Source organism: Actinomyces sp. zg328 (assembly GCF_009829635.1).
Classification (GTDB): Bacteria; Actinomycetota; Actinomycetes; order Actinomycetales; family Actinomycetaceae; genus Actinomyces; species Actinomyces marmotae.
Map to the genome: position 1 here is coordinate 1 of NZ_VWPE01000012.1, position 57,671 is coordinate 57,671.

At 72.0% G+C, this 57,671-nt stretch carries 46 protein-coding genes and 4 tRNA genes (1 of these 50 running past the window's edge); 12 read left to right on the forward strand and 38 right to left on the reverse strand.

The annotated features are described in order from the left end of the window. Positions 1–273, reverse strand: a 273-nt coding sequence (locus tag GVV75_RS06395; protein WP_201288724.1) for a hypothetical protein, incomplete at its 3' end; no start/stop codon positions are given. Between the two features lie 254 nt (positions 274–527). Between GVV75_RS06395 and lexA the strand changes: the two genes are divergently transcribed. Next, positions 528–1,421, forward strand: a complete 894-nt coding sequence (lexA, locus tag GVV75_RS06400; protein WP_159813988.1) for a transcriptional repressor LexA — start codon at positions 528–530, stop codon at positions 1,419–1,421. 79 nt (positions 1,422–1,500) lie between these two features. On the opposite strand, the gene GVV75_RS06405 is transcribed toward lexA, so the two are convergent. From GVV75_RS06405 to hflX, 3 genes are all read right to left on the reverse strand, one after another. Beyond that, the gene (locus GVV75_RS06405; RefSeq protein WP_159523938.1) at positions 1,501–2,505 is read right to left on the reverse strand and encodes an L-lactate dehydrogenase; all 1,005 of its coding nucleotides are present in this window, start codon (positions 2,503–2,505) and stop codon (positions 1,501–1,503) included. A gap of 191 nt (positions 2,506–2,696) precedes the next feature. After that, positions 2,697–4,631 (reverse strand): ATP-dependent DNA helicase, encoded by a 1,935-nt coding sequence (locus tag GVV75_RS06410; RefSeq protein WP_175994122.1) that lies wholly within the window; start codon positions 4,629–4,631, stop codon positions 2,697–2,699. Between the two features lie 92 nt (positions 4,632–4,723). Further along, a complete protein-coding gene (hflX, locus tag GVV75_RS06415; protein ID WP_159625799.1) occupies positions 4,724–6,253 on the reverse strand; it encodes a GTPase HflX in 1,530 nt (509 codons plus the stop codon). A 202-nt stretch (positions 6,254–6,455) separates the two neighbouring features. On the opposite strand from hflX, the gene GVV75_RS06420 reads away from it, so the two are divergent. Both GVV75_RS06420 and GVV75_RS06425 read left to right on the forward strand, forming a co-directional pair. Next, a complete protein-coding gene (locus GVV75_RS06420; RefSeq protein ID WP_328703538.1) occupies positions 6,456–7,826 on the forward strand; it encodes an MFS transporter in 1,371 nt (456 codons plus the stop codon). Positions 7,827–7,872: 46 nt separating this feature from the next. Then, entirely contained in the window at positions 7,873–8,493 is a 621-nt protein-coding gene (locus GVV75_RS06425) for a class I SAM-dependent methyltransferase (RefSeq protein ID WP_159814026.1), read from the forward strand. On the opposite strand, the gene GVV75_RS06430 is transcribed toward GVV75_RS06425, so the two are convergent. From GVV75_RS06430 to GVV75_RS06490, 13 genes are all read right to left on the reverse strand, one after another. Continuing rightward, positions 8,483–10,051 carry an MFS transporter gene (locus GVV75_RS06430; RefSeq protein WP_236266082.1) on the reverse strand — a complete coding sequence of 523 codons (1,569 nt, stop codon included), beginning with the start codon at positions 10,049–10,051 and terminating at the stop codon, positions 8,483–8,485. The genes GVV75_RS06425 and GVV75_RS06430 overlap by 11 nt on opposite strands. Positions 10,052–10,074: 23 nt before the next feature. Beyond that, positions 10,075–11,448, reverse strand: a complete 1,374-nt coding sequence (gene brnQ / locus GVV75_RS06435; RefSeq protein WP_159523936.1) for a branched-chain amino acid transport system II carrier protein — start codon at positions 11,446–11,448, stop codon at positions 10,075–10,077. Next, positions 11,445–12,428, reverse strand: coding sequence for a diaminopimelate epimerase (locus GVV75_RS06440; RefSeq protein WP_159813990.1), 984 nt, complete (start codon positions 12,426–12,428; stop codon positions 11,445–11,447). Before GVV75_RS06440 ends, brnQ begins: the two co-directional genes overlap by 4 nt. Before the next feature lie 9 nt (positions 12,429–12,437). Beyond that, positions 12,438–13,430 (reverse strand): tRNA (adenosine(37)-N6)-dimethylallyltransferase MiaA, encoded by a 993-nt coding sequence (gene miaA, locus GVV75_RS06445; protein ID WP_236266083.1) that lies wholly within the window; start codon positions 13,428–13,430, stop codon positions 12,438–12,440. A gap of 8 nt (positions 13,431–13,438) precedes the next feature. Then, positions 13,439–14,239: a YbjN domain-containing protein gene (locus GVV75_RS06450; RefSeq protein ID WP_235925228.1), complete on the reverse strand. Its 801-nt coding sequence runs from the start codon at positions 14,237–14,239 to the stop codon at positions 13,439–13,441. Then, positions 14,236–14,712: a YbjN domain-containing protein gene (locus tag GVV75_RS06455; RefSeq protein ID WP_159717860.1), complete on the reverse strand. Its 477-nt coding sequence runs from the start codon at positions 14,710–14,712 to the stop codon at positions 14,236–14,238. Before GVV75_RS06455 ends, GVV75_RS06450 begins: the two co-directional genes overlap by 4 nt. Before the next feature lie 71 nt (positions 14,713–14,783). Next, positions 14,784–15,329 (reverse strand): FMN-binding protein, encoded by a 546-nt coding sequence (locus GVV75_RS06460; protein ID WP_159813994.1) that lies wholly within the window; start codon positions 15,327–15,329, stop codon positions 14,784–14,786. Next, positions 15,329–16,117 (reverse strand): ABC transporter ATP-binding protein, encoded by a 789-nt coding sequence (locus GVV75_RS06465; protein WP_159717858.1) that lies wholly within the window; start codon positions 16,115–16,117, stop codon positions 15,329–15,331. Before GVV75_RS06465 ends, GVV75_RS06460 begins: the two co-directional genes overlap by 1 nt. 1 nt (position 16,118) lies before the next feature. Further along, complete coding sequence (locus tag GVV75_RS10455; RefSeq protein ID WP_159813996.1) at positions 16,119–17,447, reverse strand: FtsX-like permease family protein; 1,329 nt, start codon at positions 17,445–17,447, stop codon at positions 16,119–16,121. An 83-nt stretch (positions 17,448–17,530) separates the two neighbouring features. Next, complete coding sequence (locus GVV75_RS06475) at positions 17,531–18,823, reverse strand: ABC transporter permease (RefSeq protein WP_159813998.1); 1,293 nt, start codon at positions 18,821–18,823, stop codon at positions 17,531–17,533. Between the two features lie 58 nt (positions 18,824–18,881). After that, positions 18,882–20,153 (reverse strand): DUF2318 domain-containing protein, encoded by a 1,272-nt coding sequence (locus GVV75_RS06480; RefSeq protein WP_159814000.1) that lies wholly within the window; start codon positions 20,151–20,153, stop codon positions 18,882–18,884. A gap of 153 nt (positions 20,154–20,306) precedes the next feature. Continuing rightward, positions 20,307–20,981 (reverse strand): iron transporter, encoded by a 675-nt coding sequence (locus tag GVV75_RS06485; protein ID WP_159523924.1) that lies wholly within the window; start codon positions 20,979–20,981, stop codon positions 20,307–20,309. A 96-nt stretch (positions 20,982–21,077) separates the two neighbouring features. After that, positions 21,078–22,877: an FTR1 family iron permease gene (locus GVV75_RS06490; protein ID WP_236266084.1), complete on the reverse strand. Its 1,800-nt coding sequence runs from the start codon at positions 22,875–22,877 to the stop codon at positions 21,078–21,080. Between the two features lie 128 nt (positions 22,878–23,005). Here GVV75_RS06490 and GVV75_RS06495 point away from each other — a divergent pair, with 128 nt between their 5' ends. Next, positions 23,006–23,959, forward strand: a complete 954-nt coding sequence (locus GVV75_RS06495) for an FAD:protein FMN transferase (protein WP_159814002.1) — start codon at positions 23,006–23,008, stop codon at positions 23,957–23,959. A gap of 880 nt (positions 23,960–24,839) precedes the next feature. Here GVV75_RS06495 and miaB read toward each other — a convergent pair. After that, positions 24,840–26,504 carry a tRNA (N6-isopentenyl adenosine(37)-C2)-methylthiotransferase MiaB gene (gene miaB / locus GVV75_RS06500; protein ID WP_159814004.1) on the reverse strand — a complete coding sequence of 555 codons (1,665 nt, stop codon included), beginning with the start codon at positions 26,502–26,504 and terminating at the stop codon, positions 24,840–24,842. 11 nt (positions 26,505–26,515) lie between these two features. Then, positions 26,516–27,691: an ROK family transcriptional regulator gene (locus tag GVV75_RS06505; RefSeq protein ID WP_159814007.1), complete on the reverse strand. Its 1,176-nt coding sequence runs from the start codon at positions 27,689–27,691 to the stop codon at positions 26,516–26,518. A 245-nt stretch (positions 27,692–27,936) separates the two neighbouring features. Between GVV75_RS06505 and GVV75_RS06510 the strand changes: the two genes are divergently transcribed. The 5 genes from GVV75_RS06510 to GVV75_RS06530 all read left to right on the forward strand — a co-directional run bounded on the left by GVV75_RS06510 (position 27,937) and on the right by GVV75_RS06530 (position 34,559). Beyond that, positions 27,937–30,135, forward strand: a complete 2,199-nt coding sequence (locus tag GVV75_RS06510) for an alpha-galactosidase (RefSeq protein WP_159814009.1) — start codon at positions 27,937–27,939, stop codon at positions 30,133–30,135. A gap of 122 nt (positions 30,136–30,257) precedes the next feature. Next, entirely contained in the window at positions 30,258–31,163 is a 906-nt protein-coding gene (locus tag GVV75_RS06515; RefSeq protein ID WP_159625825.1) for a carbohydrate ABC transporter permease, read from the forward strand. A 13-nt stretch (positions 31,164–31,176) separates the two neighbouring features. Next, the gene (locus GVV75_RS06520) at positions 31,177–32,136 is read left to right on the forward strand and encodes a carbohydrate ABC transporter permease (RefSeq protein ID WP_159717846.1); all 960 of its coding nucleotides are present in this window, start codon (positions 31,177–31,179) and stop codon (positions 32,134–32,136) included. Between the two features lie 8 nt (positions 32,137–32,144). Next, positions 32,145–33,539, forward strand: a complete 1,395-nt coding sequence (locus tag GVV75_RS06525) for an ABC transporter substrate-binding protein (protein WP_159814011.1) — start codon at positions 32,145–32,147, stop codon at positions 33,537–33,539. 156 nt (positions 33,540–33,695) lie between these two features. Further along, positions 33,696–34,559 carry a hypothetical protein gene (locus GVV75_RS06530; protein ID WP_159814013.1) on the forward strand — a complete coding sequence of 288 codons (864 nt, stop codon included), beginning with the start codon at positions 33,696–33,698 and terminating at the stop codon, positions 34,557–34,559. Between the two features lie 142 nt (positions 34,560–34,701). On the opposite strand, the gene GVV75_RS06535 is transcribed toward GVV75_RS06530, so the two are convergent. The 9 genes from GVV75_RS06535 to GVV75_RS06575 form a co-directional block, all read right to left on the reverse strand. Next, positions 34,702–35,223, reverse strand: coding sequence for a regulatory protein RecX (locus GVV75_RS06535; RefSeq protein WP_159625833.1), 522 nt, complete (start codon positions 35,221–35,223; stop codon positions 34,702–34,704). After that, positions 35,223–36,464, reverse strand: a complete 1,242-nt coding sequence (gene recA, locus GVV75_RS06540; protein ID WP_159523904.1) for a recombinase RecA — start codon at positions 36,462–36,464, stop codon at positions 35,223–35,225. Before recA ends, GVV75_RS06535 begins: the two co-directional genes overlap by 1 nt. Before the next feature lie 313 nt (positions 36,465–36,777). Beyond that, complete coding sequence (locus GVV75_RS06545) at positions 36,778–37,005, reverse strand: DUF3046 domain-containing protein (RefSeq protein ID WP_159523902.1); 228 nt, start codon at positions 37,003–37,005, stop codon at positions 36,778–36,780. A gap of 125 nt (positions 37,006–37,130) precedes the next feature. After that, positions 37,131–37,547 carry a helix-turn-helix domain-containing protein gene (locus tag GVV75_RS06550; protein WP_413227751.1) on the reverse strand — a complete coding sequence of 139 codons (417 nt, stop codon included), beginning with the start codon at positions 37,545–37,547 and terminating at the stop codon, positions 37,131–37,133. 209 nt (positions 37,548–37,756) lie between these two features. Then, positions 37,757–38,272, reverse strand: a complete 516-nt coding sequence (locus GVV75_RS06555; protein ID WP_159625837.1) for a CinA family protein — start codon at positions 38,270–38,272, stop codon at positions 37,757–37,759. Then, entirely contained in the window at positions 38,265–38,942 is a 678-nt protein-coding gene (gene pgsA / locus GVV75_RS06560) for a CDP-diacylglycerol--glycerol-3-phosphate 3-phosphatidyltransferase (protein ID WP_159625840.1), read from the reverse strand. The genes GVV75_RS06555 and pgsA overlap by 8 nt, the downstream gene beginning before the upstream one ends. A gap of 71 nt (positions 38,943–39,013) precedes the next feature. Then, a complete protein-coding gene (locus GVV75_RS06565; protein WP_159814015.1) occupies positions 39,014–41,911 on the reverse strand; it encodes a DNA translocase FtsK in 2,898 nt (965 codons plus the stop codon). A 114-nt stretch (positions 41,912–42,025) separates the two neighbouring features. After that, on the reverse strand, positions 42,026–42,949 hold the full coding sequence (locus GVV75_RS06570; RefSeq protein WP_159523894.1) for a PfkB family carbohydrate kinase: 924 nt from the start codon (positions 42,947–42,949) through the stop codon (positions 42,026–42,028). A gap of 5 nt (positions 42,950–42,954) precedes the next feature. Then, positions 42,955–44,589: a ribonuclease J gene (locus GVV75_RS06575; protein WP_159814032.1), complete on the reverse strand. Its 1,635-nt coding sequence runs from the start codon at positions 44,587–44,589 to the stop codon at positions 42,955–42,957. A 195-nt stretch (positions 44,590–44,784) separates the two neighbouring features. Here GVV75_RS06575 and GVV75_RS06580 point away from each other — a divergent pair, with 195 nt between their 5' ends. Next, positions 44,785–45,675 (forward strand): polysaccharide deacetylase family protein, encoded by an 891-nt coding sequence (locus GVV75_RS06580; protein ID WP_159523892.1) that lies wholly within the window; start codon positions 44,785–44,787, stop codon positions 45,673–45,675. A 681-nt stretch (positions 45,676–46,356) separates the two neighbouring features. Here GVV75_RS06580 and GVV75_RS06585 read toward each other — a convergent pair. From GVV75_RS06585 to GVV75_RS06600, 4 genes are all read right to left on the reverse strand, one after another. Next, positions 46,357–46,429 (reverse strand) — tRNA-Glu (locus GVV75_RS06585). A 31-nt stretch (positions 46,430–46,460) separates the two neighbouring features. Then, positions 46,461–46,533: transfer RNA gene (locus GVV75_RS06590), tRNA-Glu, on the reverse strand. 31 nt (positions 46,534–46,564) lie between these two features. After that, positions 46,565–46,637 (reverse strand) — tRNA-Glu (locus GVV75_RS06595). 37 nt (positions 46,638–46,674) lie between these two features. Beyond that, positions 46,675–46,746: transfer RNA gene (locus GVV75_RS06600), tRNA-Gln, on the reverse strand. A 301-nt stretch (positions 46,747–47,047) separates the two neighbouring features. Here GVV75_RS06600 and GVV75_RS06605 point away from each other — a divergent pair. Then, entirely contained in the window at positions 47,048–47,824 is a 777-nt protein-coding gene (locus GVV75_RS06605; RefSeq protein ID WP_159523890.1) for a hypothetical protein, read from the forward strand. Positions 47,825–47,981: 157 nt separating this feature from the next. On the opposite strand, the gene gltX is transcribed toward GVV75_RS06605, so the two are convergent. Continuing rightward, a complete protein-coding gene (gene gltX, locus GVV75_RS06610; RefSeq protein ID WP_236266085.1) occupies positions 47,982–49,526 on the reverse strand; it encodes a glutamate--tRNA ligase in 1,545 nt (514 codons plus the stop codon). A gap of 164 nt (positions 49,527–49,690) precedes the next feature. Between gltX and GVV75_RS06615 the strand changes: the two genes are divergently transcribed. Beyond that, positions 49,691–50,923: a MalY/PatB family protein gene (locus tag GVV75_RS06615; protein WP_159625846.1), complete on the forward strand. Its 1,233-nt coding sequence runs from the start codon at positions 49,691–49,693 to the stop codon at positions 50,921–50,923. Between the two features lie 14 nt (positions 50,924–50,937). Here the strand turns inward: GVV75_RS06615 and GVV75_RS06620 are convergent, their stop codons facing one another. The 5 genes from GVV75_RS06620 to GVV75_RS06640 form a co-directional block, all read right to left on the reverse strand. Further along, the gene (locus tag GVV75_RS06620; RefSeq protein ID WP_159523886.1) at positions 50,938–51,774 is read right to left on the reverse strand and encodes a fumarylacetoacetate hydrolase family protein; all 837 of its coding nucleotides are present in this window, start codon (positions 51,772–51,774) and stop codon (positions 50,938–50,940) included. Between the two features lie 87 nt (positions 51,775–51,861). Beyond that, on the reverse strand, positions 51,862–53,433 hold the full coding sequence (locus GVV75_RS06625; RefSeq protein ID WP_413227750.1) for an alanine/glycine:cation symporter family protein: 1,572 nt from the start codon (positions 53,431–53,433) through the stop codon (positions 51,862–51,864). Positions 53,434–53,499: 66 nt separating this feature from the next. Beyond that, on the reverse strand, positions 53,500–54,945 hold the full coding sequence (locus GVV75_RS06630; RefSeq protein ID WP_159523884.1) for an alanine/glycine:cation symporter family protein: 1,446 nt from the start codon (positions 54,943–54,945) through the stop codon (positions 53,500–53,502). 11 nt (positions 54,946–54,956) lie between these two features. Further along, positions 54,957–56,516, reverse strand: a complete 1,560-nt coding sequence (locus GVV75_RS06635) for an alanine/glycine:cation symporter family protein (protein ID WP_159814017.1) — start codon at positions 56,514–56,516, stop codon at positions 54,957–54,959. 19 nt (positions 56,517–56,535) lie between these two features. Further along, a protein-coding gene (locus tag GVV75_RS06640; protein WP_159523880.1) for an alanine/glycine:cation symporter family protein crosses the window boundary here: on the reverse strand, positions 56,536–57,671 show its 3' portion. Its footprint extends 403 nt past the window's final position; the window shows 1,136 of its 1,539 coding nt (coding positions 404–1,539); the start codon falls outside the window, past its right edge; it ends in the stop codon at positions 56,536–56,538.

Consider the following 57,671-nt stretch of genomic DNA (forward strand, 5'->3'; position numbering starts at 1 on the left):
GGGGCGCGGGCGGGCGGGGCGCGGGCGGGCGGAGCGCGGCGCGCTCGGGCGCCGGCGCAGGTCGGCGGGAGCCGCGATGGCGGGAAACTCCGGGGCATCCACCCCCGAGACGAGCCGCAGGCGCGGGCGGCGGGAAACGCCGGCAGTGCGCGCGGGCAGCGCATCCTGCTCGGCAGTCTCCGCGCGAGGGGCTGAGGCCGCCGAGCTCGCGGACAGGGGCGTGACCATCCGCAGGCGGCGGGACGGCTGCGGCGGGAGTGCGAGTGCGCTCACGGGGAACCTCCTAGAACACATGTTCGACGAACAACTGTTCGAAGAATAGCGAGTCCGACGCGACACGTCCAGCATTTTTCGAACATGTGTTTGAATGACTGGCGGGCTGGCCGTATGGTTGACGATGAACAGGACATCACCGGGCACTGACACGAATCCGGCGCCCTTAACCGCTCGCACCGGGCCCGTGGTCGCCCCGGCGCCCCGGCGCCGGCCCGATCCGGCAGCCCGCCCGCACTACCGAGGAGATCGCGATGAGCACATCCCGCGGCAGCGGCCGCCCCACGAAGGCACGAGCCGGGGGGCCGGCCGCCCGGCGGGCGGAGGGAGCCTGCGCGCGGGAGCGCCCCCACCAGGACGGCGCCCCCAGCGCCGAGGCCGCTGAGGGCTCTCGCAGCGCGGCCAGCGGCGATCGCGTTCTTGCGAGCCTCGATGAGCGCGCTCGCGCGGTGTACGAGGCCGTGCGCGACGCCGTCGTCGATCACGGCTACCCGCCCTCGATGCGCGAGATCGGGCAGAGGGTGGGGCTCACCAGCCCGTCGTCGGTCAAGCACCAGCTCGACAAACTCGAGCGCCTCGGCCTGGTGCGCCGCGATCCCAAGCGGCCCCGCGCCCTGGAGGTCATCGTCCCCGAGGAGCCCGGGGCCCTCGCGTCCACCGCCACCCCTGGGGGGCCCACGCTCCAGGTGGCCCCCGACCCGACCAGCCCCTCCCCCGCCACTGCCGCCGCCCTGCCCATGCTGCCGGGAGTGGCCGAGGGGGAGGCCGTAGCGGTGCCCCTCGTGGGGCGGATCGCGGCAGGCTCGCCCATCCTGGCCGAGCAGGAGGTCGAGGACGTCATGGCCCTGCCCCGGCGCCTGACCGGCTCCGGGCAACTCTTCATGCTCCAGGTTCACGGGGACTCGATGATCGACGCCGCGATCTGCGACGGCGACTGGGTGGTGGTCCGCGCCCAGTCCGACGCCGCCAACGGGGAGATCGTCGCCGCCATGCTCGACGACGTCGACGGCGCCTCGGCCACGGTCAAGGTCCTGTCCCGCAAGGACGGGCACCAGTGGCTCCTGCCGCGCAACCCCGACTACGCGCCGATCCCGGGCGACGACGCCACCATCATGGGACGGGTCGTCACCGTCCTGCGCGCGCTGTAGCGAGCGCCCGCAACGCGACGACGGCGCCCCCATCCATGACCGGATGGGGGCGCCGTCGTCGCGTTGCGGGCGCGGGGCCTCAGTAGCCCAGGCCGCGGGCGACCTCGCGCAGGCGCTGGGCGGACGCGGTGAGGCGGTCGCGCTCGTCGAGGGTCAGGGGCAGCTCGAGGCGGCGCCCGGCGCCCTCGCGGCCGACGATCGTCGGGACCGCCATGCACACGTCCGAGATGCCGTGCCAGTTCTCCAGCAGCGGGGAGATGGTGAGCACGCGCTGCTCATCGTTGAGGACGGCGCTGATGATCTTCTGCACGGCCAGGCCGACCGCGTAGTTGGTCACGCCCTTGCCCTCGATGATGCGGTAGGCGGAGCGGACGACGTCATAGGCGATGCGGTCGCGCTTGGCCTGGTCGAAGATGCCGCCGTCGAGGGTCCTGCCCCACTGGGTGACCGGCACGCCGCCGATCTCGCAGCTCGACCACAGGGCGACCTCGGAGTCGCCGTGCTCACCGGCGATGTAGCCGTGGATGTTCTGGGTGGCGGTGCCGGTCTCCAGGGAGACGAGGTAGCGCATGCGGGCGGTGTCCAGGACGGTGCCGGATCCGAAGACCTGGTTGTCGGGAAGGCCCGTGATCTTCCGGGCGCAGTAGGTGACGACGTCCACCGGGTTGGCCACGAGGAGGAAGATGGCGTGCGGGGCGACCTCGACGAGCTTGGGCAGGATCTTCTCCATGATGCCCACGGTGGCGCCGGCGAGATCGAGGCGGGACTGGCCGGGCTTCTGCTTGGCCCCGGCGGTGATGGCGATGACGTCGGCGCCGCGGCAGATCTCCGGGTCGTCGGAGCCGGAGACGGCGCCCGCGGAGGTGAACTGGATGCCCTGGGCGATGTCGAGGGCCTCGGCCTCGACCTTCTCCTTGGCGATGTCCTGCAAGACGATCTCGCGTGCCACGCCCTTGGTCACGCAGGCATAGGCGAGGGTGGAGCCCACGGCTCCGGCGCCGATGATGGCGACCTTCGAGGGGCGGCCGGACTTGCCCGTCGGGTAGGAGCCTTCAGCGGTGTTGGTGATCGCGGCGTCGGACACGGAAAACCTCCAGATCTTCGGGGATGGGCCGTTCGGCCCAGGGCCCAGCCTAGTCGCAAGAGGGGCGGGCCACAGCGGCCCTAAGCCCCGGAGCCGTATGACTCGGCGTCGCCTCCCTCGGCCGCCATCAGCGGAGGCGCCATCAGCGGAGCCGCCATCAGCGGGGCGCCCCCGCCCGTCTCAGCGCTCATCTAGCGCCCGGCCGCCGCGAGCCGCTTGAGCGCCCCGAGGACGACCTCTCGCTCGGTCGTGGGCCACAGGGCCGGCATGGAGCGGGCCAGGAAGGCACCGTAGCGGGCGCGGCGCAGCCGGGGGTCGAGAACGGCGACGACGCCGCGGTCGTCCGAGCGGCGCACGAGCCGCCCCGCGCCCTGGGCGAGCAGGAGCGCGGCGTGCGTGGCGGACACGGACATGAAGCCGTTGCCCCCCGCCGCGCTGACCGCCTCGGCGCGGGCGTTGGCCACGGGATCGTCCGGGCGGGGGAAGGGGATGCGGTCGATGATGACCAGCCGGCAGGCCCTCCCCGGCACGTCCACTCCCTGCCACAGGCTCAGGGTGCCCACCAGGCAGGAGTCCTCGTCCTCGGCGAAGGCGCGCACGAGCGTGGGCAGCTGGTCCTCCCCCTGGGCGTAGACGGTCAGGCCGGTGGCGCCGCGCAGCAGGGAGGCGGCCTCCTCGGCGGCCCGCCTGGAGGAGAACAGGCCCAGCATCCCGCCACCGGAGGCCTCGGTCAGGGCGAGGACCTCGTCGAGCGCGGCCTCGGAGATGCCCTTCTGGGGGCGGGGCAGGTGCGTGGGGGTGTAGAGGATGCCCTGGCGGGCGTAGTCGAAGGGCGTGCCGACGTCGATCCCGTCCCACGCGGTGCCTCCCAGCGCGAGGCCCAGCGCCCGCGCCATGGGGCCGAAGCTCCCGCCCAGCGCGAGGGTCGCCGAGGTCAGCACGGCGGCCCGCCCCTCAAGGAGGGTGTCGGCGACCCTGCCCGCCACGTCGATGGGGGCGAGCAGGAGGCGCGGCGGGTCGGCGCCCATGCGGGGCCTCTCAATCCAGGCCACGTCCCGGCGGGCCTCCACGCTTCCCGAGGTCATGCGCTCGACGGCGTCGAGGAGGTCGGCGACGGCGGTGCGAGCCAGGGCGATCGCGCCGGCGTCTCCTGAGCGGGCCTTGGCGGCCTCGCGGATGTCGCCGGCCATTCGCCGGGTGGCCTCGTCGAGAATGATGAGGGAGTCGTGGAGGGCCTGGGGCAGGCCCGCCTCGAGGCGCCCATCGGGCAGGTCGGCCAGAGCAAGCTGGAGGGCCTGACCGGCGGCCTCCAGGTCGGCGGCGATGACGCCGGCGTGCTTGCGGGCGGTGGCGGCCGCGCGCATGACGGCCGCGGCGGACAGGCTCACGGTCCCCTGCGAGCGGACCCGGTCGGCGAGCTCGTGGGCCTCGTCGACGACGATGATGTCGTGCTCGGGCAGGACATTCGGATTGCCGGCGGCGGCGATGCCGAGCATCGCGTGGTTGGTGATGACCAGATCCGCCTCGCCGGCGGCGGCGCGGGCGAGCTCGGGGAAGCAGTCGTCGTGGAAGGGACAGGAGGCGCCCAGGCACTCGGCCCGGGAGACCGAGACCTGCGCCCAGGCGCGGTCCGTCACCCCCGGGACGAGGTCGTCGCGGTCGCCGGTGCCCGTGGTGGAGGCCCACTCGCGCAGGCGCAGCACCTGCTCGGCCAGGCTGGTGGCCCCCGCCTGCCCCAGGCGGGCGGGGGCCAGGGCGCTGGCGGCGGAGAAGAGCGAGTCGGCGTCGTCGTCCTCGGGGTAGCCCCCGGCCACGCGGTGGCGGCACAGGTAGTTCTGCCAGCCCTTGAGAAGGGCGATCGACGGGGCGCGGCCGGTGGCCTCCTGGACGGCGTCGGCGGCCAGGGGCGCATCCTTGGTGAGGATCTGCCGTTGAAGAGCGAGCGTGGCGGTGGAGACCACGGCCCGCTCCCCCGCCTCGACGGCGCGGGCGAGCACGGGCACGAGGTATCCCAGTGACTTCCCGGTGCCGGTGCCGGCCTGCACCATGAGGTGGGTGCCGTCGGCCAGGGCCTGGTGGACCCGGCTGGCCATCTCCTCCTGCCCGGCCCGGGGACTGCCGCCCATGGCGTCCACGGCGTGGGCCAGGGCCGTCAGCGCTGTCAGCGCGGCGGCGCACGGGCCCTCGGCGCCGTCGGGCGGGCCCGCCGCCCGATCGCTCACAGGGCCGCGCCGGTGAGCTCGGCGGCGAGAGGGGCGCTGACCTTGGCGACCAGGCGCGTGCCGGCCTCGACGTACTCGATGGACTCGATCTCGCCGTCGGCGTGGACGCGCGAGACGAGATCGCCCCGCGAGTAGGGCACGACGACGTCAACGGGCACATCCGGGCGGGGCAGCATCTCCTCCAGGCGCTCGCGCAGCTCCCCGACGCCCTCGCCGGTGCGCGCTGAGACGGTCAGGGCCCCGGGCAACTGGGAGCGCAGGGCCACGAGCGTCATCGGATCGGCGAGATCGGCCTTGTTCAGGACGATAAGCTCGGGGACCTCCAGGGCGCCGGGGATCTCCGCCAGGACGGTGCGCACGGCGGCGATCTGGGACAGGGGGTCGGGGTGGGCGGCATCGACGACGTGCAGGACGAGGTCCGCCTCCGCGACCTCCTCAAGGGTGGAGCGGAAGGCCTCGATCAGCTCGTGAGGCAGGTTGCGCACGAAGCCGACCGTGTCGGTGAGCGTGTAAACGCGCCCGTCGGAGGCCTGGGCTCGGCGAACCGTGGGGTCGAGAGTGGCGAAAAGGGCGTCCTGCACCATGATCCCCGCGCCGGTGAGGCGGTTCATGAGGGAGGACTTGCCGGCGTTGGTGTACCCGGCGATGGCGACACTCGGGATGGGGCCGCGGCGGCGTGAGCCGCGCTTGACCTCGCGCGAGGGCGCCATGGCCCTGATCTCGCGGCGGAGCTTGGCCATACGCTCGCGGATGCGGCGCCGATCGAGCTCGATCTTCGTCTCGCCGGGGCCGCGCGAGCCGATGCCCTGTCCCCCGGCGACGCGCCCGCCGGCCTGGCGGGACATGGACTCGCCCCATCCGCGCAGGCGCGGCAGCAGGTACTCCAGCTGGGCGAGCTCCACCTGGGCCTTACCCTCGCGGGACTTGGCGTGCTGGGCGAAGATGTCGAGGATGAGGGCGGTGCGGTCGACGACCTTGACCCGCACGACGTCCTCCAGGGCGCGGCGCTGGGAGGGGGCGAGCTCGCCGTCGACGATCACCGTGTCAGCCCCCGCGGCCGAGACGATCTCGGCGAGCTCCTTGGCCTTCCCGCTGCCCAGGTAGGTGGCGGGATCGGGGTGGTCACGGCGCTGGATGACGGCGTCGAGGACCTCCGAGCCGGCGGTCTCGGCCAGGGCGGCGAGCTCGGCCAGCGAGGTCTCGGCGTCCTGCGCCCCGGCAGGGCCTCCGGCGGCGCGCGGCAGGTCGAGGCCCACGAGCACGACCTTCTCCAGGCGGATCTGGCGGTACTCGACCTCGCTGACGTCCTCCAACTCGGTGGACAGGGAGGCGACGCGCCGCGTGGCGGCACGGGCCTCCCGCTCCAGGGAGCCATCGTCGCTCTCGCGGCTCTCGTGCTGGGAGGCGGTGGAGGCCAGGGCGGTCCCCCGGCGGGAGAGGATGCGGGCGACGATCTCCTCGGCGCGGGCCTCAGCGGCCTCTGCGTCGTCGGGCCGGCCGGCGGTCTGGGGGGTGGGGTGGGTCACTGGAGTCCTTCGGAATCGCGTGAGGCGGGCCCGGAGCGGGGCTCGACGGGCCGACCGATCCGGCGCGTCGGTCCGGGCGGCCGCATGGGCGGGGCCTGCTGGCCGCCGGTCACGACATCCGGGTGATCCACATGGGCGCATTGTAGCGCAGTCGCGCCCGCTCCCCCGGGGGTTCGGCGCTCGTCGGCGCTAGTCTCGGCGCGTGAGCCCATCGCCGACGACGCGGGCCCCCGCGCCGCCACCATCACCGCGCACCCTGCTGACCACGAGGCTGGGCCATCTGGCGACGGCGATGCTCGTCGTCGAGCTCCTGGCGGGGATGCAGACCTACATCAACCAGACGGTCCTGCCGCTGCTGGCCACCGACCTCGACGCCCGCGACTCCTACGGCCTGGTCACGGCCGCCGCCCAGGTGCCCGCATTCCTCACGATGCCCCTGGGCGGCGCGATGCTGGAGCGCTGGCGCGCCGGCGCCCTCATGACGGCTCTGACCGCGCTGCTCACGGCGGGCGCGGTCATCGGCGCGCTCGCGCCCACCATCTGGGTGTACATCCTGGGCGAGGTGCTGCGCGGCCTGGCGGCGGGGGCCCTCGCCACCGTGTCGATGGGGGTGCTCGTGGCTGGGTTGCCCGATGCCTGGCGGCGCCTGTACGCGGCGGCGGGATCGGCGATGTGGGTGGTCTCCTCCCTCATCGGGCCCGCCTACGCCGCGGCCCTGAGCGCCGCCGCCGGGTGGCGCTGGGCGCTCGTGGGCTACCTGCCCGTCCTCGTGGCGGCGCGGGCGGCGATGGCGCACGAGGCGGCGGACCTGCGCTTGCGCGGGGACGACGGCGCGCCGTGGATCCCCGCACTGGCGATGGCGGGCGGGGTCGGCGTCATCGGCGCGGCCCGGGCGGCGAGCCCCTGGTTCTGGCCGATGGCGAGCCTCGGGATGGTCCTCGTGGTGGGGGCTTGCGCGCGTGTCTTCCCCGCGGGCTCCCTGCGGCTGGAGCGCGGGCGCAGGGCCGCCGTCGGGACCCTGGCGTGGCTGTGCTCCCTCTACTTCACGATCGACCTGGTGGTGGCGCCGGCCGCCCATGACGTGCTGGGGCTGGGCCCGGGCGCGATCGGCTGGGCGCTGACGACGGCGGGCGTGTGCTGGTCGGTGATCGCGATGCGCTGCGGGGCGCGCCCCGCCCGCGATCCCCGGCTCCTGCGGCGGCGCGCAGCCCTGGCGGGGATCGCCTTCGCCTCCGGGGGCGCGCTCATGATCGTGGCCCTGGCCGGCGCCGCCCCCTGGTGGTGCCTGCACGCGGGTTTCGGGGTCCTCGGGGCCGGGATGGGGCTGACGAACCAGGACGCGTGGCTGCGGGTCATCACCGCACCCGAGATCGATGACGGCATCAGCCAGGCGCGCGCCGCCACCTCCGCCGCCGTGGCGGGCTCGGCGGGGGCCGCCGCCCTGGCCACGCTCGTCACCGCCGCCGTGGCCCCGACAACGGCCGGAGTCGAGGCGCGCCTGCTCGTCCCCGTGCTCATCGTGCTCGTGGTGGGGCTGGCCGCCACTCCCCTGCTCGCGCGGCGCATGGATTGAGCGGGACCGGCCCCGGGCCCGCCCGGCCTCCTCGGCAGCGGGTAGCCTGGGTGGCGTGAGCGACCAGCATTACTTCACCGCCTCCCCGGCCGCCCGGGCCGCTGAGCGCCGCCACCGGTTCACGATCCGGGGCCGCGAGGTGGAGGTGACCACGGCCTCCGGCGTCTTCAGCGCGGACCGCCTGGACAAGGGCACGCGGGTGCTGCTGGACCACGTGCCCGATCCGCCCGAGACCGGCCGCTTCCTGGACCTGGGCTGCGGCTGGGGCCCGATCGCCCTGGCCCTGGGCTCGGCCTCCCCGGCCGCGGAGGTCCTGGCCGCCGACACCAACGAGCGCGCCGTGGACCTCACGGCGCGCAACGCGGAGGCCGCCGGGCTGGGGGGCGTGCGCGCCGCCCCGGCCGGCGCGCTCCTCACCGAGTTGCGCGCCTCCGGGCGGCGCCTGGACCTCATCTGGTCCAACCCTCCGGTGCGGATCGGCAAGGAGGCGCTGCACGCGCTGCTGACGGACTGGCTGCCGCTCCTGGCCGACGACGGCGAGGCCTGGCTCGTCGTCGGCAAGAACCTGGGGGCGGACTCGCTGGCCGCCTGGCTCGCGTCCCAGGGCTGGGCGGTGGCGCGCGAGGCCTCGGCCAAGGGATTCCGGGTCCTGCGCGTCAGCCGCTGAGAGTTCCGCCATCCGCGCCGCCCCTGCGCCGCCCGGCCCCGCGCCGCCCGGCCCCAGCGCGCAGGTCGAGGACCGCCAGGGCGAGCGCCATCAGGCAGATCGCGGCGCTCGCGCCCAGGCCTATGAGGAAGCCCTGGTCCCAGCCCTGGCGGCCCGCCGTCGTCAACGCGATGCCGGTCAGCGCGGCGATCCCCACCGAGGTGCCGATGCGCTGGCTGGTCTGGAGAATGCCACCGGCCGCCCCGGCGTAGTGGAGGGGCACCTCGGCGAGGGAGAGCGTCTGGTTGGGCGAGACCACCATCGCCTGCCCGGCGCCGTGAAGGATGAGGGTGAGGCCCGCCCACCAGAACGGCAGGCCGAGGGTGGCGTGGAGGCGGACGACGAGCATCGTGGCCAGGAGGCTAGCGATGACGAGCGTCAGTCCGATGAGCACCATGGGGCGCCCCACGCGCAGCGCGTGCCGCCCGGCGATCGGAGCGCAGATGGCCCCGGCCAGGGCGGAGGGCAGCCCCACCAGGCCCGCCGCGAGGGCGGAGGAGCCCAGGCCCTGCTGGACGTACTGGGCGATGATGAGCCAGATCCCCGCCACTGAGGTGAAGTAGGCGCCGATGAGCAAGGTGCCGACGGCGAAGGAGCGCGTGCGGAAGAGCCCCAGGTGGACCATGGGCTGACGCCCGCGCATCGCGTAGCGGCGCTCCCAGACGAGCCAGCCGGCTCCCAGGGCCAGCCCGATGCCGAGGCTCCCCCAGATCCAGGCGCCCACCGGTGAGTCGGAGCGCTCAACGAAGGGGAGCATGACGAGGAGGGTCGCCAGGCCCAGGAGCATCATCCCCACGGGGTCGAAGTCGGCGCGGGGCCTTCTGGTGCTCACGGAGGCGCCGGAGCGCCGGGGGCCGGGAGCGGCGGTGGTGGTGGAGGGGGCCCAGGCGGAGGCGGGCAGGACCCTCAGCGCGACGACCACGCCGATGAGCGCGACGGGCACGTTGACGAGGAAGGAGGCGCGCCACCCGGCCTCGGGGCCGAGCGCCCCGATGAGCGCGCCGGACATGGCCGGCCCCACGGCGACGGACACGCCCACCATCCCACCGAACATCCCGAAGGCGCGCCCGCGCCGCTCACCCACGAAGTACTGCTGGATCATCCCGGTGACCTGGGGACTCAGCAAGCCCGAGCCCACGCCCATGAGCAGGCGCGCCAGGTTGAGGGCGAGGAGGGAGGGCGCCAGGCCGCAGAGGAGGGCGCCGGTGCCGAAGACCGCCAGGCCAGCCACGAGCAGGCAGCCCCGGCCCAGCACGTCCCCGGCGCGCCCCGCGGCCACGAGCAGGATCCCGAAGACGAGGGCGTATCCAGAGACCACCCACTGGAGCGCGGAGGTAGAGGCGCGCAGGCTCGTCTCAATGGCGTGCAGGACCACGTTGACCGAGGAGACGGCCAGGAGGGACATGAAGGCAGCGATGAGCAGGACGGAGAGGATCTCCTTCTGCTGGCGGTCCATCGGCCCCGACCCACTGGCCGCGGGAGCGGCGGGGTGGGGGGAGTCGCTGGCGCTGGGTGTCACCAGCCCACCCTAGGACCCGGGGCTCAGTACTGCGAGGCGATGGCCCTCCGGACCTCGTCGGGCACGTCGCTGGTGTCGCTGGCGGGGCGGCTCCACCGGCCGGTGGCGACATCCACGCCGATCGAGAGCGCGATGACGATGACCACCGGCAGGACCCACCCGATCGAGTTGTCCCAGGCTCCGGTGCGCGCGAGGAGGTCGGAGGGCGCCGACCAGCCGGTCTCCGCGGCGGCGGAGACGGCGCCGAGGACGGCGGCCAGGCTCACGGGCACCCGATACGTCCAGTGCAGATGGCCCGGGGCGGCGCTGTCGATGAGCGTGACGACGATGAGGGTGATGACGATGGGGTAGAGCAGGAGCGTGACCGGCGAGATGATGACGATCATGGCGCTCAAGCCCAGGTTGGTCAGCGCCAGGGCGACGGCGGAGCAGCCGATGGCCTGGGCGCGGAAATCGATCCGGGGCCAGGCGGTGTTGGCGTAGCCGGCCCAGGAGGAGATGAGCCCGATGGCGGTGGAGAGGCAGGCGAGGACCACGACGAGGGCGAAGACCACCGTGCCCGTGGGCCCGAGGGAGTCGGCGGCGGCCGCGCGCAGGAGCGAGGTGCCGTCGGCGGGATCCCCGTCGGCGTGCATGCCCAGCAGCGCCAGGCTGCCGTAGACGGCCGCCAGGCAGATCGCGGCGATGACCCCGGCGCCACTGGTGCCCCACAGGATCTGCCTGTCGGTGCTCAGCCCCTGGGCGCGCAGGGTGGTGATGACGACGATCCCGAAGACAGTGGCCGCCAGCGCGTCCATGGTGAGGTAGCCCTGGGTCAGCCCGGCGGCCAGCGGCGCGGTGGTGTAGGCGCCGGTGGCGGGTCGATCGATCACCGGGCCCGCCATGATGGCGGCGGCGCACAGCACCGCGATGAGGATGAGGAGCGCGGGCGTCAGGAACTTGCCGATGCGGTCGGCCAGGCGCGAGGGCCGCAGGGACAGGGCGAGCGCGACGGCGAAGAACCCGACGGCGTGGAGGGCCAGGGCCACGGGGCCGGTGGGCATCCCGGCGAGCTCCAGGAGCGGCCTCGTGGCAAGCTCGTAGGAGACGATCGCGGTCCTGGGGATGGCGTAGAGCGGGCCGATGGACAGGTAGACGACGAGCGGGAGGACGCGCCCGAAGCGGGGCCCGACCCTTCGGGCCAGGCCGAGGATCCCCTCCCCGGAGGTGGACACGGCGATGACGCCCAGGAGCGGCAGGATGACCCCGGTGGCGATGAAGCCGATGACGACGACGCCCACCGCGTCCCCGCTGGAGGCGCCCAGGGAGGGCGGGAAGATGAGGTTGCCCGCCCCGAAGAACAGGGCGAAGAGCATGAGGCCGGTCGTGGCGACCTGGCGCAGGTCGTGGCCGATCATAGGACCACCACCCGTGCGATGAGGCTGGCCAGGCCGGTGAGGATGATGCTTCCCCCCGGGGCTGCGCCCACGTGGGCCCCGACCTCCCCGCCGGGGACGAGCAGGCGGTAGGACTCGGGGGCGCCCTCGCCCTCCCACTCGTGGAGGGCGGCGGCGACGGCGCAGCAACTCATCGCGGTGGAGGGGGCGTCCCCCTCCGAGCGGCCCAGGGCCCTCAGGCGGGCCACGCCGATCGGCTCCCCAGTGGCGGGGTCGGCCTCCTCGCCCAGGGGGACCACGGCATCCAGGGCCACCGGCGCGGACGGCTCGGGCTCGTAGCGCACGGCCCCGCCGGGGCCGATGGCCCCCTCGGGGCTCGCCGCGTCGAGCTCGGCCTCGTCGGCCAGGGCGATGACGATGTGGGTGGCCGCGGCGCCCGTCATGGTGACGCTCAGGCCCGCGCGGGGGCCGTCGATCCCCGGGATGGCGACGGCGGTATCCCAACCGGGCCAGTCCTCGTCCGCCCCGGCGGGGCCGGCGGGGGGCTCGGGGCGGGAGGGCAGGCGCGCGGGCCCCATGTCCACAGCCCACAGGTCTCCGATCCTGGTGGCGGTGCGAGCGCCCCCGCGCGTCCCAATGGTCACCGATGCGCCCTCAAGGATCACGGCCAAGGACTCGGCGATGAGGGTCTGGGCGAGCAGGAGCGCGGCGCTGGGGGATGCCCCGGCGACGGCCCCATCGGCGCTGTAGTGGTCCATGAACCACTCCGCCTCGGGCACGGCCTCGGCGAAGCGCTCGGCCCCGGGCAGGCTCGCCGTGCGCACGACGCGCACGAGCCCGCTGGCGCCTATGCCGCCGCGCCGGTCGCACACAGCGGCGATGTCCGCGGCAGTGAGAGGGACATCGCAGTCGGGATCGACGAGCATGAGGAGGTCGTCGCCCGCCGCGCGCCCCTTGATGAGCTCGTGGCCCGCCAGGCCGTTGCGCGTCGAGGTGGTCATGCGCCCACCCTATGCGACGGGCTGGGGCTGCCCGGAATCCGCGGCCCCGACCAGCCCCAGCGCGACGTCGAGAACCCGCTGCCGCTCGCCGTCGAGCACCGCCCCATCAGGGGTGAGGCGCATGTCGATCCAGTGGATGCGCGGGTCTCGGCGGAACCACTTGAGCTGGCGGCTCGCGAGTCGGCGGGTGTCGGCGGCCGTGGCGGCGACGGCCTCCTCGACGCTGATCCCCCCGTCGATGACGGCCAGGGCCTGGGCGTAGCCGATGGCGCGCCTCGCCGTCGGTCCCTCGCGAAGCCCGGCGCTAATGAGCCCGCGGGTCTCCTCGATGATGCCCGGGCCCACCACGGGGCGGAACATGGCGGCGGCGCGGGCGTTGATGCGGGCGCTCAGGGCCTCGCGCGGCGGGCGCAGGGCCAGGTGGACGGTCGGGGCGACGTCCTCGTAGCGGGGCAGGGTGGCCGAGAAGGGGCGGCCGGTGACGGCCAGGACCTCCAGCGCGCGCACGATGCGACGGGTATCACCCTCATCGATGCGCTGGGCGGACAGGGGGTCGGCGCCGGCCAACTCCTCCCACAGGGCGCGGGCGCCTTCGGCGCGGGCGCGCTCCTCCAGGCTCGCGCGCACGGTCGGGTCGGTGCCGGGGAAGTCGAGGGCGTCGGTGACGGCGCGGACGTAGAGGCCCGAGCCGCCGACAATGATGGCCCGCCCGCCGCGGGCCTCGATGGCGGCGAGATCGGCGCGGGCGTACCGCTGGTAGGCGGCGACGGAGGCCTCCTGGGCGACGTCGAGGACGTCGATCTGATGGTGGGGGTAGCCGCGGCGCTCGGCCAGCGGGAGCTTGGCGGTGCCCACGTCCATGCCCCGGTAGAGCTGGGAGGCGTCGGCCCCCAGGATCTCGCTGCTGGCGGGTCCGCCGCCGAGGGCGTCGGCCAGGTCGAGGGCGAGTTCTGACTTGCCGGTCGCCGTCGGGCCGACGACGGCGATGCGCGTGAGTGCCACGGTGGGCCTCACAGCTCGGGCAGGAGAGGGGCGATGGCGCGCAGCGCCTGCGTGCAGGAGGCCAGGGCGGTGTCGAGGTGGAGGCGCAACTGGTCGTCGGTGATGCCCGCGCGCAGGTCGGTGATGTAGATGGCGCGGATGAAGGGGCCCTCGGGGCCGTCGACGATGGCGACGGTCGGGAAGTAGCGGTCGCGGTTCCAGTCGTTGACGGCGGATGCGAGCTCGTCGCGCTGTCCCTCGGGGCCGGGCTCGGCCCAGTCCCCGGAGATGAGGAGCCAGCCGTCGTGCTCGGCGGGGATCTCGATGATGAAGGGGAAGCCGTCCCAGTTGCCCATGAGGGTGGCGTGGCCCTGATCCTCCTCGCGGCGGATCCGATAGGACATCTCCGAAGCGAGCATGGACTCGATGCGCTCCAGGGTCAGGCGCGAGGTGACCTGCTCGTCGGCGGGCTGCGCGGAGCCCCGCGCGCCCCGGGCCCCGCTGCGGGTGCGAGGCGCGCCACCTGGGCCCGCGCTGACGTTCTCCGAGCCATGTCGCCGGGGGCTCCCAAGGGGGCGGGCGCGGTTGGGGCGGCCAAAGGGGTCCGCTGAGTCCGCCGAGTCGGCGGGGTCAACCGAGTCGGATGAGGGTCCACCCGGGGCTGATCCCGCCGATGGGGCGGATCGCGCGGAGGATGGCGAGGGCCCGGGCGAGGAGTCCCCCGCGGAGCGCGCGGCGCCGGCCCGCCGGTCCCAGCCCTTGCCCATCGATCGGGCGATGAAGCCGGCCAGGCGCTCAAGGCGCGTGCGCCGCCGAGGGGCCTCGCTCACGGCTCGAGGCTCCCGCGCAGGGGGTCTGGGAAGACATCCTCGGCCTCACGCACGAGGGCGACGATGAGGCGGCATCCCGTGAAGACGAAGTCATCGATCTGGGCGTCGGTCATGCCGGCGTCCAGCGGGTAGGTGATCTCGCCGTGGAGGCGGACGATCCCCCCGTCACCCACGGTCAGGAAGGCCTTGGGGCCGATGCGGGTGGCGTTCCAGTCCTCAACGAGGGAGCGCAGGGCGGCGAGGTGCTCGGTGTCGGCGATGCGGTGCCAGGTACCGCGCAACTGGACGGCGCGCGTGTCCTGGAAGATGACGTGGACGACGACGCAGCGCCAAGGGATGCCGACGTCGCCCTCGTCATCGACGAAGTACCTCAGGCCCAGCCGGTGGGCGGCCTCCAGGATGCGCTCGGCGCTCACCGGCGTCGGCGCCGCGACGACGGTGGTGTCCGTGCGGGGGTCCGAGTCAGAGGGCATGGCACCAGCCTAGCCGCCCCACCACGGCGCGGGGTAACCCGGGCGCGGGGCGATCCGCCGTCGGCAGAAGGCTAGCCACGAGCCTGCTCCGCGATGGCGTCGATCGCCGCGTTGAAGGCGGCGGAGGTCTTGGAGGCCCCGGCAAGCGCGGTCACATGCGCCTGCTCGATGCTCTTGCCGACGACGGCGCCCTTGATCCTGGAGGTGAAGCCCCGGATGAAATTCTCCGAGGTGGCGTTGCCCGCGTGCCCGGTGACCGTGACATCCGTGATCGCGCCGTCGCTCAGGGTCACGGAGACGTCGATGGACTCATCGGCGGGCAGCTCATCCACGCCCCTGTAGGCCTGGGTGTCCCGGTAGGAGCCGTCCGCGTAGGGGCCGGCCGTGGGGGAGGCCGGCGGGGCGGAGGCGCTCGTCGGCGCCCCCGTCCGGGCCATGGGCCCCTGCCCCGCCCCCTGGGCCCGGCCGGCGTACTCGCCCTGGCCCGGGGCGGTGTCATTGCCGCCGCAGGCGGCCAGGGAGAGCGCCGCCATGGCGGCGCCGGTCAGGGACAGCGCCCTCCGGGCCGCTCCGGCGCTCCCGCCGCTCCCGTCGTCCCCCCGTGCGCGCGCGCTCATCATTCGTCCTCACCCTCCTGGTCGCGGTCGTGCTGGCCGGTGCCATCATGATCCTCCCCATCATGGCGCTCGGCGCCGTCGGAGGCGAAGTCCAGCATGTCCGATGCCCTGCGGCCGCTGCGTGCCCCGTCGCCGTTGATCCTCTCCCCCACGAGGCGCCCGTGGTTGAGCAGGATCTGTCGCTGGCCGCAGGAGGCGACATGGGCATCATGGGTGACGACGATGAGCGTGGTGCCCTCGGCGTGGAGGCGGGCGAAGATGTCGAGCACCAGTTGCTCGTTGGCCTCGTCGAGGTTCCCGGTGGGCTCATCGGCCAGCACGATCTCGGGGTGGTTGATGAGGGCCCGCGCGATGCACACGCGCTGCTGCTCGCCGCCGGAGAGCTGGGAGGGCAGGTGCTTGGCGCGATCGGCCAGGCCCACGCCGTCGAGCGCCGCCATGGCCTCCTTCTCATCGGTCATGGAGTGGTAGTACTGCGCCACCATGACGTTCTCGATGGCGGTCAGGTGCGGGATGAGGTGGAACTGCTGGAAGACCAGCCCGATCACGTTCTTGCGGATGTCGGTGAGCTGGGAGGCGCTCAGGCGGCCGAGCTCGCGCCCATCGAGGGTGACCGCGCCCCGGGTGGGGGTGTCCATGCAGCCGATGATGTTCATGAGCGTGGTCTTGCCCGAGCCCGATGAGCCGACGATCGAGAGCCACTCCCCCCGCTCAACGGTGAGGCTGAGGTCCTCCAGGGCGTGGAGGTCCCCGTAGGTCTTGTAGACGTTCGAGAGCGTGAGCAGCATGTCATTCCTCTCTCAGGACGACGGCGGGATCGATGCGCGAGGCGCTGCGCACCGGGGCGATGGAGGCGATGATGGCCACGAGCGCCGTGAGGGCGACGCACAGAGAGGCCAGCCACCAGGAGAACGGGATCGGGGCGTCGAAGACGCTGGTGCTCACGGCCTGGGCCAGGCCATGGCCGGCCGCCATCCCGAGCGCGCCGCCGATGAGCCCGAGGATGGCGGCCTCGGAGTAGAACTCCATCGAGATGGCGCGCCCCGTGGCCCCCAGGGCCTTGCGCAGGCCGATCTCGTTGCGCCGCTCCGCGACGATGACGGTCATGGTGGTGGAGACCCCCATGAGGGTCAGGGCGAGCACGATGAGGCAGACCACCCAGAACAGGGTGTCGAGCATGGTGATGATGCGGGCGGTGCCCGCGGTCATCTTGGCCACCGGCTGGGCGCGGACACCGTCGGCGCTGGCCTGGATCGAATCGGCGATCGTGGCCATATCCGTGGAGTCGGTGCTCACGGACATCTCGATGACGTCGTAGCCGGGCTTGGACTGGCCGGTGAGATCGTCGATGTCGGCGCTGGTGGCATAGATGATGTCATCCTCCTCGCCACCGGTGTCGACGATCCCGGCCACCCGCCACTCCCTGGAAACCCCGGAGGAGGCCTGGGAATGGGAGCCGTGGGCATGCGAGCCATCGGCGTGGGAGCCGTGGGCATGCGAGCCATCGGCGTGGGAGCCGTGGGCATGAGAGCCGTGGGTCGAGTGCGAGCCGTGGGTCGAGTGCGGGGCGGGGGCGCTCGGGGCCGCGCCTCCCGTCAGGGAGAGGCTGTCGCTGGACAGGTAGTCGACGGTCAGGACCGAGCCGACCGACAACCCCGCCGAGTCGGCGATGTCCTTGCCGACCAGGACCCTGCCCGAGGTGGGCCACTCCCCCTGGATCTCCCAGTGGCCGTTGAGCGCGCGCACGGCGTCGACGTCGATGCCGGCGGCGAGATGCGGCGACTTGTTGATGCGCACCGTCTCATAGCGGTAGGCGGCCGTGCGCAGCGCGGACTCGGGGGTCCCGCTGGCCCGGGCCGCCGCGGCGGTGATCGCCTGCGCATCGGCGTCCGAGACCCTGTGGGCCGCCCCCTTCTCGGAGATGGGCACGACGATGAGATTGGCCCCGAACTGGCGGATCTGCGCGCTGACCTGGGCCGGGACCGCCAGGCAGATGGCGGCCAGGCAGAACAGGGTCGCCGCGCCGACGGCGGAGGACAGGATCGCCGTGAGCGCGCGCGAGCGCCGGCGCGACATGGCGCCGATGAGCATCGTGGCGAACATCCTCCGGTTCGTCATGCGCCTCGGGGCACGGCGATCGGTCCCGGATCGCGCCGGGCTCGGGGAGGGCGCGGGCGTCGTGGGAGTCGCGGTCATCGGGCTCATCTCCTGTGCAGGGCCGTGGCGGGCTGTATCCGCAGGATCGCCCGCATCGAGGAGGCGGTGGCGGCGACGAGCACGAGCGCGACGAGCACCGCGACGATGACGAACACCATGGGGCGCATGGTGATCCCCGAGTCGAAGACGACCTTCCCGATGATCTGCGCCAGCCCCGTTCCCAGGGCGCTGCCCGCGAGAAGGCCGATGACCCCCACGACGGCGGTCTCCCCCAGTATCAGTCTGTTCACCGAGGCCGATGAGGCCCCGATGGCCTTGAGGAGGGCGAACTCACCAGTGCGCTCCACCAGGGAGGCGGTGGTCAGGGAGGCGGTGGCGAGCGCGGCCGCCACCAGGCTGAGGACGGTCATGAGGATCATGAGGGCCTGCGTCTTCTGCAGGACGTTGCCCTCGACGGCGGCGACCTGCCGGACCTGCTTGGCCACGGAACCGGTGATGACCTCGCTGATCTGGTAGGCGATCGAGGAGGGGTAGGCGGTGCAGTACCAGGTCTCCCAGTCCGCGGGGGACAGCAACTTGGGATTGGCCGCGGCCTTGCGGCTGAGCTCGTTCTCGGGGGTGGTCAGGGCCTTGACCTCGATTTTAGCGACCTGCCCCTCATGCCCGCTGAGCCCCTGGACGAGATCGAGGGGGGCGTGGATGCGCGAGTCGTCGGCATCGCCGGAGGTGTAGACGCCGGTGATGGTGAGGTCGCGGCTCCCCGTCGCCGTGGTGAGGGTGAGGGTGTCGCCGGTGGACACCCCGAGCTCGGAGGCCGCCGTGGCGCCGATGATCGCCTCGTCGGCGTCGTCGCGGGGCCAGGAGCCAGTGAGCTTCCACCACGAGCGCATGGTGGTCAATCCCGCCTCGGTGCTCTCGCCGGTGGGCAGGGCGAGCTCCTTGTTGAACCAGGTGCCCGTCACGGTCATGGAGTTGGAGGCGCCGGAGCCGCTGGCCGAGACCTGGGCGCGGCTGTTGAGCAGCGGGGCGAAGTCGACGATGTTGTAAGCCCAGAAGACCGTCTTGATCTTGGGCAGCTCGTCCTCACGCAGGTAGGAGGTGGCCTCTTGCTCCCCCGAGGTCTCATAGAGGCTGGACACGACGGCATCGGCCTTGGGGGCCACGACGATGTTCGACCCGTAGGCGGTCAGCTCGGCGTTCAACTTGTCCCCGACGTCGAGGACGACGCCGAGCATCGCCACGCTGATCGCGGTCGACAGCGCCACGGTCAGGGCGATGAGGCCGCGCCTGAGGGGCTGGCGCGTGAACGAGCGATGGATGATGCGCATGAGGAGCATCAGCCCATTCCTTCCCGGATGGCGGTGGCGGGGGCATCGAGGGCGTCGGGCGACGGCCTCATGCGAAGACCTCGGCGGAGGCCTCAAGGGCATCGGTGGTGATGGTGAGAGAACCGCCGTCGACGGTGAAGTCGATCGGGATGGGGTTGCACCCTCCCTTGAAGCCGATGGTCGCGGGGTTGATGGCCACATCGCAGCGCTTGCAGATCACCTTGCCGTCCTTCTCGTAGTACCCGGCCGGTCCGCAGGAGATGCAGGCGTCCAGGCCCACGCCGTAGGAGCCGCCGTTCTTGAGGATCACGAGGAATCGGACCTCGGTGCCCTTGGCCGCGGTGTAGGCGTAGCGGTGGAGGTGGCCATCCGCGATCTTGGCGAGGTCGATGCGGGCCGCGCCCTCGCTGACGGTGTAGGGCTCGGGATCGGAGAGCGTCGGAACCTCGTTGATGATCCTGACCAGGACGGTCCGGGTGGCCACGAGGGCGGCCAGCCCCGCCCCGGAGGCGATCACCCAGCGCCTGGTGCGGCGCCGCCCCGCGATCTCCCGGCGGCGCAGGGCCGGGTTGCCCTGCTCGGGGATCCTGCGCAGGGTCGCCAGGAAGGCGACGACCATGGGGATGAGCAGCACCGCGGCGGCGGCGATGAGGATGACGCCCTCGTCGTTGTTCGTCACCCAGATCATCGCCCGGAAGGCCTTGCCGCTGAGCCTGGCGCGCCTGGTGGAGTGGAGCATGCGCGCCAGGGTGGTCGCGTGAAGGAGGGCGACGATGGCGACGAGGACGAGGACGGCGGTCCGGGCCAGGGGGACGGGGGCGCGGCGGGCGGCCCTGTAGTAGATGAAGGCCAGGACTCCCACCGCCGCCCAGCCGACGGAGAAGCCGAGGATCCGCAGCAGCATCTGCGAGGAGAGGACCTCCTCCCCCGGCTTGATGAAGGCGGTGAGCTGGAGGATCATCTCGGGGACGGCGCGGAAGAAGGCCAGGGCGAGGACGGCGCAGGCGGAGGCGTTGGCCACCACGGCCGTCCATCCGCTATGCCCCCATCGGGGGCGGATGACGAGGGCCGCCAGGACGATGAGCAGGATCCCATCGGCGATGACGGTGGCGGCCACGGCGGGGATGTTGACGGCCGTGCGCGAGGTGATCGCCGCCGAGGCCCGCAGCCAGGCGAAGACGATTCCGGCGCCCAGGCCGAGCGCGGAGGCGCCCAGGCGGGCCCGGCTAGTCAGGGGCCACCCCTCGGGACGCGGCGGGACGAGGACGACGGCGAGCGCGGCGTAGAGCAGGAACGGCAGGGTCATCCCGCCGACGACGGCGGCGAAGCGCTCGAGCATGGGGGATCCTTCGATCGTTGCGCGGAAGAGGGCGATGAATGGGCGGGGCCCGGGGGCGGAGGGGCGGGAGGGGCGGCGCGCGCCAGGAGGGGTCTGACTGACGCGCGCCGGGACTCCCCCGCGCGCGACTCCCCCGCTACCCGGCCACGGCCCTCACCACTCCATGGGGGTGTAGTCCCAGTCCCAGCTGAGCTCGGCGGGGACCGTCCAGAAGTCGCCCTTGACGCCGGTCTCGGGGTCGGAGTGGAGGACCCAGCCGTTCTCGGCGGGGCTGTGGACGGTGAGCTTGAGGACGTACTGCCCGGCGTCGGGCAGGGCGATGTTGGCACCGTAGTGAGGGCCATCCGAGGCGTTCATCTGCATGAAGGTGCCCTTGGCCTGGCCGTTGTTGGCCACGGCGCCCGTCGCCTTGTCCGTGATCTCATAGTCGACGGTCAGGCCCGGGATGAAGTCGCCGGAGCCGTAGCCCAGGGTGTTGGACTCCAGGGCGGAGATGTCGGCCTCGAGGTGGAAGTTGGCCTTGGCGGCCTCCAGAGCCATGCCGGCGGGCTTCATGTCCACGGGCTGGAAGTAGACGACGGCGACGTTTGCCTGCTCCTCGATCTGCTTATCCGAGCCGACTGGGTACTCCTCGAAACCGGCTCCGGAGTCCGCGGCCGCGTCCTTGGAGGCCGCGTCCTTGGACGCCGCGCCGCCGGAGGCCTTCGCCGACGAGCCCGAGGAGGCGGCCTCCTTGTCGGAGCCGCAGGCCGCCAGGGCTCCTGCCATTGAGATAGTGGCCGCGACGGCGATCGCGCCGCGGCGGGTCAGTGCGGTCTTGGTGCGCATGGGATGCTCCTAATGTTCTCAGGGTGCGGGATTCGGCGCCGGTGGCGCCCTGTGGCCCCGGGCATCACCCGGGGAGCATGATGGGAGGGTCTCCCCTCAAGGGGTGCGGGCGGTCTCATCGCCATCCGCTCCCTCGGCGGCGACTCTGGCCCGATCCTCGCGTCGGCGCTTGATGACGGATGCGACCGCCAGGCCGATGACGATCCCGCCCATGACCGCCTGAGCCGCGAGGGTCTCCCGATAGGGGTAGAGGCCGAGGAAGTCGTGGGTGGGCCAGCCGGGCAGGTAGGTGGCGGGGACGACATCCCCCTCGATGAGGGCGTGCACGCCCCCTCCGGCGAAGACGACCACGAGGACAGCCATGAGCGCGCTCGTGATGGCGAAGAACGGGCGCAGCGGGATCCTCACGCTGGTGTAGCGGATGAGGAGGAAGACGACGACGAGGATGGCTGCCCCCACGGCGAATCCCTGCCAGATGGAGGCTGAGCCGGACGGGTCAATGGCGAACAGCGCCTGGTAGAAGAGGACGGTCTCGGCCCCCTCGCGGAAGACCGCGAGGAAGGAGAGCATGGCCAGGGCCCAGAAGCCGCCGTTGGAGACCGAGGCCCGGGTGCGGTCCTTGATGTAGGCGTTCCAAGACGCCACCGAGGATTTGGAGAGCATCCAGTTGGATGTCCCGAGCAGCATGAGCATGGCGACCAGCGCGACCACGCCCTCAAGGATCTCCTGGTGGGAGGAGGCGGAGTCGTAGAGGAGGTTGAACAGGACCGCCACGATCCCGCTGGCGATGAGGGCGAGCACGATGCCGGCGTAGATGTGCTTGACCCGGTCCTTCATCCCGGCCTTGAGGAGATAGGCGATGATGGCGGCGACGACGAGGATGGCCTCGAGACCCTCTCGCAGCAGGATGAGGAGCGCCTGGCCGAAGGAGCTGGTGAAGAAGGCCTTGACGGGGTTGACCGATGCCGCCGCCCCTCCGTCGAGCACCGCGGCGTCCTCGCTGATCATGGAGATGAGCTCAGCCGCGGCGGCGGACGGGTCCTCGCCGGCGAGCATGGTCTTGCGGACCACCTTGAACTGGTGCTCGACCTTGGAGACACGATCCCCCGAGATCGCCGTCAGCACGGTCTTCTCGAAGCCGAGCTTCTCGTAGTAGCCGTAGTAGGCCTTGTTGACCCTCTCGGCGCCGCCCTCGCCGTCGCCCGCCCTGGCCTTGGAGACGCCCTCCTGGATGAGGGCACTCATCTCCTGGGCCACCTCGGCCCAGGAGCGCTCGCCGCGCCCGGAGTTGACCTGCTTCTTGCTGGCCTGGATCTGCTCGCGCTGCGCCTGGATGGTGGCCGTCTTGGCGGCGGCGTAGTCACGGGGGCCGGCGAGGTCGCTCATCGCGTCAAGAGTCGTCGCCGCCTGTGCGATGGAGGCCTTGAGGGCGGCGGAGCCCGCGGCGAGGGAGTCGTCGTTGCCCTTCACCAGGGCGTTCTTCTTCAGGGTGGCGAAGGCGCTCTGGTGCTCGGCGGCCGCGTCCTGCCCGATGCGCGCCGAGATGACCTCCCCGATGTTGGAGGCCACGTAGTCGAAGCTGAGCGCGCTCTGGAAGTCGGCGGCCGCCCCGGTGGTGTTGCCGGAGGAGTAATCGGCCAGAGCGGAGTCGATCTTCGCCCCCACGGCGCCGGCGACCTCGGACCAGGTCGAGTAGTCGGTCGGGGCTGTGGCCTCGCGGGCCGGGGCGGCGGCCGCCGGCGCGAGGGAGGAGGTCAGCGAGGAGATCAGCAGGGGCATCAGCAGTGCCGCGATCAGGGCGGCCACCAGGCGGGCGGGAGCCGCGCTCGGAGCATCCCGATGACTCGCGGGCAGGAGCATGGCGCTGCCATGGGGAGGGCCGGGGGGCAGGAGCATGAGGCGGATCCTTCGACGTCGCCGGGGCCGTCGACCGACCTCGCGCATGGTTTCTTCACAAATTAGACCTTCGTCACGCAGGGTAGGCTCACCTTCGAGCGAAGGTCAATTCATCTAGGATGTCTGATATGTCGCGATCGTCCGCCGAGCAGCTCCCTGAGAGGCCCGGACCGGGCATGACGGGGCCCGGGGCCTGGGTCTTCTCGGCCACGGGCTCCGTGTGGTCGATCCGCAGCCGTGACCCACTTCCCCACCAGGCGCGCCGGGGCGTCATATCGCTGGTCGAGGGATTCGAGAGCACGTGGTCGAGGTTCCGCGCCGACTCCCTCATCAGCCGAGCCGCGGACGGGAGGCTCGGCGGCGGGCCGATCCGCCTGGAGCTGCCGGAGGGGGCAGGGGCCATGCTGGACCTGTACGACCGCCTTCACGCCGCCACCGGGGGCCGGATCGATCCGCTGGTGGGCGCTGACCTGGTCGCCCTCGGCTACGACCCCGCCTACTCCTTCACCGTGCGCGCCGGGTCGGTGACGAACCTGGGCCCGCCGGGCCGGGGAACGTGGGGGGAGCTCGCCCATCACGAGGGGGACGCGCTCATCCTCAAGCGCCCCGCACTGGTGGATGTGGGCGCGGTCGGCAAGGGATTCCTCGCAGACCTCGTGGGGGCGCTGCTCCTGGAATCGGGTGTGGAGGACTTCGTCGTCGACGCCGGCGGGGACGTGCTCGTCCATGCCGACGAGCCGGTGAGGATCGGGCTGGAGGATCCCGCCGATAGCACCCGCGTGGTCGGCGCCGTGGAGATCGCGCGCGGCGCGGTGGCCGGCTCGGGGACCAGTCGTCGGGCGTGGGGCGACGGCCTGCATCACATCCTCGACGGCCTCACCGGCAGGCCGGCGGCCCGGATGACGGCGACCTGGGCGATCGCCAAGACCTGCGCTGCCGCGGACGGGCTATCCACCGCGCTTTTCCTCACTCGCCCGGAGGAGCTGGCAGCCTCGGGCCTGCGCTTCGAGTGCGCCGTCCTGCGCGCTGACGGGAGCGCGGAGGTCTCCCGGGGCCTGCCCGGCTCGCTGTTCACCGCCTGACCAGCCGGTCGCGCCGCAAGCGGCCGGCGGGGGTATCCGCGGCTGGCGGTGCGTCCTCCCCGAGCGGAGCCATCCGCACCCAGCGGTGCCATCCACCCCGAGCGGAGCCATCCACACCCAGCGGAGCCATCCACCCCGAGCGGAGCCATCTGCACCCAGCGGTGCGTCCTCCCCGCACCAGTCGGCGCAATGCGCACCAGTCGGCGCAATCCGCACCGGTCAGTGCCATCCGCACCCAGCGGCGCCATCCACCCCGAGCGGAGCCATCCACACCCAGCGGAGCCATCTGCACCCAGCGGTGCGTCCTCCCCGCACCAGTCGGCGCAATGCGCACCAGTCGGCGCCATCCGCACCGAGCAGTGCCATCTGCACCCAGCGGAGCCATCCACCCCGAGCGGAGCCATCCACACCCAGCGGTGCGTCCTCCCCGCACCAGTCGGTGTTCCCCGCACCAGTCGGCGCAATCCGCACCAGTCGGCGCAATGCGCACCGGTCAGTGCGGCTCCCTCGCTCGCCGAGGCTATGGCTGCGCGCACGCGATTGATCCGCGTGCCATGAGAGCCCCGGCACGCCCCCATGAGCGCGTCTCCCAGAGCAGGATCGTCATGGCGATCATCATTGCCGCGGCGATCCTCGCGCTCGTCTCCGAGCGACGGCCCCTGAGGAGACTCCCTTGCCACAGGCACCGGGGCCGCAATGGGGAAGAGTTCGTCCTAGGTCTGGACGAGTGGCCCCTTGCCACAGGCACCGGGGCCGCAATGGGGAAGAGTTCGTCCTAGGTCTGGACGAGTGGCCCCTTGTCACAGGCACCGGGGCCGCAAGGATCCGGAGACCACGAAGACGGCCTCGCGGTCCCGTCCCGATCTGGACCGCCGCCTCCTCAGCGAGCGGGTCCTGACGCGCCCACGCGCAGGGTGGGCAGTCCCAGGCTCACCGGGGCGGTGTCAGACTCCGGCGCGGCATGGGCCTGGGCCTGGCGGCGCTCCCAGGCGTCGCCGGCGCGGGTGCGGCGCACCTCGAACAGGGAGGGCCCGTCGTCGTACCAGGCGCGATCCCCGGCGGAGCGGGCCTCCCCGGCGGCGCGCTCGACCTCGCTCAGCGCCCGCCCGCACAGGGCGGAGTCGGCGATGAGGTTGTGGGGCGCGCCATGGGTGACACGTACGGTCACCATATCCCCGGGCCGGGGCGCTCCCTGCGCGTAGTCGTGAGCGGACAGCCCGGCGGGCAGGGCGGCGTGGACGAGGCGGTTGTCCGCGGCGCGCCCCGAGACGCGGGCGGTGACGGCGTCGCGCCGCCCCTCGCCCTCGGCCACGAGAACCTCGATCACCCGGCCCTCCTGGGCCATGTTCTCCTCATGGGTGATGCGCCGCACGAGCTCGTCCAGGCGGCGGTAGCGGTCCTTAACCACCTCGGCGGGCACGGGCTCCAGGTCCGCCGCGGGCGTTCCGGGGCGCGGGGAGTACTCGAAGGTGAAGGCGGAGGCGAAGCGGGCCTCCTCGACGATGTCGAGCGTGGCCTGGAAGTCCTCCTCCGTCTCCCCGGGGAAGCCGACGATGATGTCGGTGGTGATGGCCGCCTCGGGCATGGCGGCGCGCACGCGCTGAAGGATCCTGAGGAACCGCTCGGAGCGGTAGGAGCGGCGCATGGCGCGAAGGACGCGGTCGGATCCGGATTGCAGCGGCATGTGGAGGCTGGGCATGACGGCGGGGGTGGAGGCCATGGCCTCGATGACGTCGTCGGTGAAGGCCGCCGGGTGGGGGCTGGTGAAGCGCACCCGCTCGATGCCCTCGACTCCCCCCGCGGCGCGCAGCAGCTTGGCGAAGGCGCCGCGGTCCCCGAAGCCGACCCCGTAGGAGTTGACGTTCTGGCCCAGCAGCGTGACCTCGATGGCGCCCTGGTTCGCGACCGCCTCGATCTCGGCCAGGACCTCCCCGGGTCGGCGGTCGCGCTGCTTGCCGCGCAGGGAGGGCACGATGCAGAAGGTGCATGTGTTGTTGCAGCCCACGGCAATGGAGACCCAGGCGGCGTAGGCGGACTCGCGGCGGGTGGGCAGGGTGGAGGGGAAGACCTTGAGGGACTCCTCGATCTCGACGGCGGCCGCCGCGTTGTGGCGGGCGCGCTCGAGCAGGGCCGGCAGAGCGTCAAGGTTGTGGGTGCCGAAGACGACGTCGACCCACGGCGCCCTGTCCACGATCCCCTGTCCCATCTGCTGGGCGAGGCACCCGGCGACGGCGATCTGCATCCCGGGGCGCTCGCGCTTGACGGCGGCCAGCTGGCCGAGATTGCCGAACAGGCGCGTGGCGGCGTTCTCTCGCACAGAGCAGGTGTTGACAATGACAACATCCGCGCCGCCGTCGCCGGCCTCAGTGGCGCGGGCCGCGGCGGCGGGGACGTCGTCCGCGCTCACGTAGCCCGCGGCCTCGAGGAGCCCGGCCATGCGCTCGGAGTCGTGGACGTTCATCTGGCAGCCGAGAGTGCGCACGTGGTAGGTGCGCGGGGCGCGCGCGTCGGCGGCGCTCATCGGAGTGGTCATCGTGGCAGTCATCGCCAGGCAGTCTAGGCGCTGGAGCCCCTCAGGCCGGCCTCAACCGCGCGGGTCCACGGCTCGATGGCCAGAGCGGCGGCGCCACGCGCCCACTCGCCGAAGGAGAAGGAACGGGTGAGGATGCGCGGCGGCGGCGCGGACCAGTGGCGGGATCTCTCCACGGCGGCGTCGAAGACCTGCCGGTGCGCCTCAACGAGCCCCACCGACTCCCCGGAGACCACGACGAGTTCAGGATCGACGAGGGCCACGATCGAGCCGACAATCCTCCCGGCGGCGTCGGAGGCGGCCTCGAGGACGCCCGCCAGCTGGGGATCGCGGGCGAGTTCGGTGAGCCCCGCGGGCCCGACGATCTCCTCCGGGGACACATGGTGCCCGAGCACCTCCGAGGCCTGGTGGGCAATGCCCGGCGCGGCCGCGAGCGCCCGGGCGCAGCCCACGTGGCCCATCTCGCAGGCCGGGCCCTCCTCACGCAGGGGAAGATGGCCGATGCTGCCGGCGGCGCCGTGAGCCCCGGCGATCGTGCGCCCCCCGATGACGAGGCCGCAGCCGATCCCCGCTCCGATGGTGAGCAGGGCGAAGGGATCGACGCCGTGGCCGAGCCCGAACCAGGCCTCGGCGTGGGTGAAGGCGCGCACATCATTGGCCACGATGGCGTCGAGCCCGGTGGCCTCCCGCAGCCGCTCCCCGATGGGCTCATCCCGCCACCCCAGGAAGGGGGCGACTGCGATGGTGGTGCCATCCACCACGCTGGCCCCCAGCGACAGCCCGATGCCGGACAGCGCCATCCCGGTGGAGCGCTCGATGCGCCGGGAGAGCCCTGCGATCTGCTCGACGACGCCGTCCGGATCCCGCGCGGCCAGGGGCTCGGAAACCTCGACGAGCGGAGAGCCGAGCGGGTCGATGACCTGGGCGTAAAGGTCCTTGGCAGTGAGCTTGATGCCGAGCAGCGCGGCGGCGCGGGGCGCGAGGCGCAGGCGTTTGGCAGGGCGCCCGGCCTCAGCGGCGGTCGGCGCGGACGGCTCATCCTCCAGGAGCAGGCCGTCCTCGATCAGCGGGCGCACGGCGCGGGAGAGCGTGGGCGCCGACAGGCCGAGATGATCGGCCAGGTCCGTGCGGGTCCGGGGACCGGCGGCCGCCAAGCGCAGGAGCACCCTCGATGCCGGTCCCGCGGCAGCGGTGGCCTCCATGCCCGCTCCTCCCCCATGCGCTCGTCGTCCGCCGGGGGAATCCTGCCACACCGGCGCCCGGCTCCCCCACGGGACGCGCGCCCCGGCACCCTCCGGGCGCCCCGGCGCCCTCCCGGCGCCCGAGGCTCCCTCCATGTGAGCAGGGTCTTGACACCTCATCACCACCCATTTATTTTCATCTTGAAAGGAATGGTTCGCGGCGTCGCGGACCGCCAGGAGGCCCCCTCGGGCCCGGAAGGACGACGATGACCCTCCACCTCCGCTCCGGCGGCACCTCCCTTGTTCTGGACACCCCCGTGGACCGCTTCCCCGTGGTGCGCCACTGGGGGGCCGATCTCGGCCCCCTCGACGGCAGCGACCTCCAGGACGCCGGCCGCGCGTCAGCCACCACGCTCGGCGCGAACTCCGCCTGGATCTGCAACGACCTGCCGATCCTCCCCCACGCCAGCCTGGGCTGGTCGGCCCGCCCCGCCATCGGCCTGCACCGGGTGGACGGAACCGCCTTCTCCTTCCACCCCACCCAGGTCGACCACGAGTGGTGGGCCGAGGACCCACCGGCCGCCGGGGAGGGGCCTGCCGCTCCCACCACCCCCATCGTCGTCTCGACGGCCGTCGATGAGGCGCACGGGGTGAGCATCGTCAGCGAGATCCGCCTGGAGGAGTCCGGGCTCGTGCGCGTGCGCGCCACGGTCACCAACGAGCCGGGCGGGCGCCTCGAGCTGGCCAGCGGCCTCGTCGTCGACGAGATCACTCCCGCGCTGCCCCTCCCCCAGGGCGCCGATGAGATCCTGGACATGTCCGGGCACCACATCAATGAGCGCCGCCTCCAGCGCCACCGCCTCACCGCGGGCACGCACCTGCGCGAGTCCTGGGAGGGCCGGCCCGGGCACGACGCCACCACCTGGCTCGCCGCCGGGCGCGCCGGCTTCGGCTGGCGCGCGGGCACGGTCCACGGCGTCCACCTGGCCTGGTCGGGCTCCACACGCTCGCTCATCATGAGCCCCTCCCAGGGCAGGGCGCTCATCGGCGCCGGCGAGCTGCTCGCCCCCGGTGAGGTCATCCTGGCCCCGGGGGAGTCCTACACCTCCCCGTGGGCGGTCTTCTCCTGGGGCGAGGGCCTGGACGCGCTGGCGCACCGCTCCCACACCTTCCTGCGCTCACTGCCCTCCCACCCTCAGCGCCCCCGGCCGGTGCTGCTCAACACCTGGGAGGCCGTCTACTTCGACCACCGGCTCGACAAGCTCACGCGCCTGGCCGAGCTCGCCGCGGACGTGGGCATCGAGCGCTTCGTCCTCGACGACGGCTGGTTCGGCTCCCGCCGCGACGACACCTCGGGCCTGGGCGACTGGCGGGTCTCGGCCGAGGCCTGGCCCGAGGGCCTGGGCCCTCTCGTGGATCGCGTCCACGAGCTCGGCATGGAGTTCGGGCTGTGGTTCGAGCCGGAGATGATCAACGTGGACTCCGAGCTCGCCCGCGCCCACCCGGACTGGATCCTGTCCGACGGGGCGGGGGGCGCTCCCGAGCACCGCAACCAGCGCGTCCTGGACCTGTGCGCCCCCGGCGCCTGGGACTACCTGTTCGAGTCGATCAGCGCCCTCGTGGAGCGCTACTCCATCGCCTACATCAAGTGGGACCACAACTCCCCGCTCGTGGCCGTCGGCCACGAGGCGGCCTCCCCCACGGCCGGCCGGCGCGGCGGAGCGGCCGTCCACGACCAGACCCTCGCCCTCTACCGCCTCCTCGACGCCCTGCGCGAGCGCTTCGAGGACCTGGAGATCGAATCCTGCGCCGGCGGCGGCGGCCGCATCGACATGGGCATCATGGAGCGCGCCCAGCGGGTGTGGGCCTCGGACTCCATCGACGCCCATGACCGCCAGGACATCCAGCGCGGCACCATGCTGCTGCTGCCCCCCGAGCTCGTCGGCACGCATGTGGGCGACGGCCGCGCGCACACGACGCTCCGCGACCTCGACCTCGACTTCCGCGCGGGCACGGCCCTATGGGGGCACATGGGCGTCGAATGGGACCTCACCAGCGCCGACGACGACGACCGCGAGCGCCTGGCCTCGATCATCGCCCTGCACAAGGAACTGCGCCCCCTGCTGCACTCGGGCCTGACGGTCCACGCGGACCTGGCCGACGACGACGCCCTGCGGATCGAGGGCGTGGTGGCCGCCGATGGCTCCGAGGCGGTCTACGAGATCGCCTGCCTGGGGCAGACCATCTCCTGGCCGACGGCCCCCCGGCCACTGCCCGGCCTGGACCCGGGGCGCCGCTACCGGATCGAGCTCGCGGCGCCGTCGTACCCCGAGCTGTCCCTGCGCCCGAGGTGGATGTACGAGCCGGTCACCCTGCCGGGCTCGTACCTGTCCACGACCGGCCTGGCCCTGCCGATCCTCCACCCCGACCACCTCGTGCTGGTGCGCGCCACCGCCGTCGACTGACCCGCCGACCCGCGAGCGGCCGGCGCTGGGGCGCAGGGCCTGCTCGCCGTCGTCGTCCCCGGCCCCCTCCATCTGACTCGCCCCTGCCCCCTATCCGTTTCGACGATGATCTGGAAGGAACCATGACCACCATCGCCTCATCGGCCCCACGACTGCGCGCGAGGCCGCGCAGCGACGCCCGCCTGGGATGGGCCTTCATCGCCCCCGCGGGCATCGGGCTCCTCGCCTTCTACATCTGGCCACTGCTGCGGGGCATCTGGCTGTCCTTCACCGAGTACAACCTGCTGACCCCGGCCTCCTTCAACGGGCTGGCCAACTACTCCCGCATGGTCCAGGACAAGATCTTCTGGAACGCGGTTCGGGTGACCCTGGAGTACGTGGTCATCAACATCGGCCTGCAGACGGTGCTGGCCCTCGTCATCGCCGTCCTCATGCAGCGCTTGACCCAGTCGACGCTCGTGCGCTCCATCGTGCTGACCCCCTACCTCGTGTCGAACGTCGTGGCCGCCATGCTGTGGCTGTGGCTGCTGGACAACACGCTAGGCATCTCCAACCAGGTCATCGAGGCGGTGCTCGGCGACCGCGTGGACTTCTTCTCCTCCTCGCTGGCGATCCCCACGATCGCCATCATCAACGTGTGGCGGCACGTGGGCTACACGGCGCTGCTCATCTTCGCCGGCCTCCAGGCGATCCCCGGGGACGTCTACGAGGCGGGCAAGGTGGATGGCGCCAGCGAGTGGACGATGTTCTGGCGCATCACCATGCCGCTGCTGCGCCCGATCCTCGCCTTGGTCCTCATCATGACGGTGATCGGCTCCTTCCAGGTCTTCGACACGGTCTCCGTGACCACCGCCGGCGGCCCGGTCAACGCCAGCCGCGTGCTGCAGTTCTACCTGTACGACATGGCGTTCAGCCGCTTCCAGTTCGGCTACGCCTCCGCGATGGCCGTCGGGCTGCTCCTCATCCTGGCGGCGATCACCGCCCTGCAGTACCGCATGACCCGTGCGGGCGAGACCGATCTGAACTGAGAGGGAACCGACCATGACCACCACTGTCACCACCCCCTCAGCCGCACCCGGGAGGGCCGGGGCGGACAGCATCCCCAAGAGGCGCAGCGCCCCCAAGAAGCGCGTCTCGGCAGGTCGCGTCGCCGCCTGGGTCGCCATGGCCCTCATCATGGCCTTCACGCTCCTGCCCTTCTACTGGGTGCTGCGCACCGCGCTGTCCTCCAACGCGGGCATCTACGCCGATCCCGCCAACCCCCTGCCCGTGGACCTCAACTTCCGGGCCTTCGCCAGGGTCTTCGGCATGCAGTCCACCGAGGCGGCGATCGCCGACGGCGGCTCCGGCGCGGAGATCAACTTCTGGCTCTACCTGCGCAACTCGATCATCGTGTCCACGCTGGTCACGGTGGGCCAGGTGTTCTTCTCTGCCATGGCCGCCTACTCCTTCTCGCGCCTGCGCTGGAAGGGACGCGATGCCGTCTTCGCCATCTTCCTGGCCGCGCTCATGGTGCCCTCGATCTTCACCCTGCTTCCGAACTTCGTGCTCATGAAGCAGCTGCGCCTCATCGACACCCTCCTGGGCGTGGCGCTGCCGACGATGCTCATGACGCCCTTCGCGGTGTTCTTCCTGCGCCAGTTCTTCATGAACATCCCCCGGGAGCTGGAGGAGGCGGCCCTCCTGGACGGGGCCTCGAAGACGAGGGTCTTCCTCACCCTCATCCTTCCCATGGCGAAAGCGCCCATCACCACGCTGGGGATTCTCACCTACATCACGGCCTGGAACGACTACTTCTGGCCGCTGCTGGTCTCCTACTCGGGCTCCTCCCGGGTGCTCACCGTGGCGCTGGCGGTCTTCAAGTCCCAGGCGCCCCAGACCGGCCCGGACTGGTCCGGCCTCATGGCGGCCACGCTCGTGGCGGCCCTCCCGATGCTGCTGCTGTTCATGGCCTTCGCCCGGCGCATCGTCAACTCCATCGGCTTTACAGGCATCAAGTGAGGCACCAGATGACGACCCCCTCTCTCCCCATCCTGCGCTCGGCGCTCTCGCGGCGCTCCCTCCTGTGCGGCCTGGCCTCAGGGGCCGCCGCCATGACCCTGGCAGCCTGCTCCGGATCGAGAGGCTCGGACCCCAACACCGTGGAGTACTGGCTGTGGGACTCCGCGCAGCTGCCCGCTTACCAGGCCTGCGCCGAAGCCTTCAAGGCCAAGACCGGCATTACTGTCAACATCACCCAGATCGGTTGGGATGATTACTGGACGAAGCTCACCGCGGGCTTCATCGCCGACACCGCCCCGGACGTCTTCACCGACCACATCGCCAAGTTCGCCCAGTTCGTGGATCTGGACATCCTCCTCCCCCTCGATGAGCAGCCGGCGTGGTCCGGCGTGGAGACCCAGGCCTTCCAGGACGGCCTCATCGACCTGTGGAAGGGCGACGACGGGCACCAGTACGGCTGCCCCAAGGACTGGGACACCGAGGCGGTCTTCTACAACAAGGCCATGCTCGCCGACGCCGGCCTGAGCGAGAAGGACCTGGAGGGATGGTCCTGGAACCTCACCGACGGCGGCAGCTTCGAGAGGGTCCTCGCCCGCCTGACCATTGATAAGAACGGCGTGCGCGGCGACGAGCCGGGCTTCGACCCCAAGAACGTGGCCGTCTACGCCACCGGCATCGCCGATGAGGGCTCCTCGGACGGCCAGACCCAGTGGAGCCCCTTCACAGGCAGCGTCGGTGATTGGCACTACACGGATAAGGAGACCTGGGGCACCCGCTACCGCTACGACGAGAAGCAGTTCCAGGACACCCTCGACTGGTACTTCGGGCTCATCGACAAGGGCTACATGGCCCCTGCCGGCACGTTCGCCAAGGGAAACGGCACCGATGTGCAGCTCGCCAGCGGCTCGATCGCGCTATGCGTCGCCGGCGCCTGGATGTTCAACACCTACGCCAAGATGGAGATCGACGTCGGCATCGTCGCCCACCCGGTGGGGCCGAACGGCAAGTCCGTCTCCCTCATGAACGGCCTGGGCGACTCGATCGTCAAGAATTCGAAGAACATCGAGGGCGCCTCGAAATGGGTGGCCTTCCTGGGAACCCAGGAGGCGCAGGACATCGTGGCCTCCTACGGGATCGTCTTCCCGGCGATCACGGCCTCCACTGAGAAGGCGGTAGAGGTCTTCGAGAAGACCGGGCTGCCCACCAAGCCCTTCACCAGCTACCTGGAGGAGAACAACGGCGGAACGTTCTACTTCCCGTTGACGTACTTCGGCGCCGACGTGAACGCGATCATCAAGCCGGGGGTCGCGGACGTCTACGTCAACCGCGTGCCGGCCTCCACCCTCAACGAGTACAACGAGCAGGTGAACCTCCTGTTCAAGACCTCGAAGGAGAAGGGCTGAGCCGGTGCTCCACTCAGCCCCCCCCGACCGTTCCCCGATAGCGTTGGCCCCTGCCCTCCCGGATCCCAGGCCGGGTGGGCAGGGGCCGCGATCGTCGCGGCGCCCACTACGATTGGGGGAAGGCACCTCCGGGGGCGAGGCGAGGAGGGGACGACGATGGCAACAGCAGCGAGGGCGCGGCGCGCCTGCCTGCACGGCATTCACGAGGCGCTCGGCGCCACCTTCACCATCCGCGACGGCTGGGAGGTCCCGCTGCGCTACGCCCCCGGCGACGGCGAGCTGGAGGCGCTGCGGGGCTGCGCCGGCATCCTCGACCTGTCCCACCTGGGCACGTTCAAGGCGCAGGGCCCCGCGGCGGGCGCCTCCCTCGATGCTGCGCTCACCGGCGCCGACCCCGACGGCCCCGCTTCGGCCGGCCCGGCCTCCTCCCTCCCCGTTGGCCGCGCCCTGCGGGCCCGGCTAGCGGCCGACGCCGCTCCTGCCACCATCTACCGGCTGGGGGACGAGGAGTTCCTCGTGGTCACGAGCGCCGCCGACCGACGCAGCGCCATAGGGACGGCCCATGGCGCCATCCCGCGGTGGGAGGGCATCATCGACGCGACGGAGTCGATCGCGCTCATCGCCGTGGCGGGGCCCCGAGCGGAGGAGGTCATGCGCGGCGTCGTCGAGTCCGGGGCGGGGATGCCCGCCGCCCTGCTGCCCGAGGACAATGCCCCCGGCGGGGAGGGCTGCGGGCCCGACGTGCTCTGCGGCCCCGGCCTCCTGCGGCGCTTGCGCGACGGGGCGGCTGTGCGGGCCACCGCCTGTGGGCACACGGTGATCCTGGCGCGAGAGCGCGTGGGCGAGGCGGACTGCCTGATGGTGTTCTGCGGGGCTGAGGACGCCATCGACCTGTGGGAGATGATCGCCGAGCGCGCCTCCACCCTGGCGCCGGGCATGGGCCCCGCGGGCGCGACGCCCGTGCTCACAGCCTGCGGCCTGGCCGCCTGGAGCGCCCTGGCCGCGGCGGCTCAGGAATAGGCGTGGGCGCCACCGGGGCTGCCGACGGCCTGCCCACCGAGTGGCGCCATTTCCTCCCAGTGGTGCGTCCTGCCCGCGCCAGTGGGTGCGGACGGCGCCGGTCGGCGCGGTCGTGCCGGCCCGCGCTGGGCGGCCGACCGGCTCAGTGACCGTCGGGGCCCTGGCCCTCCCGGGCCTCCTCGGCCAGGGCTCGCTCGAAGGCATCCAGGGCCACGGCCTGGGAGTGGCCCTTGCGGCCCAGCGCCGCCAGGGCGCGCCGCCGACGGACCACCGGATCGAGCCCGCGCGTGGCGCGCAGCCTCTTGCGGGCCAGGGCGAGCGCGGCGCCGGCCTCGTCGTCGCCGCTGATCTGGGCCAAGGCCCCGCTGATCGCCCGCTCCCCCAGGCCCTTGCGCCGCAACTCAGCGGCGATGGCCCGCCGGGCCGCGCCCTTCTCAGCAAAGCGGGTGCGCGCAAGAGTCGCGGCGTAAGCGCCGTCATCGATGAGGCCAGCGGCCTCGAGGCGGTCGAGGACCTCCTGCGCCACGCGGTGATCCACCTCCTTGCGCTCCAGCAACTCGGCGAGGGCCGCGCGGGAGGCGGGGGCGCGGTCGAGGCGGCGCAACACGATCTCCCGCGCCGCCTCGACCTCTTCCTGATGCTCGTCAGGGATGAGCCAGGGCATCAGAAGCCACCGGCGTCCTCACCGAAAGCGGCGTCGATATCGAGGGCGGCGGACTTCTTGGCGCTGCTCTTGGCGCCGCCCCTGCCCGAGCCCCTGCCCGAGCCGCGCCCCACGGCCTTGGCGGGGGCCTTCGTCCCCGCGGCGGCCTCGAGGGCGGCCTCGGCCGCCGCTGCCGCCGCATCGGCCTCCGCTGCGGCCGCCCGGGCCGCTGCCTCCTCCTGGGCCTTGCGCCCGGCCTCCCCAATCCCCAGGGCGGCGAGGATCTTCTGCTCGATCTCATCGGCCAGGGCGGGGTTGTCCGCGAGGAAGGCGCGGGCGTTCTCCTTGCCCTGACCCAACTGGTCCGTGCCGTAGGTGAACCAGGCGCCGGACTTGCGCACGATGCCGTTCTCCACGCCCAGGTCCAGCAGGCCGCCCTCGCGGGAGATGCCGCGGCCGTAGAGGATGTCGAACTCGGCCTGCTTGAAGGGCGGGGCCATCTTGTTCTTCACCACCTTGGCGCGGGTGCGGTTGCCCACGGGCTGGTCCCCGTCCTTGAGGGTCTGGATGCGGCGCACATCGATGCGCACGGAGGCGTAGAACTTGAGGGCCTTGCCGCCCGTGGTGGTCTCGGGGCTGCCGAAGAAGACGCCGATCTTCTCGCGCAGCTGGTTGATGAAGATAGCCGTGGTGCCCGTGGCGGACAGGGCACCGGTGATCTTGCGCAGCGCCTGGCTCATGAGGCGGGCCTGGAGGCCGACATGCGAGTCCCCCATCTCCCCCTCGATCTCCGCCTTGGGCACCAGCGCGGCCACGGAGTCGATGACAATGATGTCCAGGCCGCCGGAGCGGATAAGCATGTCCGCGATCTCCAGGGCCTGCTCCCCGGTATCCGGCTGGGACACGAGCAGGTTGTCCGTGTCCACCCCGAGGGCCTTGGCGTAGACCGGGTCCAGGGCATGCTCAGCATCGATGAAGGCGGCGTTCCCGCCGGCCCTCTGGGCGCTGGCGACGGCGTGGAGGGCGACGGTGGTCTTACCGGACGACTCGGGGCCGTAGATCTCGATGATGCGGCCACGGGGCAGGCCACCGATCCCGAGCGCGACATCGAGCGCGGTGGAGCCGGTGGGGATGACGGCCACGGGAGGACGGCTGTCATCGCCCAGGCGCATGACGGAGCCCTTGCCGAAAGACTTGTCGATCTGGGCAAGGGCGGTGGCCAGGGCCTTGGATCGATCCTGGTTCTGGGTTGCTGCGGGCATGGTCTCTTCTCCGGCTCGGGCGGCGGTGGGCCGCGGTGTTCAGGGCTGGTCCTCGTGGACGGGATCCCCTCTCCGGGGCTCGTGGACGACGGTATGCCGGACCACTGACATGTATCCGCGAGCCTCCACAGAACGGGGCCTGTGGGGGCTCGTGGCGCGTCCGTGGTGAACTCTAGCCGAACACGTGTTCGAATCCGCAAGCGGAGCCGCCCCGGCGTGTCACGGGGCAGGGCCGACGGCGCCACTCCCGGCTGGGCCCGCGCAGCCACCCGGGTGACTGGGAGCCTCACCGCCGCGCGGTGGCGACCGCGCGCTACCCGCGGCGGGCGCGCGGATCGTCCCGGTAGACCCAGCGCTCGGCCTCGTCGCGCTCGGTCTCCTGGCAGAGCGAGTCCCAGACCTCGCGAGGCGGCTCACCGGCGTCGAGGGCCTGGACGGCCGTCATCGACCAGGGCGGCAGGACGAGGTCCTGGGCCAGCGATCGCCCGTAGGCGGAGCCGAAGACCTCGTCGAGGGCGCGCCAGAATTCCGAGTGCTTCATGGGGGCTCCTGGTCAGGGGAACGGATGGCCGGGAGGGGATCGGGGAGGGGAAGGGGCGCGGGCAGAGGGATCCCCGGGCGGCCTCGCGGCCTTCCGGGGATGGGGATCGGGCTGGCCCGCCGGCGTCAGCGCGCGATGGCGCCCTGCTGGCGGATGAGCTCGTCGGGGACGGTGTCGGGGATGACGACGCCCTCGGCCATGGCGACGCGCTCGGAGACCTCGCGCAGCACTGTGGACAGGGGGGCGTCGAGGGCCTGGCAGATGGAGGCGAGCAACTCCGAGGAGGCCTCCTTCTGACCGCGCTCAACCTCGGAGAGGTAACCCAGTGACACGCGCGCCTGCGAGGAGACCTCGCGCAGGGTGCGCCCCTGGTGCTGGCGGACGGAGCGGAGGACCTCGCCGATCTCGCGGCGCAGGAGGACGTTCTCGTGCTTGGTGGTGTCCACGGCAGAACCGTACCCCGTGGAGAGCGCCGGGCGCATCGCCATCCTGGGCGCCAGGCGGGACGAGCGGGCGGGGCGGGGGCGAGTCATCTCATTCATCACAAGGCACAACCATTCACTGGTGGGGTTCATTCCCGGCCCCGGTCGCTGGTTGATCACCGCGCCCTGGCCGATGGCATGAAGCATGTCGCCGGGGCCTGAGAGGACGCTTGGCGAGGCTCATGAGGGAGCCATGACATGGGCGCGAGCGCGCCCCGATCCGCGCGGGGAGGATGCGGGGAGGGTGGGGGGGGGACGGCCGCGGCGCCTCAGAGGTCCCCTCGCGCGGCGCGAGCGGCGAGGCTCAGGACCGCCAGGGCCGTCGCGGCGCGAATCTCATCCCGCCCGCCGGTCAGGCCCAGCCTTCGGCCCACGGCCCCCCATGGGCCGAAGGCCGCGATGTAGACCGTTCCGGCCGGGTGCCCGTCGGCGGGGCCGGGTCCGGCCACGCCGGTGGTGGCCAGTCCCACATCCGCCCCGAGGAGCCGGGCGGCGCCCCGCGCCATCTGCTGGGCGACGACGGCGTCGACCGGCCCCGTGATGGCCAGGCGGGCGGCGTCGACCCCCAGGAGCTCGGCCTTGATCCTCGTGGCGTAGGAAACGACGGCGCCCAGGAGGACCCTTGAGGCCCCGGGCACCCCGCCCAGCGCGGAGGAGACCATGCCGGCGGTCAGCGACTCGGCAACGGCGAGGGTGAGCCCGCGCTCGCCCAGGGCCCGCAGCAGGTCCTCCGCCGCCTGGCGCCCCTCGGGCCAGGCCGGCGCCGCGACGGGCGCCTCACCCATGCCCGGCGCCGCCCGTGGCGTCGGCGGCGGGCTTCTCACGCGAGATGCGGATCGCCTGGAGGACGTAGTCGATGCCCGTGGCCACCGTGACGACGAGGGCGGCGGCCACCAGCGCGTAGGAGACCCGCAGCAGGGCCGTGGCCAGCGTCGCGGGCAGCACGGCGTGCCAGGGCAGGAGGAGGCCTATGAGCGCGAGGATCTGCAAGACCGTCTTGGCCTTGCCGCCCCGCGAGGCCGCCATGACGGCGCGCCGGAGCATGGCGAAGCGCATGACAGTGATGCCGAGCTCGCGCACGATGATGAGGACCGTCACCCACCACCACAGGCGGCCGGCGACGCTGAGCAGGATGAAGGCCGACAGGGTGAGGGCCTTGTCCGCGATGGGGTCGGCGATCTTGCCGAAACTGGTGATGAGGTTGCGCGAGCGCGCGAGCTGCCCGTCGAGTCGGTCGGTCGCCGCGGCCACGATGAAGACGAGGGCGGCGGCCAGGCGCATGGCATCGCCCGGGAGGAGCATGAGCCACACGAAGACCGGCACGAGGATGATGCGCAGAACGGTCAGGGCGTTGGCGATGTTGAGCAGGGGGGCCTCGCCCGCGGGGGCGCCCCTGCCAGTTGCCGACGAGGGCGCGGCGGGACCCGGGTGGGAGGGGGGCGGGGCGGTTCTCATCGCCTCAAGAGTAGAGGAATCGGGGGCATCCGGTGGGGCCCGCGGGACCGGATAGCGGGCCTCGCCCGCGCCTACCAGGACTGGCCGCGGCCGGTGAGGCTCCAGGCGTCCTCGGAGTCCTCCGAGGCAGACTCGTCGTCCCAGGACTCGCTCACGGGGGCGCCGCCCTCCTCCTCGAGGGGGTCGACGGCGTAGCGGTCGGTCGGCAGGCCCACCTCGCGCGGGGTGCCGGGCTGGAGGCCGGAGGGCACGCGGGCGGCGGTGGCGTCGGAGGCTCCCGGGTCGTCGATCTGGGGGGCCTGCCCGTCGCCCTTGATCCAGGCGAGGGTCTCCTCAAGTTGCTCGGGCTGGACTAGGACATCACGGGCCTTGGAGCCCTCGGAGGGGCCCACGACCTCGCGGGACTCCAGCAGGTCCATGAGGCGCCCGGCCTTGGCGAAGCCGACGCGCAGCTTGCGCTGGAGCATGGAGGTGGAGCCGAACTGACTGGTGATGATGAGCTCGGCGGCCTGCAGGAGCAGGTCCATGTCGTCGCCGATCTCCTCGTCGATCTGCTTCTTGACCTCGGGGACGACGACGTCCTCGCGGTACTCGGGGGTGAGCTGCCCCTTGACGTGCTCGACGACGGCGCGGATCTCGCGCTCGGTGACCCACGATCCCTGCACGCGGATGGGGGTGGAGGCGCCGGGCCCCAGGTAGAGGGCGTCGCCCTGGCCGGTGAGGGTCTCGGCGCCGTTCTGGTCGAGGATGACGCGCGAGTCGAGCTGGGAGGCGGTGGCGAAGGCGAGGCGCGAGGGGACGTTGGACTTGATGAGACCCGTGACGACCTGGGCGACCGGCCGCTGCGTGGCCAGCACGAGGTGGATGCCGGCGGCGCGCGCCAGCTGGGTGATGCGCTGGATGGAGGCCTCGACGTCCTTGGGCGCGGTCATCATGAGATCGGCGAGCTCGTCGACGACGACGAGGAGGTAGGGGTAGGGGCTGAGAACCCGCTGGCTGCCGGGCAGGGGCTGGACCTCGCCGGCGCGGATCGCCTTGTTGAAGTCGTCGATGTGCTTGAAGCCGAAGGAGGCGAGGTCGTCGTAGCGGGCGTCCATCTCGCGCACCACCCACTCCAGGGCCTCCGCGGCCTTCTTCGGGGAGGTGATGATGGGGGTGATGAGGTGCGGGATGCCCTCGTAGATGGTCAGCTCCACGCGCTTGGGGTCCACGAGCACCATGCGGACCTCCTCAGGGGTGGCGCGCATCATGATCGAGGTGATCATGGAGTTGACGAAGGAGGACTTGCCGGAGCCGGTCTGGCCGGCCACGAGCATGTGCGGGGTCTTGGCGAGGTTGGTGACGATGTAGTCGCCCTCGACGTTCTTGCCCAGGCCCACAACGAGGGGGTGCGCCTGCTTCTTGGCGGCCCCCGAGCGCAGGACGTCGCCGAGTTTGACCATCTCGCGGTCGGAGTTGGGGATCTCGATGCCGATGGCGGACTTGCCGGGGATGGGGGTCAGGAGGCGGATCTCGTCGGAGGCCACCGCGTAGGCGATGTTCTTCTCCAGGCCGGTGATCTTGGAGACGTTGACGCCCCGACCGCGGTGGACCTCGTAACGGGTGACCTGGGGGCCGCGGGTGTAGCCGGAGACGGTCGCGTCGATGTTGAACTCGGTGAAGACGTTCTGGAGGGCGTCGACGACGGCGTCGTTGGCCTCGGTGTGGGTGGCATGCCCGGCGCCGGCCTCCAGGAGGGAGGAGTCGGGCAGCGAATAGGTGGTGCCATCGGGCAGGGCCATGGCGGCTCCGCCGGCCATCTCGATCTCGTCAGCGAGGTCCGGATCGATCGCGGGGGTCTCGTCGGTGACGGCCTCGGGGTCCGTGGGCGGCACGGGCCGCTCCCCCGGCGCCATCACGCTCCTACCCCGAGGGGTGAGGGCGGGCGGGTCGAGGGGGGAAGGGGCCCCGGCAATGACCTCAGTGGCAGGATCGGCGCCCACGGGGGCGTCGAGCCCACCCACGCCGCTGGGGCCGCTGGCGGCGCCCTCCCCGCGCGGGCGCCGCCGGGACGAGGCGGCACCCTCCCCCGGGGTGATCCGGGGGCGCGGACCAGAGCCGCGCTTGCGCGAGGCGCCCAGGGGGGCCTTCCCGCCGTCGGTGGCGCCCTCGGCGGGCGAGTCCTCCATCTCGATGGCGGAGCGGAAGGGCTCATCGCCGTCGTAGGAGTCGAGGGATGTCGTGGCCGTGAGGTCCGCGTCGTCAACGGGGGCCCGCGATCCCAGGGCCTGGCGGACCCGGCCCAGGGCTCGGGTGGGCCAGGTGTCCGTTGGGAAGTCGGCGCCAGCCTCGGTCCTGCGGGCGGCGGCGGTCTCCCGCAACTCGGCGATGGTCCTGCCGGAGACCACGAGCGCTGAGAAGGCGATGAGCAGCAGCAGGAGGATGACGGCGCCGACGGCGCCGAAGAGCCCGGCCAGGGGCGCGCCGAAGAGCCAGCCGAGCAGGCCTCCGGCGCCCTCTGCGCCGGCGCCGAGGGCGGGCTGGCCGGAGGCGACGTGGATGATGCCGGTGAGCCCCGCCAGGACGCCCAGGCCGCCGACGCTCACGCGGGCGTGAACGTTGGTGAGGCGGTGGACGCGCAGAGTGGCGACGCCCAGGGCAGCCAGGAGGATCGGCACGATGATGCTGAGCATGCCCACGGGCCCGGCGGCCAGGTGGTGCAGGAAGCCGCCGGCGGCGCCGGACACCCCGAACCACTCGCGCAGCCCTGTGACCGCGGCCAGGGCGAGGAGCCCGAAGGCCCAGGCGGTGCGGGCGTAGCCATGAGCCGCGGGGCGCTGGGAGCCGGGCGCCGCCTGGGCGGGCATGGTGGTGGTCGCGTCGGCGCGGCCCTGGCCCTGTTGCGTGCGACGGCGGCGGCCCGAGCCGCGCTGGGGCGGTTTCGGGTTCGATGAGGGCTTCGCGTTTCGCTTGGTGCTGCGGGTGGCCATGGTGGTCAACACGCTAGCGGCAGTGCCTTCCGCGCCGGGACTGCCACGCCGCCGGGCGGGCGAAGAGTGCGCCACACCTCCCCGGGGGATCGGGATCGGGACGCCGCCTGGGGCTCAGGCCCCGCTCAGGAGGGCGTCGATCTCCTCGCGCAGCGGGCAGCGCGCCGGGCCCTGCCGGGAGACGGCCTCGGCGGCGGCCGCGTTGGCGCGCGTGGCGGCGGTGACCTCGTCAAGGCCGTCCATGAGGTTGGCCACGAGCACCCCGGTGTGGGTGTCCCCCGCCCCAGTGGTGTCCACGACGTCCCGGGAGAAGCCGGCCACCTCGATGGGGGAGCCGCCGGCGGGCCAGAGCACGCAGCCGTGCACGCCGGTGCGGCGCACGATAAGCGCGCCGGGGCAGGCCTCGCGCAGCGCCGCGGGGCTGCCGAGCCGGGCGCTCAGCTGGGTGATCTCCAGGTGGTTGCCGGTGAGCAGGGTGGCGCGGCCGAGCAGGCGGCTCAGCGTGGTGGCGCCGATCTCCGGCTCCACGGGGCCCAGGTCGATGACGAGGCCGACCCCCTCGGGCAGGTCGACGAGCCAGTCAGCCAGGACCCGGTGGCTCAGGGGATGGACGATGTCGTAGCCGGAGGCGTGGACCCAGTCTCCGGGCAGGAGGTCGAGCTGGCGCAGGTCGTCGAGCTGGGGCTCGGCCTCGATGCCCTCGTTGGTGATGAAGGTGCGCCGCCCGGAGGGCTCGATGAGGGTGATGCAGGTGCCGATGTCCCCCACGAGTTCCTCGACGACGAGCTCGACGCCGTCGAGCATCATGGCCTCGCGCACGAGCGCGGAGTTGGGACCGGTGCCCAGCGTGGCCGCGAGCGCCGCGGGCTTGCCCTGCCGGGCGACGGCGGAGACCACCGTGTAGCCGCCTCCCACGACCGGTCCGGTGGAGCTGGCGGTGACCGCCCCGCCGGGGGCGGGGATCCTGTTGACCTGGAGGGGCAGGTCGATGAGGACACTGCCGGTGGAGATGAAGCAGGCGGGCCGACGGGGGGGCATGGGCCTCAGGCCTCGATGACGACGGGCACGATCATGGGGCGGCGTCGCAGGCGCCGGGCCACCCACCGGCCCAGGGCGCGGCGCATCGCCTGCTGCAAGGAGTGGGCGTCGGCCCTGCCGCCGTCGAGCCCCTGCTGGAGGGCGGCGGTGACGTCGGGCAGGACCTCGTCGAACACGGAGTCGTCCTCGGCCATGCCGCGGGCCTGGATGTCCGGGCCCGCCAGGATCGTGCCGGTGGAGGTCTCCACGACGGCGTAGACGGAGACGAAGCCCTCCTCGGCGAGGATTCGGCGGTCCTTGAGTTCGGCCTCATCGATCTCGCCCACCGAGGCGCCGTCGACGAACACGTAGCCGCAGGGCACCTGCCCGGCGATCCGGGCCTGGCCGTCGAGGAGGTCGACGACGACCCCGTCCTCGCACAGCATGACGTTCTTGGGCGGCACGCCGGTCTTGACGGCGAGGGCCCCGTTGGCCACGAGGTGGCGGATCTCGCCGTGGATGGGCATGACGTTGCGGGGCGCCACGATGTTGTAGACGTGCAGTAGCTCCTCGGAGGAGGCGTGCCCGGAGACGTGGACGCGGGCGTTGTCGCGGTGGACCACACGGGCGCCGAGACGCATGAGCTGGTTGATGACCCGGTAGACGGAGTTCTCGTTGCCTGGGATGAGGGAGGAGGCCAGGATGACGGTGTCCCCCGGCTCCACGGTGACGGAGCGGTGCTCCCCGTGGGCCATGCGGCTCAGGGCCGCCATGGGCTCGCCCTGGGATCCGGTGACCATGAGGACCCGCTCATCGGCCGGCAGGCTGGTGATGTCCCGGGCGTCGATGAGGACGCCCTCGGGCACCTTGAGGAAGCCGCGCTCGGCGGCGATGCCCATGTTGCGCACCATGGAGCGCCCGATGAGGGCCACGCGGCGCCCGTGGAGGGCCGCGGCGTCGAGCACCTGCTGGACGCGGTGGACGTGGCTGGAGAAGGAGGCGACGATGATCTGCCCGTCGGACTCCCCGAAGACGGAGTCGAGCACGGGGCCGATCTGGTTCTCGTGCGCGACCATGCCGGGGACCTCGGCGTTGGTGGAGTCCACGCAGAACAGGTCCACGCCCTCGTCGGCGAAGCGGGCGAAGGCGCGCAGGTCGGTGATGCGCCCGTCGATGGGCAGGGAGTCGATCTTGAAGTCGCCGGTGCACAGGACGCTGCCCGCCTCGGTGCGGATCATGACGGCCATGGCGTCGGGGATGGAGTGGTTGACGGCCACGAACTCCAGCTCGAAGGGGCCGTAGGCGACGCGCTCGTGCTCGCGGACCTCCCGCAGGACGGGGCGGATGCGGTGCTCCTTGAGCTTGGCGTCGATGAAGGCCAGGGTGAGCTCGGAGCCCACCAGCGGGATGTCGTCGCGCAGGCGCAGCAGGTAGGGAACGCCGCCGATGTGGTCCTCGTGGCCGTGGGTCAGGACGAGGGCGACCACGTCGTCGAGGCGGTCCTCGATGTAGGAGAAGTCGGGCAGGATGAGGTCGACGCCGGGGTGCTCGTCCTCGGGGAAGAGGACGCCGCAGTCGACGATGAGGAGTTTGCCGTCCACCTCGTAGACGGTCATGTTGCGCCCGATCTCGCCGAGGCCGCCCAGCGGCACGATCCGCATCGCGCCCTCGGGGATCGGCCCCGGGGCGCCAAGAGTGGGGAAGTTCGTCACGACAGCATTCTAGAGCAACCGCCCTGACGGCGATCGGGCCCTCCGGGGGGGGGGAGAGAGAGTCCGGGGGAGAGCGCACGCGGCGGTCGCGCGGCGAGCATGGGGGCGGCGGTCGCGCGGCGCGGGCGGCGTAACCTCTGCCCCATGACCCCGTCTCCCGCCTCCTCATCGGACTCGCCCGTTCGCGCATCGGAGGATGCCCGGGCCGACGCAGCAGGAGAGGGGGCGCGCCCAGCCACGGGGGTAGCCGAGCAGGGCCGCGACGGCGCTGCCGCCCACTCGTCGCGCCGCGGGGCCCTGAGGGTGGCCGGCATGCTCGCGGCGGGCACGATCGGCGCCGCGGCCGGGGCAGCGGCCACCCATTGGCACGACGGGCGCCGCTCCCCCACCTTCCGCGTCGCCGCGCTGCCGGCGGACGGCTCAGGCCGCCGCGCGGTGTCCACGACCTTCCGGGTGGCGCCGGGAACTGGGTCGGTGGCCCTCACCTTCGACGATGGCCCGGACCCCCGCTGGACCCCGGTAGTCCTCGACATGCTGTCCCGGCTGGGGGTCAAGGCAACTTTCTTCGTGCTGGGCGAGGCCGCCCGGGCCCACCCCGATCTCATCGCCCGTGAGGCGGCCGAGGGGCATGAGGTCGCCATCCACAATTGGGTTCACACAGACGTCTACGGCGCCTCGCCGGATGAGCTCGGCCGGGACATCGACCGGACGATCGAGGCGATCACCTCCGCTGGGGCGCCCAAGCCAACGCTCTGGAGGCCCCCCTACGGGCGGGTGGACGCCGTCGCCCTGGCCGCCGCCGCGGACCGGGGCCTGGACCTGGTCCTCTGGAGCCTGCACACGCCGGGCGCCGCTGCGGCCAAGGAGGTGGGACAGGCCGCGCAGGACGGGGCGATCATCCTGTGCCACGACGGTCGGAGTCAGCCCTACGCCGAGCTCATGGAGGAGATGGGCCGATCCGTGGAGCGAATCCAGTCCCGTGGCCTGCGCGTCGTCAGCGCTGGCGAGCTGCTCGCGGGCGGTGGCGGATCGTGAGGATCCCCGGGACTCATTGAGAGCAGCACCGGCCGTTGAGGGCGGCACCGAGCCGTCTTGGGCAGCACCGAGCCGTCCTGAGCAGCGGTGGACCGTTGAGGGCGGCACCAAGCCGTCCTGAGCAGCATCGGACCGTCTTGAGCAGCGTTGGGCCATTGAGTGCAGCGCTCCCCGCGATGCTCTCAATGGCCGTCCGATGCCCCCGAGGGCCCCGCGGTGCTTTCGACGGCCCAGAGGCGCGTCCGCGGCCACATGGGCGCGGCGACCAGGGCCCGACGTCCACCACGCTCACCAAGAATGCGCGTCCGCGGCCACATGGGCGCGACGACCAGGGCCCGACGTCCACCACGCTCACCAAGAATGCGCACCCGCAACCACAGGGGCACGGTCGTCAGGCGCTGGTGCGCGCGGAGGCCCGGTCGGGCGCACCCACAGCCACATGGGCGCGGTGGCGAGTGGGCGGCGTGAGCGCTGGCCGGGCGCCCGCCCCCAACAGTGAGGCGTCCTTCCTCTGCTCTCCGGAGGGGCAACCGGGGCCGGGCGCCCACCCCCAGCAGGAGGCTCCCTTTGAGGCCGCGGCCCGCGGACACATCACAGCAGTCATCCCGCGGTCACATCGCGGCAGTCACGACGAAGGCCCGATCACCCGCAGCGACCGAGCCTCATGAGTTCAGGTTGGAGTACCCCGTACCGGATTTGAACCGGTGCTGCCGCCGTGAGAGGGCGGTGTCCTGGGCCGCTAGACGAACGGGGCGTGTGGACCGACAGCCTGATGGCCGCTTGAGTACCCCGTACCGGATTTGAACCGGTGCTGCCGCCGTGAGAGGGCGGTGTCCTGGGCCGCTAGACGAACGGGGCGTGTGGACCGACAGCCTGATGGCTGCCTGAGTACCCCGTACCGGATTTGAACCGGTGCTGCCGCCGTGAGAGGGCGGTGTCCTGGGCCGCTAGACGAACGGGGCGCAGTTCTTCAACTGTATGGCGAGCTCGCGCTCTCCGCTGGGGTACCAGGACTCGAACCTAGAATGGATGAACCAGAATCACCTGTGTTGCCAATTACACCATACCCCAAAGCAGGTGACCCCGGACCGGCGAGCCGATCGGGGCAGCGGGAAGAAATCTACACGGGCTCCCCCTCGCTGTCGAATCGTGGGCACGTGAACGCCACCACAGCGTCATCGGCGGCCCCCAGGGGCGACTGGCCCGCCGCCGAGCAACCCTCACCATCGCCAGCGGCGCGAGGTTCCCGACCTCACCGTTGCCGATGCCGCCGGGCAGCCCTCACCATCGCCAGCGGTGCCCCGCACGCCCGGGGGTCCCTAGAATCAAAGGGACCCCCTCCCACCACCGGAGGTATCGAATGATCCATCACATGCCCCTCATCCGCAGCGCAAGCGGCGGGCGCCGCATGGCCCAGGCCATCACCATCACCGCGTCCCTGAGCCTGTCGTTGTGCCTCGCCTCATGCTCTGACGGCAAGAGCGCCTCCCAGGCCGAGCCCTCCCAGGAGGCGACGGCGCCGTCGAGCCCCTTCACCCTGCCGACGCTGAGCACCCCCGCCCCTCCCCCGGTGCGCGCCCAGAACACGCCTGGCGCCGTCCCCACGCTCAACCAGGCCCCCAACCCCGACTCGGGATGGACGCCACCGGCGCTGAAGTTCTACAACGACGACTACTCCGTGTGGTACCAGGACGACAGCATCACCCAGCAGGACAGCGTCACGGACCGTGGCAACCTCGAGGGCTACCGCACCTATGACGGCTACTGCCTGGGCTACGTGATCAGGGATATCAGCTCCGTCTACCACCAGCAGCGGTTCGACGACGACCGCTACAGCCGCAACCGGGCGGGCCAAGCAGAGCCCATCGTCCACGACTTCAACAGCGACAAGCCGGAGAAACTCGGCCTGGTCAAGGACGACGGCGGCATCATGGACGGCTACTCGGCGCATTGGACGGGCATCACCGACTCCAAGCAGTGGAGCCAGCGCGATCTCACCGGCTACCGATTCTCACGGGTCGTGGGCGACGCGGGGCTGCGCTTCGATGTGTGGATCGGCTGTGAGAGCGGGCATGAGATCTCCGCCGATCAGTGGCACACGATCCTGGGGGGCATCCGCATCGAGGGGATGGACTCCCCCGCTTTGTGAGGAGCCGCCGCGCCTGAGCGGACAGGAGCGGCCGTGCCGCCCACCGCGGCCGCGCCGCTCTCCGCGGCCGTACCGCCCGCCCCACCCGGGGGCCCCGGCGCGGCGGCCGCCGCACCGGTTCGCGAGAGGCCCGCGCCGGTCCGCGCCGGTCCGCGTCTCAGGCGAGGCGCCGCCTCAGGGCGCGCAGGCGGGCCAGGGAGGAGGCCGCGCCGAGGATCTCCATGGACTCGAACAGCGGCGGGGAGACCTGCCGCCCCGTGACGGCCACCCGCAACGGCCCGAAGGCGAGGCGGGGCTTGATGCCCAGCCCGTCAACGATGGCCGAGCGCAGGACCTCCTCGAGGCGCGCCGTCGTCCACTCCTGGGGGCCGAGGGCGTCCAGGGCGGTGATGGCGGCGTCGAGCACCGCGGGAGCGGAGTCCTTGAGTTTGGACACGGCCTTGTCGTCGACGGCGAGCGCGTCGTCGCCCACGAAGAGGAAGCCGAGCATGTCGCGGCTCTCCCGCAGCAACTGGATGCGGGTCTGGATGAGGGGGGCGGCGGCGGTGAGGATCTCCCTCTCGCGTTCGCTCAGCTCGGGGAAGGAGGGGGCGGACACGAGGGGCCGGGACCGCCAGGCCGGGTCGGAGGGATCCGGGTGGACGTCGCGCAAGTACGGCACGAGGCGGTCGCGGAAGTCGGCCGGCTCCAGGCGCCGCACGTGCTCGGCGTTGATCGCCTCGCACTTCTTGGGGTCGAAGCGCGCGGGGTTGGGGTTGACGTCGTGGATGTCGAAGTACTCGACGAGCTGGGCGGGGGTGAAGACGTCCTCATCCTTGCTCAGCGACCAGCCCAGCAGCGCGAGGTAGTTGAGCAGGCCCTCGGGGATCATCCCGCGGTAGCGGTGGATGAGCAGGTTGGACTCGGGGTCGCGCTTGGAGAGCTTCTTGTTGCCCTCCCCCATGACGTAGGGCAGGTGGCCGAACTCGGGCACGGATTGCGCGCGGCCGATCGCGATGAGGGCGCGGTAGAGAACGATCTGGCGGGGCGTGGAGGACAGCAGGTCCTCCCCGCGCAGAACATGGGTGATGCCCATGGCGGCGTCGTCGACGGGGTTGACGAGCGTGTACAGCGGGTCCCCGCCGGCGCGCACGACGACGTAGTCGGGCACGGATCCAGCCTTGAAGGTGATGGGGCCGCGCACGAGGTCGGTGAAGGTGATGTCCTCGTCAGGCATGCGCATGCGCAGCACGGGCTTGCGGCCCTCGGCGCGGAAGGCGGCCTTGGCCTCCTCGGTCAGGTCCCGGTCGAAGCCGTCGTAGCCGAGCTTGGGGTCGCGACCGGCGGCGCGGTGACGGGCCTCGATCTCCTCCGGAGTGGAGTAGGACTCGTAGAGGTAGCCCGCCTCGAGGAGCTCGGCGGCCACCTCCCGGTACAGGCCCATGCGCTGGGACTGGCGGTAGGGCTCGTGGGGACCGCCCTTGCCCACCCCCTCGTCCCAGTCCAGGCCCAACCAGGTCAGCGAATCGAGGATGGCGTTGAACGACTCCTCGGAGTCGCGCGCCGCGTCAGTGTCCTCGATGCGGAAGACGAAGGCGCCCCCGGTGTGGCGGGCGTGGGCCCAGTTGAACAGGCAGGTGCGCACCATGCCGACGTGGGGCGTGCCCGTGGGCGAGGGGCAGAAGCGGACGCGGATGGGAGCGGGCGTGGCGGTGTCAGTCATGATGGGTCATAGCGTAGCCCGGCCACAGGCTCCCCCGCCCGGCGCCCCATCCACCAGCGGGCCCAATGGGGCCTTATGGGATCGGCAGCAGGGGCTGCGAACGGCTGCGCACGCAGGGCGGACGCCATCAGGAACAGGCGCGCGGCCTCCGTATGATCCCCTCCATGAGTCAGTCCTCCTCCCGGCCCGCGCCCTCCCTGACCTCCTCGGATCTCTTCGCCGCCTTCGATGCCCTGACCCCCGGGCAGGCGCGCGCCAGGGGCTCGGCGAAGTGGACGGAGCGGCCCAACGCGGTGATCTCGGCGTGGGTGGCGGAGATGGACCTGGGCACGGCCCCGGCGGTGACGGCGGCGCTGCGCCACGCCGTCGACGACGCCCTCTTCGGCTACATGCCCACGCCGGTCTGGCGAGCCTGCCGCTCGGCGGTCATCGACTTCCACCGCGACTCCTTCGGCTGGGACATCCCGGAGGAGGACGTGAGCCTGCTGCCTGACGTGCTGTCCTCGCTGCGGGCGATCATCAGCCGAATGACGCGCCCGGGCTCGCCGATCATCGCGCCCACCCCGGCCTACATGCCCTTCCTGAGGATCCCGGGAGCGCTGGACCGGGAGGTGATCGAGGTCCCGGCCCTGCGCGGCGACGGCGTCTCGGCCCCCGTCTGGTCACTGGACCTGGAGGGCATCGAGACCGCCATGGCCGCGGGCGCCGGCCTTCTCATGCTGTGCAACCCGTGGAACCCGGTGGGTCGCGTTCTCAGCGCCGCCGAACTCGACGCCGTCGCGGAGTTGTCGGCCAAGCACGGCGTCATCGTGTTCGCCGATGAGATCCACTCCTCCCTCGTCCTGCCCGGGGGCGCCCAGCACATCTGCTACGCCTCCCGCCCGGGCGCCGACCCCGCCCTCACATTCACGGCGACGTCGGCCTCGAAGGGATGGAACATCCCGGGCCTGCACTGCGCCCAGCTCATCGCCTCCGGCGAGGCGCGCGCCCGGTTCAACGCCGATCCGCTGTGCTCCTCCCTTCCCGGGAGCGCCTCGGTCCTCGGCGCGATCGCCACGACGGCGGCCCTTTCCGAGGGACGGGGCTGGAACGAGGCGGTGCGCGAGTACCTGCGCGGCACGCTGGAGACCATCACGGGCCGCCTCAACGGGATCGACGGCGCATCAGTCACCATGCCGGAGGCCACCTACCTGACCTGGATCGACTTCTCGGGCGCCCTGGCCGATGGACGGATGACCGGCGCCCCCGCCGAGTTCCTGGAGCGCGAGGCCGGGGTGTCGATGAACGAGGGCGTGACCTTCGGCTCGGACTACGCCGCGTTCTGCCGCCTCAACCTGGCCACGGGGCGCGGCATCGCGGATGAGGCCGCCGACCGCATCGCCGCCGCCCTGGCCTGAGGCCCGCGAGCGCCTCAGCGGCGCACGACGGGGTTGGAGAAGCCGCCGATGCCCTCGACCTCGACGCCCACGCGCTGCCCGGCGCGGATCTCGCCGACACCGGCGGGAGTCCCGGTGAGGATGACGTCGCCGGGCAGGAGCGTGAAGATCGTTGAGGCGTAGGCGACGAGTTCCGCGACGCCCATGACCATGTCCTGGGTGCCGCCCTCCTGGACCGTCTCGCCGTCGAGCCGCGCGCGCACGGTGGCGCGCGAGGGGTCGAAGGCGCGCTCGTCACCGGGCTCGGGGATCTCGATCCAGGGCCCCAGGGGGCAGGAGGTGTCGAAGGCCTTGGCGCGCACCCACTGCGGCTCGGCGCGCTGGCGGTCCCGGGCGGAGACATCGTTGGCCACCGTGTAGCCCATGATCACCCGGTGGGCGTCCTGCGGGGCGAGGTCCTTGGCGATGCGCTTGATGACGACGGCGAGCTCGGCCTCGTAGTGGACCTCCTCGCTCCAGGCCGGCAGGACGATGGGGGCGTCAGGGCCGATGACGGCCGTGTTGGGCTTGAGGAAGATGATCGGGGTCTCCGGCACGGCGCCATCCATGCCGCCGACCATCTCGGCGGCATGGGCGGCGTAGTTCTTGCCGATGGCCACCACCTTGGAGCGGGGGATGACCGGGGCGAGGAGCCTGGCCTCGCTCAGCGCCACGACCTCCCCGGTGGCCTCCGGCACGGAGAAGAGAGGGTCGCCCTTGAGGACGAGCAGGTGCCCCTCGGACTCCCCCGTGGGGACGGCTTCGGCCTCATCCAGGCCCTGGACGATGCCGTAGCGGGGCTCATCGCCGGTGGAGAATCGCGCGATCTTCATGGGGTCAGCCTACCGGTGCCGGGATCACGATCGCGGCGCCCCTTCTCGCCTTTTTCACTCCCCCGGTCCCAGGCCCGCTGGGGGCGCTCAGCCCTGGGCGACCGGCGCTTCGGCGACAGCGGCAGCCGCCCCTCTGGGCGCCCAGACGTCTCCGGGCAGGTCGCCCGGCAGGTACGGGTTGCCCTTGCCGACGAAGCGGATCTCCTCGCGGCGGCCCTCCCGGAGCTCCCGGTTCTGGGCCTCCCAGTCGCGCAGGGCCCCGAAGGCCCACTTGCCGAGCAGGGTGATGGCGACGATGTTGATGACGGCCATCGCGCCCATGGCGATGTCGGACAAGTTCCACACGAAGTCCAGGGAGGCGACGGCCCCGACGTAGGTGGCCACGAGGATCATGAGGCGCAGCCAGGTGTGGTTGGAGCGCGAGCCGCGCAGGAAGTCGACGTTGATCTCCGCGTAGGTGTAGTTGCCCAGCAGGGAGGAGTAGGCGAACACGAAGATGATGAGGGCCATGAGGTACTGGCTCCACTCGCCCAGGACATAGGCGACGGAGTCGGAGGTCAGGGTCTTCTTGGCGGCGTCGGCGGCGGCGGTCGCCTCCGGGCCGGCCAGGTTGGCGGCGGAGTCGTAGAGGCCGGAGAGCATGACGATGAGCGCGGTGGCGGTGCACACGATGATCGTGTCGACGAACACGCCCATGGACTGGATGAAGCCCTGGTTGACGGGGTGAGAGGTGGTGGCGGTCGCCGCGGCGTTCGGCACGGAGCCCTCACCGGCCTCATTGGAGAACAGGCCGCGCTTGATGCCGTTGATGGCCGCGGCGTAGAACCCGCCGCTGATGCCGGCGAAAGTGGCGTTGAGGCCGAAGGCGCCCTCGAAGATCGCCTTGAAGGCGCCGGGGATGGCGTCGACGTGCAGGACGAGGATGACGATGGCCAGCAGTGCGTAGATGAGCGCCATGATCGGCGCCATCCACTCGGCCACGCGGGCCACGCGCTTGATGCCCTTGAAGACGATGGGCGCCGTCAGGGCCACGAGAACCGCGCCGATGACCCAGGGCTCCACCTCCTGCCCGTGATTCTCCAGGACGCCGTTTACCGCTCCGGCGATCGTGTTGGCCTGGGTGGCCTCGTAGGCGAAGCCGAAGACGAAGGTGATGACGACGGCGAAGACGCCGCCCCAGGTGCGCGAGCCCAGGCCGCGGGTGATGTAGTAGGCGGGGCCGCCGCGGAAGGAGCCGTCAGCGGCGGGGACCTTGAACATCTGGGCGAGGGTGGACTCGATGAAGCCGGTGGCCATGCCGACCAGCGCCACCACCCACATCCAGAAGATCGCACCGGGCCCGCCCAGCGTGATGGCGATGGCGACGCCGACGATGTTGCCGGTGCCCACACGGCTGGCCAGGCCGATGGTGAAGGCCTGGAAGGAGGAGATCCCGCCCTCGGCGTTACCCCTCGATCCGAAGACCGTGCGGATCATCTCGGGGAACAGCCTGAACTGCACCGCGCGGCTGCGGATGGTGAAGTAGAGGCCGACGGCGATCAGCACCCAGGCAAGGAAGCCGGCGTAGAACTGGTCGGAGATGTCTCCGAGGGTCTTGGTGGCGTCATCGAGCGCGCCCGTGGGCAGCACCGCCCGGATCGCGGGGGCAGAGTGGTTCAAAGGAGTACCTCCAGAGTCCGGGGGGCAGTCCCGGGGAGCCTAGGCCCAGCGTGTTACCCGCCTGTGTCATGGCCGGGGCGAAGGGGCGGCCTCCCAGACGCCGTCGTTGGTGTCCCCGGGCAGGAGCGGATTGCCATGACCGATGAACACGGGCTCGACGCCCTGACGGCGCTGAGCCTCCCAGTCGCGCAGGGCGCCGAGCACCCAGCCGATGAGCGCGACAAGCGCCACGAGGTTGATGATGGCCCCCACGCCCAGCAGGATGTCTGCCAGTGTCCACACCGTGTTGAGCGCCTGGAAGGCCCCGAGCGCGGCGCAGGCGACGGCGGCGCACTGCAGGGCCTTGGACGCCCAGCGGTTCTCAGTGAGGTAGTCGAGGCAGACCTGGGCGTAGGAGAAGGCCCCGATGATCGTCGTGTAGGCCAGGACGACGATGAGGATCGCCATGGGCCAGCGCGTCCACTCCCCCACCAGGAGCGCGATGGCGTCCTGGGTCAGTGAGCCAGCGGCGTCCTTGCCGGTGACGCCGGGCGTGTAGACGGCCTCACCGGCGATGAGGATCGCCAGGGCGGTGGCGGTGCACACGAGGATCGTGTCGATGACGACGCCGAGGGCCTGGATGAGCCCTTGCTGGACGGGGTGGCGCACGGCGGCGGAGCCGGAGGCGCAGGCCGCCCCGCCCAGTCCCGCCTCGTTGGAGAACAGGCCGCGGCGCACGCCGTTGAGGATCGCCTGGACGACCCCGCCGGCCAGCCCCGCGAGCCCGGCGCGCAGACCGAAGGCGCCCTCGATGATGGAGGTGAGCGCCTGCCAGGAGGCCGCCGGATGGGTGACCACGATGCCCAGGACCGCCAGCAGGTAGGCGGCGGCCATGAGCGGGGCGAGGACCTCCGCGACGCGCCCGATGGCCTTGAGCCCTCCGAGCAGGACCGGCGCGGTCAGGGCCACGACGATGAGGGCGCTGCCCCATGCGGGGATGGCGCCGGCGGCCCCCAGGGCGCCGGCCACCGCGTTGGACTGGACCAGGGGCATCGACAGCCCGTTGGCGGCCAGGAAGAAGACCGCGAAGACCGCGCCGAGCCACGGCAGGCGCAGGCCCTTGGCGATGTAGTAGGGCGGTCCGCCCCTGAAGCCGCCATCGCGGTGGCGGACCTTGAGGACCTGCGCCAGCGTTGACTCCGTGAACGCGGTGGCCGTGCCCAGCAGGGCCACCACCCACATCCAGAGAATGGCGCCGGGGCCTCCCAGGAGGAGCGCCAGCGCGACGCCGACGATGTTGCCGGTGCCCACGCGGCAGGCCAGCCCGACGGCGAAAGCCTGGAAGGAGGACAGGGAGCGCCCCCCGCTCGCCCGGGAGCCGACCATCGAGCAGGCGATCGAGACGGAGTGGCGCAGCTGCACGCCGCGGGTGCGGATCGTGAAGTAGATCCCGGCCCCGATGAGGAGCCAGACGAGGAAGGTGGAGAAGAGGAAGTCCGAGACCTGGGTGAGGACGTCGTTCAGCGCGGGCATGGTGGCTCCTGTCAGTGCTGCTCGGCGGGGCCAGCGGCGGGCGCGGGGTTCCCGCCGGCCTTCTCAGCGGCGGTGCCGCCGGGCGCCGCCGTCGTCCCGTCCCAGACGCCTCCGGGCAGGTCATCGGGCAGGTGGGGGTTGCCGCGCCCCACGAACACCGGGACGCGGCCGGCGCGCAGCTGGGCGTCGAAGTCCCTCAGCGCCCCCAGGGCCCAGGGGGCGAGGCGGACGATGACCACGAGGTTGAGCAGGCCGAGCAGCCCGAGGGCGATGTCGGCCAGGGCCCACACCACGGGCAGGTCGAGGATGGTGCCGGCGAAGGCCGCGGCGGTGAGGGTCAGGCCGAAGACCTGCTCGGCGCGGCGCTGGCCGCCCAGGTAGTTGACGTTGACCTGCGAGTAGGAGTAGCAGCCCAGGACGGTGGAGAAGACGAGGACGAAGATGAGGACCACCATCGGCCAGGTCGTCCAGGCCCCCAGGTGCTCGACGACCGCCTGCTGGGTGAGGACCGCCCCCACGCCCCTGGCATTGTCCGCCGTGTAGGTCCCGGGCGCGTAGGTGCCGGTGGCGAGCAGGATGAGCAGGCCGGTGGCGGTGCACACCAGGATCGTGTCGATGAAGACCCCGAAGGACTGGATGAGGCCCTGGCGGACCGGGTGGGCGGTGGTGGCGGTGCCCGCGGCGTTGGGCACGGTCCCCAGGCCGGCCTCGTTGGAGAACAGGCCGCGGCGCACGCCGTTGAGGATCGCCGCGACGATCCCGCCGGCGACGCCGTACAGGGCCTGGTCGGCCCCGAGGGCGCCCCAGAGGATCGAGCGCAGGACGCCGGGGAGTTCGGTGATGTTGAGCGCCAGGACGACGACGGTCATGGCCACGTAGACGAGCGCCATGACGGGCGCCATCCACTCGGTGATCCGGGCGACCGACTTCAGGCCGCCCAGGACGACGGGCCCGGTGAGCATGATGAGGAAGACGCCGACCATCCAGGGCTCCACGGACGGGACGGTGGCGTTGATGACCCCGGCCAGGGAGTTGGTCTGCACCATGACCACGGTGACGCCCACTGAGATGATGCACAGGACGGCGAAGACGGCTCCCCAGGCGCGCGAGCCCAGGCCGTTCTTGATGTAGTAGGCGGGGCCCCCGCGGAAGGTGAAGTCGCGGCCGCGCTCCTTGAAGACCTGCGCGAGGGTCGACTCGATGAAGGCGGTGGCCATGCCGATCAGCGCGACGACCCACATCCACAGCAGCGCGCCCGGGCCGCCCATGAGGACGGCAATGGCGACGCCCGCGATGTTGCCGATGCCCACGCGCGCCGCCAGCCCCACGGCGAAGGCCTGGAAGGAGGAGATGCCGCCCTCGGCGCCGCCGCGCGATCGGGTCAGCGTCCGCGCCATGGTCCCGAAGTGCCGGGCCTGAACGGCACGGGTGCGGATCGTCAGGTACAGGCCGACGGCGATGAGCAGCGCGGCGAGCACATAGGTGTAGAGGAAGTCATCGACCTGACCGAGTTGCTCGGCGAGGGTAGCCGCGGGCAGGGCTGTCGGTGCGGTGAGCGGTGCGGGGGTCATCATGAGTTCTCTTCGTTCGTCAGGAACAGTGCTCGGCGCCGGTCGAGGCGGCCGGCTGGGTCGATCGGGGGTCTGAGGGCACGGCGTCGTCGCGCGAGGCCCACACGTCACCGGGGACGTCTCCGGGCAGGTGGGGGTTGCCGCGCCCCACGAAGACCGGCTCGGCGACGCCGGCGCGGACCTGGGCCTCGTAGTCGCGCAGGGCGCCCGCGCCCCAGCGCACGAGCCACAGCAGGGCCACGAGGTTGGTCAGCGTCATGATGGCCATGGCGATGTCCACGGCGTTCCACACGACGTCGAGGGTGAGGATGGCGCCGGCGGAGGCGGAGACCACGGAGAGCACGCGCACGGTCCAACTCGCCCAGCGCCGGGGCCCCACGAGGTACTCCATGTTGACGTCGGAGTACACGTAGGCGGCGATGATGGAGGAGTAGGCGAGCACGAAGATGAGCACCGCCATGGGCGCCACGGTCCAGCCGCCCAGCTCGTGGGCGATGGCCAGGGTGGTCAGCGTGGCGGGATTGGCGTCCGGGGAGGACCAGACCTCAGGCCCAGCGATGAGGATGACGAAGGCGGTGGCCGTGCACACGATGATCGTGTCCACGAAGACACCGAGGGACTGGATGAGCCCCTGCTGGACGGGGTGGGCGACAGTAGCTGTGGCGGCGGCGTTGGGGGCGGTGCCCTGGCCGGCCTCGTTGGAGAACAGGCCGCGCTTGGTGCCGTTGACGACAGCGGCGAGGATGCCGCCGCCCAGTCCTCCGGCAATGGGCTCGGGGGCGAAAGCGGCGCGCACGATCCGGCCCAGGACGTCCACGAACTCATGCAGGTTCGTCAGACAGATGAAGGCCACGAGGACGATGTAGATGAGGGCCATGATCGGCGCCATCCACTCGGTCACGCGCGCCACGGCCCGCACCCCGCCGAAGACGACCATCGCGGTGAAGACGAAGATGAGGGCCGCGACGACGAGCTGGGCGGAGGTCAGCCCGCCGGCGCCGGGCAGCGGGGCGGCGTCGTCAGCTCCGAAGGCCGCCAGCAGGGTGCCGGCAACGGAGTTGGACTGCACCGAGGTGATGATGAACCCGCATGTCACCAGGGAGATGACGGAGAAGACGACGGCGAGCGGCCGGCTGCGCATGCCCCGCGTCATGT

Excerpts from the sequence above, each read along its gene's own strand:
- GVV75_RS06460 (WP_159813994.1), bottom strand. The coding sequence starts at position 15,329 with ATGAGCGCGCGCGCACGGGGGGACGACGGGAGCGGCGGGAGCGCCGGA.
- GVV75_RS06630 (WP_159523884.1), bottom strand. The coding sequence starts at position 54,945 with ATGCCCGCGCTGAACGACGTCCTCACCCAGGTCTCGGACTTCCTCTTC.
- GVV75_RS06605 (WP_159523890.1), top strand. The coding sequence starts at position 47,048 with ATGCCCCTCATCCGCAGCGCAAGCGGCGGGCGCCGCATGGCCCAGGCC.
- GVV75_RS06455 (WP_159717860.1), bottom strand. The coding sequence starts at position 14,712 with ATGCCCTCTGACTCGGACCCCCGCACGGACACCACCGTCGTCGCGGCG.
- GVV75_RS06480 (WP_159814000.1), bottom strand. The coding sequence starts at position 20,153 with ATGCTCGAGCGCTTCGCCGCCGTCGTCGGCGGGATGACCCTGCCGTTC.
- GVV75_RS06565 (WP_159814015.1), bottom strand. The coding sequence starts at position 41,911 with ATGGCCACCCGCAGCACCAAGCGAAACGCGAAGCCCTCATCGAACCCG.
- GVV75_RS06490 (WP_236266084.1), bottom strand. The coding sequence starts at position 22,877 with ATGCTCCTGCCCCCCGGCCCTCCCCATGGCAGCGCCATGCTCCTGCCC.
- gltX (WP_236266085.1), bottom strand. The coding sequence starts at position 49,526 with ATGACTGACACCGCCACGCCCGCTCCCATCCGCGTCCGCTTCTGCCCC.
- GVV75_RS06580 (WP_159523892.1), top strand. The coding sequence starts at position 44,785 with ATGACCCCGTCTCCCGCCTCCTCATCGGACTCGCCCGTTCGCGCATCG.
- GVV75_RS06520 (WP_159717846.1), top strand. The coding sequence starts at position 31,177 with ATGACCACCACTGTCACCACCCCCTCAGCCGCACCCGGGAGGGCCGGG.
- recA (WP_159523904.1), bottom strand. The coding sequence starts at position 36,464 with ATGCCCGCAGCAACCCAGAACCAGGATCGATCCAAGGCCCTGGCCACC.
- GVV75_RS06525 (WP_159814011.1), top strand. The coding sequence starts at position 32,145 with ATGACGACCCCCTCTCTCCCCATCCTGCGCTCGGCGCTCTCGCGGCGC.
- GVV75_RS06505 (WP_159814007.1), bottom strand. The coding sequence starts at position 27,691 with ATGGAGGCCACCGCTGCCGCGGGACCGGCATCGAGGGTGCTCCTGCGC.
- miaB (WP_159814004.1), bottom strand. The coding sequence starts at position 26,504 with ATGACTGCCACGATGACCACTCCGATGAGCGCCGCCGACGCGCGCGCC.
- GVV75_RS06530 (WP_159814013.1), top strand. The coding sequence starts at position 33,696 with ATGGCAACAGCAGCGAGGGCGCGGCGCGCCTGCCTGCACGGCATTCAC.
- GVV75_RS06555 (WP_159625837.1), bottom strand. The coding sequence starts at position 38,272 with ATGGGTGAGGCGCCCGTCGCGGCGCCGGCCTGGCCCGAGGGGCGCCAG.
- GVV75_RS06410 (WP_175994122.1), bottom strand. The coding sequence starts at position 4,631 with ATGGGCGGCAGTCCCCGGGCCGGGCAGGAGGAGATGGCCAGCCGGGTC.
- pgsA (WP_159625840.1), bottom strand. The coding sequence starts at position 38,942 with ATGAGAACCGCCCCGCCCCCCTCCCACCCGGGTCCCGCCGCGCCCTCG.
- GVV75_RS06535 (WP_159625833.1), bottom strand. The coding sequence starts at position 35,223 with ATGCCCTGGCTCATCCCTGACGAGCATCAGGAAGAGGTCGAGGCGGCG.
- GVV75_RS06545 (WP_159523902.1), bottom strand. The coding sequence starts at position 37,005 with ATGAAGCACTCGGAATTCTGGCGCGCCCTCGACGAGGTCTTCGGCTCC.
- GVV75_RS06615 (WP_159625846.1), top strand. The coding sequence starts at position 49,691 with ATGAGTCAGTCCTCCTCCCGGCCCGCGCCCTCCCTGACCTCCTCGGAT.
- GVV75_RS06485 (WP_159523924.1), bottom strand. The coding sequence starts at position 20,981 with ATGCGCACCAAGACCGCACTGACCCGCCGCGGCGCGATCGCCGTCGCG.
- GVV75_RS06620 (WP_159523886.1), bottom strand. The coding sequence starts at position 51,774 with ATGAAGATCGCGCGATTCTCCACCGGCGATGAGCCCCGCTACGGCATC.
- GVV75_RS06570 (WP_159523894.1), bottom strand. The coding sequence starts at position 42,949 with ATGCCCCCCCGTCGGCCCGCCTGCTTCATCTCCACCGGCAGTGTCCTC.
- GVV75_RS06440 (WP_159813990.1), bottom strand. The coding sequence starts at position 12,428 with ATGACCACCTCGACGCGCAACGGCCTGGCGGGCCACGAGCTCATCAAG.
- GVV75_RS06635 (WP_159814017.1), bottom strand. The coding sequence starts at position 56,516 with ATGACCCCCGCACCGCTCACCGCACCGACAGCCCTGCCCGCGGCTACC.
- GVV75_RS06475 (WP_159813998.1), bottom strand. The coding sequence starts at position 18,823 with ATGCTCCTCATGCGCATCATCCATCGCTCGTTCACGCGCCAGCCCCTC.
- GVV75_RS06515 (WP_159625825.1), top strand. The coding sequence starts at position 30,258 with ATGACCACCATCGCCTCATCGGCCCCACGACTGCGCGCGAGGCCGCGC.
- lexA (WP_159813988.1), top strand. The coding sequence starts at position 528 with ATGAGCACATCCCGCGGCAGCGGCCGCCCCACGAAGGCACGAGCCGGG.
- GVV75_RS06575 (WP_159814032.1), bottom strand. The coding sequence starts at position 44,589 with ATGCGGATCGTGCCGCTGGGCGGCCTCGGCGAGATCGGGCGCAACATG.
- GVV75_RS06550 (WP_413227751.1), bottom strand. The coding sequence starts at position 37,547 with ATGAATGAGATGACTCGCCCCCGCCCCGCCCGCTCGTCCCGCCTGGCG.
- GVV75_RS06465 (WP_159717858.1), bottom strand. The coding sequence starts at position 16,117 with ATGCTGCTCACGCTCTCGAACGTCTACAAGACCTACGGGGACCTCCAC.
- GVV75_RS06510 (WP_159814009.1), top strand. The coding sequence starts at position 27,937 with ATGACCCTCCACCTCCGCTCCGGCGGCACCTCCCTTGTTCTGGACACC.
- GVV75_RS06495 (WP_159814002.1), top strand. The coding sequence starts at position 23,006 with ATGTCGCGATCGTCCGCCGAGCAGCTCCCTGAGAGGCCCGGACCGGGC.
- GVV75_RS10455 (WP_159813996.1), bottom strand. The coding sequence starts at position 17,447 with ATGACGAACCGGAGGATGTTCGCCACGATGCTCATCGGCGCCATGTCG.
- brnQ (WP_159523936.1), bottom strand. The coding sequence starts at position 11,448 with ATGATCGGCCACGACCTGCGCCAGGTCGCCACGACCGGCCTCATGCTC.